This window comes from Pseudomonas sp. MDT1-17, assembly GCF_054898105.1.
The window spans coordinates 1-55825 of sequence record NZ_JBUBVM010000002.1; the positions used below are offsets into that span (position 1 = coordinate 1).

The following is a 55825-nucleotide window of genomic DNA, read 5'->3' on the forward strand; positions in this document are numbered from 1 at the left end:
GTTGAGCAAGGTTGAGTTCATCTTTGAGCAGCGCGCCGCGCCGGTCCAGGAGGGGCCGATTACAGCTCTAGCGTCCCCATGTCCAAAGTGCCAGTGCTCTTTCGAAAACAGGGCAGGGGTCTACGCCTGCACCACAGCCGGCTGCATTCAAATTCGCAAAGAGATCGCCAGCCGAAAGATTGAGGTCGACGAAGCAGAGTCGCTGTTGACCCAGAAAAAAACCGCTTTGCTGAAAGGCTTCCAGAGCGCGAAAACGCCTAAGCGAGCGTTCTCAGCGTACCTGGTACTCGATGTTGCGGCCGGCAAGGTCGAATTTGAATTTGAGCCCCGGAAGTGAACCGGCAACGTCCAAACCAAGCCCTAAACTTATCTCGGAAAATCGACATGGAACAAGACATGGCAAAACATGAGGGAATCGACCTTGAGTTGGTTGCCCCCTCTGTGAATCGCCTCATGAATGAGCAGATGCACGCTGCAATTTTGAAATCAATTATGGAGGCAGCTCTAACGGTCGGTTGGCGATTTGAATACACCAAGGAAGCACATGAGCTTTCGAGCTTTGCCAGGCTGCACATTGCTGAGGCGATCTATCCGGCGTACGTGAAGTTCACTAGGCCCCGTTTGCATTTGACTGACCCGGAGTCAATCAACCGCTGGGCCAGGGAAGCCATAGAGGACGGTTGGGCTGCCAACTGGCTGGATCACACTCTCCAGAGCTTGCGGAAATTGGGAATACGACCAATCCCATACACCGTGTGACGTAGGAAAAGAGGTAGCCCATGTTGAAGCCCAAGACCTGCTTTTGGTTGCGGTTACTCGCGATCTTGATAGCTCTCAGCGTCACTGGCTGTGAGAGAAAGCAGACAGAGCAAACCGATCCGAGCGGCACTACCCGGCGACTCGTGCAGGGTATGCAGGTGACTTTTTATGAACTTGAGCAAGGTGAGGAGCGCTGGTTCGAGGTTGATATTGCTGTCGACGGCAGTCGATCGTTCCGCATGCCAGTCTTCTTCACTGAAAACGGCCAGCTCGTGGCAGTTTCAGCTGAAACTGCAAAGCAGCGAGTCGACGCCTGGCTCAAGCAGCGAGCAATGACTGTGGCGGCGCTCAGCAGTATTGGGCTTCACGAGGGGCAGAAATCGCGTTACATCACCATCAGCGAAAAACCTGGGGGACACTAATAATGGAATTCCCGAAACTGGAGGCTGTTCCGGCCTACCACGCTACGACGCAAGGCGGTCGAACGGTGCCGTTCATCATTGCCATTTTGCTTTATGACAATGAGGGTAACCCTCGACTTACACCTGCCGTGGAGCGTTCCATTGACCGCACCATTGAAGTGACAGGCCGAGAAGGCCTTGCGCGCGCAACGATTCGCGAAACAGACAACTTGTACGACACCGCGTCCAAGTATCTGGAACGAGCCATGGATCTGGATGGAGCGATCGTCCTATTCCGCTGTGAGAGCCCGGAGTTGTGTGAGCGCCTCATGGCGCACTTCAACACCCACTACACGTTGAGCATGGTTCAAGAGAAGGTCGCCGACGCGGGCGAATAAAAAACTCCCTCGACCACTTTACATAGTGCCCTTTTAGGGCAATGATGCACCTAAGGGGCATTTAGAGATCAGCATGAAAAACAATCAGTGCAAAGCAGCCAGGGCACTACTGGGCTGGAGTCAGCCGGATCTTGCCCGCGAGAGCAAAGCCGCTCTGCGGACGATCAAGAATTTCGAGTCTGGGAAGGTGGAACCCCAAAAATTGACACTCCTGGCACTGATTGGTGCTTTTGAGCGTCACGGCCTGGTCATGCTGAAAACCGGCGGGGTGGATTATTCAGCAAGCGCGCACGAAGGAGGCTCTGACCAATGAAGAAGCACCTAGGCATCCTGCTGCTGGCCATCCTTGCATTGTTGCTCAGTGCGTTGTTCTTGTTCGCCGGCTTTAACGTACCAACCCACCCATCCAGCGCGAACTGGCTGCGATTCGGAGTGATCAATCTGGGGATATTCGGGCTTCTGGCTTGGCGCTACCACTTCCTCAGGTCATCTAAACGCGGCACTTGACCTTGTAACAGTAGGGCTCTACTGCGCTCGGGCTGGTTTGTTAGGAAGTATTTTGTATACTGCCTACAATACAAACCATGCAGGAGCGTAGGCAGTGGCACGACGTCGACAACCCAGTGAGAACCTTGACCAGTTCTCGTTCGATTTCACCTTCAACAAAACATTAGAAACCATCCAGGTTCTCGAAGCCGAGATGGACCACGATGACGACCAAGGAGTCACCCATGCTGATCGGACAACAACAACCGCTGGAAATCGCCTCGAAAATCTTGAAAGCGGAAACGCTTCAAGCAGTCCGGAGTTCTCCCTCGTACAGCCTGCAGGGCTGGAAGATCCTCGACCGTTGGGCGTTCAACACTCCGGATCGGCTGGTAGCCCTGGAAGCGGAGGGGGAAGTGATCCTGCTCGGCCGCTTGCTGGAGCAGCAGACGATCGAACAGAACGTGCTCAATCAAGCGTTCGAATTGCTGCAGGCGGGCAGCGCGGCTCACGAGATCCTCGCGCAGAACGAGATCAATACAGAGCTGTAGCACCGCGCAACTACACCATCAGCGCAGACGACAACCTCGGCGACGGTGGTGCAAAAGCCAAATTCAAGGACAACATCGCTGCACTGGAGCTCCTCAAACAGCTCACGTCTGAATCCCGATCGGCGACGCCGCTCGAACAAGCCACGCTCGTGCGCTATGTCGGTTGGGGCGGCCTCCCGCAGGCCTTTGACCACCAGAACAACGACTGGCAAACGGAATATCGCCAGTTGTCTGAACTGCTTACTCAGGACGAGTTCGAGCGAGCCCGACGCTCGACCCAGGATGCCCATTACACCTCCGAGGTGATCATTGGGGGCATTTATCTAGGCCTCCAACAGATGGGCTTCGACGGTGGCAAGATCTTTGAGCCAGCCGCCGGCACCGGCAACTTCATAGGTTTGATCCCCACGGCGTTGCGGGAAAAATCGAAGTTCACCGCCGTCGAGCTCGACCCTCTCACAGCCGACATCGGCAAGCAGCTCTATCCCGAAGCCACCTACATCAACAAGGGCCTTCAGGACGTTGTGATTCCAGCAGGTTACTTTGATGCGGTCATTGGCAACCCGCCGTTTGGCAGTCAGTCACTCTACGACCCGCATCACCGCGATATCAGCGAATTCTCGATTCACAACTACTTCCTCGCCAAGTCACTCGACAAGCTCCGCGAAGGCGGCGTGATGGCCCAGGTTGTAAGTCGCTATTTCCTTGATGCCAACAACTCTGCCGCCCGGTCGTATATCGCCGACAAAGCCCATTTTCTCGGGGCGATCCGCCTGCCAAACAATGCGTTCAAACGCAACGCGCTCACCGAAGTTACCACCGATATCGTGTTCTTCCGCAAGGCGGCCGCCGGCGAAGAAACGGATAAGGGCTGGGTGAATGTCGGTGAAATACGTGACCGTGAGACAGGTTCGCCAATCACCCTCAACCAGTACTTCATCGAGAACCCGCAGCAGATGGCCGGCACGATGGTGCTCGCTCGCAACATGCACCGTGAGACCGCAGAGCTTGTGGCAGAGCCAGGTCAGAACCTGGCCCTGGCGATTGCCGAGCGGCTATCCGTGCTACCGGTGAACGGATATACCCCGGCCCGAAATTCAGGCGAACGCGTTGACTCCTCTGCACCGGAAAAGCCGTCCCTGGTGCTGCCCGATGCGCTAAAGGTCGGTTCGTTTTTCCTTGTCCCAGATGGGCGTATCGCCCGTCGCTTGCCCGACTTGCTGGCAGACCACGACTATGTCGTCATCGAGCCAAAGAATGAACGTGCCGGCGAACGCATCAAGGGCATGATCCAGATACGAGAAGCATTGCGTGATCTGATGCAAGGCGAGCAGTCGGACTCTTCAACTGACTTCGAGTTGGCCAGCAAACGCCAGATGCTGAACCAGGCTTATGACCAGTTCCTGCGCAAGTTCGGACACGTCAGTGCCCAGGCCAACCGTCTGGCGATGAGTGAAGATCCTGAATATCCACTGATCCACGCCCTGGAGAGCGACTACGACAAGGGTGTGTCGGCTGAAACGGCGAAGAAACACGGCGTAGATCCCCGCGCGCCTTCGGCGAAAAAAGCGGCGATCTTCTCCAGGCGAGTGATGAGCCCTCGCGTAGAAGTCACCCAGGTTGAAACGGCCAAGGACGCCCTGGTTGTCTCTATGAATCAGTCTGGGCGGATCGATCTGCCGAGGATGATGAGGCTTTCCGGCAAACCTGAGGACGAGCTCATTGCCGACCTGAAGGGGCTGATCTACCAAAACCCGTTACTGCAGCGCTGGGAAACAGCTGACCAATATCTCTCTGGCAACGTGAAGGACAAACTGAAAGCAGCAGTTGTCGCAGCTGAGCTCAATCCCCGTTTTATCGAAAACGTCGAGGCGCTGCGAGCCGTCCAACCAGCGGACATCGAACCTGTGGACATTCGGGTGCAACTCGGGTCCACCTGGGTACCCGACTTGGACGTGGAAGAGTTTGTCAGGCATTTGCTTGGCCGCGTGGCCTGCAGGGTTTCGTACCAGCCGTCTTTGGGCAAGTACATGGCCAAGATCGGCGCCGCCGATCACACCACGGGTCACGTGACGTGGGGTACCGATCGCTACCCGGCGCACCAGCTCGTTGAAGCCATACTGCTGGGCCATGCGATCCAGGTTCGTGACGAAGTCGGCAAGGATGATCGTGGCAACAAGATCTACCGAATCAACGACGTTCAGACAGCAGCGGCTAATCAGAAAGCGGATGAAATTCGCCAAGCCTTCCTTGATTGGGTTTGGGAGGACAAGGACCGCCGTGAGCGGCTAGCGCGGATCTACAACGATCGTTTCAACACGAACGTCGCGGCGCACTACGACGGTTCTCATCTTGAACTGCCAGGTGCGTCTCTGGACATCTCCCTGCGGCCACACCAGAAGGACGCAATCTGGCGCGGGATTCAGGATGGCACCGCGCTCTTTGACCACGTTGTGGGAGCGGGCAAAACCTTGGTGGCAGTTGGCACCGTGATGGAAAGTAAGCGCATGGGGTTGATGAATAAACCCATGCTGGTCGTTCCCAATCACCTGCTGCTGCAGTGGAAAGACGCTTTCTACTCCCTGTACCCGAACGCGAACATCCTGGTCGCCGAGAAGGCGGACTTTAAGAAGGACAATCGCGAGAAGCTGTTTGCCCGAATCGCTACCGGCGATTGGGACGCTGTCATTGTGGCCCACAGCTCATTCAAACGAATCGGCATGCCCGAGGAAACGCTCTCCAATATTTTGAACGAGCAGATCCGTGACCTGACTCAGGCGATGCGCCAGTTGAAGGAGGAGAACGGTGACCGGATCACAATCAAAGAGATGGAGAAAGCTCGCGAGCGCATGAAAGAGCGGTTGGAGCGTAAAGCAGACACCGGATCGAAAGACCAGGCTGTCAGCTTCGCTGACCTCGGGGTTGATGCGCTGATCGTGGACGAAGCCCATGAATTTAAGAACCTGTACATCACCACCGCTCTAAGCCGCATCTCCGGCCTGGGCAATCTTGCAGGTTCCGAAAAGGCGTTCGACCTCTTTGTGAAGTGCCGCTACCTGCAGCAGCGTAACGACGGCCGTGGAGTATTCTTTGCTACCGGCACGCCTATCAGCAACACAATCGCTGAGCTGTACACCATGCAGCGCTACATGCAGTACGACGAGTTGAAGGCCCGCGGAATTGTCCACTTTGACGCATGGGCCAGTACCTTTGGCCAGGTCGTGTCGGGTTGGGAGCTCGACGCTACTGGCGTCAACTATAAACTGAACAGCCGATTCTCGAAGTTCCAAAACGTCCCGGAATTGATGGCACAGTACCGAGTGTTTGCGGACGTCATCACGAAGGCAGATCTCGATCGCCAGGCACAAGAGCGGGGTAGCCGATTCCCGGTACCGCGTGTGAAAGGCGGTCGACCACAGAACATCGTGGTTGAGCGATCGGAAGATCAAGCCGAGTTCATGGGTGTGCAGACTGTGATGAAAGACCTGCACGGCCAGACGGTGTACCGCGCCGATGGGATCATGATGAAGGAGTGGAACAAGGGCTCGATCATCCATCGCATGGAAAACCTTCCGAAAGATCCTCGAATCGACAACCCGCTGAAGATCACCAATGAAGCACGAAAGGCAGGCCTCGACTTCCGACTGATCGATCCGAATGCTGACGATCACCCAGGTAGCAAAATCAACGTCGCGGTCGAGAACATTCACCGGATCTGGTCCGAGTGGGATGACCGCAAAGGCACTCAGCTTGTGTTCTGCGATCTGTCTACGCCGAAGCTGAAACGAAGCTCAGTCGTCGTAGCTACTGGCGATGAAGATGAACCGGACGACGATATGCCGGCAATCTCCATGGACGAGCTCCTGGCCAATGGTTCTTCATTCAGCGTGTATGACGACATAAAAGCCAAGTTGATCGCCCGGGGCATACCCGAGCACCAGGTGCGGTTCATTCACGAGGTCAGCACCGACCTGCAGAAGTCCAAGCTGTTCGATGAACTCAACCGAGGAGATGTACGAATCTGCTTGGGATCGACGGCGAAAATGGGCGCGGGCACAAACGTCCAAAGGAGATTGGTCGCCGAGCATCACCTTGATGCCCCGTGGCGTCCCAGCGACTTGGAGCAGCGCGAAGGCCGCATCATCCGCCAGGGCAACCTGTTCTACGAGCAGGATCCTGACCTCTTTGAGGTTGAGATCCTTCGCTACGCCACGAAGCAGACATACGACAGCCGGATGTGGCAGACCATCGAGTACAAGGCCTCTGGCATTGAGCAATTCCGTAAGGGCGATACGCTGCAGCGGGAGATCGAGGACGTGGCCAGCGAAGCGGCCAACGCCGCTGAGATGAAAGCTGCAGCAACTGGTAACCCGCTGATCTTCATGCAGGTGAAATTGAGTGCCGACTTGAAAAAAATCGAGGCGGTTTACTCAAATCACAAGCGCAACCTGCACAGTCTCGAAAGCCGACTGGATTGGCTCGCGGGCGCCGACTTGCGTGCGAACCGAACCGTGAAACGCTGCTGCGCAGAGATCGATTTGCGTGACGCTAACACCGGTCCTGAGTTCGCTTTCAAGATCAATGACAAGGTGTATCGCGAGAAAGAGCGTGACCATCTGCTCAGCCAGATCATGTACAGCATGAAAAAAGCGGTCGAATCACGCGCCCAGTCGCTGGCCGAAGCCCCCGGAGTAATCAAGGTAGGCAATTACCGTGGCTACGACATCGAGGTCTATGCGCGCCGAGACACCATTCAGTTCTCACTCGCCGGCGTCGACAGCTATGAGCCTGAAAATCTTCGCTACACCGTCGATGATAAGTTCAGCCTGGCAGGTTTCACCAGTCGAGTTGACAACTTTCTGGGCAAGTTTGAAGGCTGGAGGCAGGAGGCCGAAGAGTACCGAGTCAAAGAGAAGCTTGAGCATAGTCGGGCGATCGTGGAGAAGGACAAGCCGTTCCCTCAACAAGCAAAACTCGAAATGCTTCGGCAGGATGTTCGTGACGTCATGACTGAACTCAAGCTGATACAGGCCGATGACAACCATGTTTCGACTTGGAAGCCACTGTCCTATGCAGAGGAGGCCAAACCAACGCAGGAGAAAATGCGACTCCGCATGTAGTGCTTTGAAGGCCGGCAATTGCTGGCCTTTTTACTTGCCGGTCTTGAGTCTCGTATCGCAACAACCTGGCGCGCACCGAAGCACTTTGATGTTCGGTGCCGCTGGCACCGCATGCAGCGTCTAGCCCTGGACGTCGCCCAAACCGGCCGCGCCGATCGAGCGCGGATCTGCTGGCCAACACCTCACCCTCTCCTGGATGTGCTTCACCGGCAATCGCCGGCCGCCCGTTGCCGATCGGCACCGGCCTCGATCACGATCACCTGCAGCAGTCGCCGGCGGCGCCGGCATCGAGCAGCTGACTAGGTGCTGGCCCGGGCACGTCGACCGACGTGCACCAGGTGCGCGATCAGCCGCGGGAAAGAGCAGGGCAGGGCGCGGCCTCCCGGCGGTGGCCACCGGCGCCGCCGGCACCTGCAGGAGCACCGATCACCCACGAACCCCACCGCCTGCACGGGGATCCCCTGGCCCATCCCCTAACACAGCCCGTGGATTTGTGGATGACGGCCAACACCGGCCGCCGCCGGCCAAACCCATCCCCCCGCCCTTCCCTCCAGGAAGGGAGCGAGTCGGCCTCTGACCCCAACGGCCATGGGGGAGGAGCAAACCCCCATGACCGCCGGGGGAGCCTTGATCACCAGCCATCTGGTAAAGGGACCGCTACGCTTCAGTCCTCACCCGTTCGGTGCTCGCCTGCAAGCAGGCTGCGCGCCGCGTGCGGCTTCCGGGCTGACCCTTGACCAGCCAAAGTGAGTCCCGCATATCTATCGCTAACCTCAATGTTCCCAAAGCTCAATCAGGACCAAGGTGAGCAGCAGGATTTTCCCTTAGGAAGCCTTACCAGGGGTCAATCCCATTACTTCTGGCACGAATTTCATGATCTGGCGAGTGAACAGCTCGGCGTCTGCAAGATCGGATTCGAGAGCATCGACTGCGCCTTGCAACACGTTGCTCGCAGGAGTACGGCTGAAGAACTCCCGCAACTCGGTCGTATGGTCAGCTATCTGACGCAGGATGAGATTTGCATTCTGAACCCTTGGAATGTCCTCCACCGTCAACACCTCTTCCAGGTGAGCGAAGCGCCAAAGAACTGTGCGCTGTTCATGGGCGAGAATCATCCAGCCACGCAGTGCTTCGTGCATTTCTTCTTGGGATTGACCATCCATACGATTCAGGTCGTCCCGGTTTTTCTTAAAACTGGTCAGCATCATCACACCTCACTTTGGCGGACGCGAAAACCGCGCCTCTCCTACGGGCTTAGCCCAACGTTTTGACGGCTGGGCTTGTTGTGTTCCTGGGCGGGATTTTACTTGTCACTTCGAAGGCCAAGCTTTCGGCTTGGTGTAGCCCCGCTTACGCGGTTCGGCCATCACGTCAGTAACAGCCGGAGTCCCCAGACAACTGAAAAGCTTTGGATTAATAAAACTGGCCCCGTGGCCTGGTGGTGCCATGATTACCGGAATGTCCGTGAAGTCACAGGTGGTGACGATCAGATTTTTATTGGTCATCGTGATTCCTCGTTGTTTTCGTGGACGCGAAATTGGTTGGTTTTTACAGCCGCTGGCCCAATCAAGGGCCAATGGTGTGTAGCGGGACTATCCTATCCTTCCGTACCGGCAAGCCAGCCCGGCTCTTCTGCGGCTGCTAACCACTCTCGCAGCGAACCAGCATCCTTACCAGGTTCGTCTTCTGTACCCCAGCGCTCATCAAGCAACAATTGGCCGGTCAACTCGACTTCGTATTCTTCCTCGTCCCCCATCAGCTCACGCATCAACTCAAGAGCATGTTCAGGCGAAGCGGCCGCAAACCAATCGGACTCTCCAACTTGATAGCAACGCAGACCCGCAGGATGAATCTCGTCACCGAGCAAATCCTGCGACGGCGCTGGGTGAACAACACGGACATTCCGTACTGCGCCCAGCAGCTCAAAGGCACCGGGATCTTCCTGTCGCCATCGGTTTTCACCAACTATCGTTGCCCGATCCCAGCGCATCGTACGCACTCCGTCTTGAACGACGCAGACCATGTAGCTTTCCGGTGTTCTCATCTTCTTCGCAACGCTCAGCGCTTCCGCGATATCAGAAGCAAGAACAGTTTTGTCATCACCCTCATTGGTACGAAAGGTCACTTCAACTTTCTCAGTAGCCGGTGTCATGTCAAGTCCCCATACATGTTGCGACTGTTGCACGCTGTAGCATTACCGTGTGCAACACCTGTCTGATGCCTTCTGGTAGTGAGTGCGCGCCTGTGGTTTCGCTGGGAGGGCTAGCACCTCCCGTTGTCCGCCGCTCGCAGGCCCTATCGGAGTCGTCCTGCACCCACTCCAGAAGATACCAACTGTTCCTTTTGCAGAAGGACCCAGGCAAACCCCTTCCTTGATAGTTTCCGTATAACAGCTATTATACAAAACACAAACCGACATCGCCAGCTAATCACCGGTGGTGTTTACACGCTGTTGAAGGAGAGGGCTGTGAGGGAAGAAGATTTGACCGTTAAGCAGGCGTTGATCGATGCCGGTTTCGGGGGTCATCCGGCGACCTGCCGTGGCGATCTGTACTGGACGCTGACAACACTCATGCAGACCGACCCCGTTAAACACGAAGACCTTGTAGACAGACTACGCGTGATTTTGCGTTCCGCTGATGCGCTTGACACAGCGGTTGAGCTGGCCAAATTAAAAGCCTTACACAAGGTCATCAAGGCATGTCCGGACTGCGGCAAGCGCCCGGGTATCCTTTCCGGTTTGATACCTGGTACAGGGGAAGGCGAGGTTGTCTGTTTACACGAAGAGGACGCCACCATTCGAAGCGGGGAAACCCTAGCTGACGCGATTGCTAATTGGAATAGCGATGAATGGACGTTGGGGGTAGTTAGGGCGGTGTACGAGATCACCGGGTAGTAACTCGTAGTCTTATGAAGCAAAGGCCCTGGTAAAGGGCCATTTTTTCAGCACAAAATATGTATTGCACAATACATTTTAATGGGGAATTAACGTGGTGGTGAAAGGTTATCTTCGCCCAACCGAGGAAGCGTACGCTGAGCTTCAGCGTGCTTACGATTATTACAACGATTACCTGTTTGCATCCCAGGAGCGCCTGCCGGCGTGCATGATCACCTACCAGCGTGAAAAGCGGACGATGGGCTATTTTTCGAAAGGACGCTTCATTCGGTTGGATGGTACGAAGACCGACGAAATCGCCATGAATCCCGACTACTTCGCGTCGATTCCTCTCGTGGAGATATTGCAAACCCTGGTCCATGAGATGGTCCACCTATGGCAGGAGCATTTCGGCAAACCCAGCAGATCCTGTTATCACAATTGGGAGTGGGCTAGAAAAATGGAGGCCTTGGGCCTGATGCCGTCCTCAACAGGACAACCTGGTGGTAAGAAAATCGGTCAGTCGATGAACGACTACGTCATCCCGGGCGGCCGTTTCGACAAAGCCACCCGCCGTTTGCTGAGCACAGGCTTTGCCATCTCATGGATGGATCGCTTTCCTATCAGCGTTCGGCCACTCGCTGCTTTAGCCCCCAGTTCACCGCCTTCGGGATCCATGGATGTGGAAATTGTTCGGCATGCTGCCGTAGCAAACGATACGCTTCCACCGGCTGCAGATTTGGACGATGGCCATAACGGTGTCAGTCCTGGTTTTGTGGCTCAGGAGCAACTCCCGCAGCAGACACTGATCGATGCAGGCTACCAAGCGCCGGCGATAGGGGAGCTTGATATTGGCGTTCGGGAAGAAGTCGATCGGAGTAACCGGGACAAATATTCCTGCCCAACGCCTTCCTGCAAAACGAACGTGTGGGGTAAACCCGGTCTGCTGATCATTTGCGAACCATGCGGCCTGAGGTTGGAATCCAAGCTTGCGAGCCTTCAACCCTCGCCGGTTGTTAGCCTTGGGGAGGCAAGCGCGTAGCTCAGTACTTCACTTTGTACGTGGGTGAATCCTCTGGCCGCTGGCCACGTCGGTCATATAGCCGAGTTGTGCTGATATTGGCGTGGCCCAACCACTCCTGCACCTTGGCGATATCGGCGTCATGCTCCAGGGCATTGGTTGCGGCCGTCGCTCTGAGCCCGTGCACGCCCAGCCCGTCGACCTTGATACCCGCTGCCTTGGCCCATTGCGCAACCACCGTGTAAATCCCGTTCGCGGAAATGCCGGCGCCGGTGGTGCGACCGCGGATCGAGCGGAAGAGCGAGTCATTCCCGGGCTCGCGTTTGTTGTCCCTTTCCAGGTACTCATGAATGCGCTCGGCCGCCACCGGGTGCAACGGTAAATAGCGGGTCTTGCCGCCTTTGCCCTTGACCTTCAAATGCTTGATCCCGCGCCGCTCCTGCAGGTCACCGACCATCAGCTGCGCGGCTTCTTCCCGGCGCAGGCCGTGGTACAGCAACACGGCCAAAATGGCCCGGTCACGAATGCCCTTGAGCGTCCAGCCGTCCGGCGCCGTCAGCAATAATTTAGCCTGGTCATCCCCGAGGGCCGGCGTCTTGCCTTCGTTGGATTCAACCCGGGGCCTTTTGACGCCGTGCACCGGGTTGCCGCCAGCAACCGCGTTGTTCTCCAGGAGGTGGTCAAACAGGCTGGCCAGCGCCGCCAGTTTACGGCGGATCGTGGCTCCAGCCAGGCCCCGGTTTTCGAGCTGGGCGCGCCAAGCCAGCACATGCGCGCGGGTGACTGCGCGGAACTCATCAGCGCCGGCGATCCCGACAAAACTGCAGAAGTCGGCCAGGTCTATTTGATAGGCGCGGCGGGTGCGCGGGTTGTCGATATTGGCGAACCATTCCGCTGCAGCCGGCACGGCTGCGAGTTGCTGGAACTCGGCGGCGGACAGTCGCCGCTCACCGGCGCCAGTGGGGATCAGGTTGCTCATCGGATACCCGGCCCGGCCGGGCGCCCGGCAGCTTTTTCAGACTCGACCCAAGCCCAGTATTCGCGGATCGAGCGGTCAACCTCCGATTCTGGTACCAGGTGCTGCCAACGCTGTTTGGCGTCGGCCAACTCGCTGTCGGTACGCAACTCCTCCTCGATCAACGCACCGGCGGCCAAAAAGCGACGCCGGGCTCGGTGCCAGAAACCATTGGATAACGCGTATTGGTAGATCGGTACGATCGGCACCTGGTGTGTCAGCCAGAGGTGCCACAGCACGCCCAAACCAATGCCCTTGCGCTGATACGCCGGGTCAATGTCGAGCATGTTGATGTACACGCGATCGAGCAGCGGATTGATGCCGTAATCGACATGGCCAACGCGTTGGCCATCGACCTCGATGTCGTCAAAGTAGTCGGTACCGGGAAAAACGAAATTGCCCCGGGGTGATTCTTGCCGGCGATTCACCAGGTGAACACGCACCGCCCCGTCACTCATGTTTTTTGCCGCACGTCTATGGAAAAAGTCGCGCATCGGCTCAAAAAGCGACATACGGCTTACCCTTCTGAATTATGGTGATAACCTATTTTATCACCACTTATAAGGCTTGCGAGCTTCAAGGCCGTTTTTGTCGCTTAGTGACTAGGCCTGGTGGTTTGTTCTTAACGTGACCAATGCTTGCAAGAGTGTGCAACTGACCAATTTCGCGCCAATGTCAGTCGTCGCGATCTCTTCATTACTTGGCTCGATTAGGTATTCTTGCGGGTACTGTTTATTTGTACAGGTCTTTTGTATGACTCGCGATCTTCCACCTTTTCGATCAGTCACCCAGTCCGAGCTGCGGGATTTTTGGACTAAGCACCCTGATTCGGATGTCCGTCGCTTGATTCTTGAGGTCGAGAGTTACCGGCGCGCAATGCTCGAAATAGATCGCTTGTATGGGTCGATCCAGCAAGCTTGGAGCACAGAAGTTGGCGGCGAGTTGGTCGCACTCTACATGCTAAAGCGCATTGTGTTCGATGAGCGGATGCGAGGCCTGCAAGCAGTCCGTGAACCGATCCATCCCCAACGCTCTTAAGTAGCCAAATTGCAGACCACGATGCTGGCCCGGGCGCGTCGCCCGACGTGCACCAGGTGCGCGATCAGCCGCGGGAAAGAGCAGGGCAGGGCACGGCCACCTGGCGGTGGCCACCGGCGCCGCCGGCACCTGCAGGAGCACCGATCACCCCAACGGCCATGGGGGAAGAGCAAACCCCCATGACCGCCGGGGGAGCCTTGATCACCAGCCACCTGGTAAAGGGACCGCTGCGCTTCAGTCCTCACCCGTTCGGTGCTCGCCTGCAAGCAGTCTGCGCGCCGCGTGCGGCTTCCGGGCTGACACTTGACCGGGCTTTAAGCAAGATTAGTGATGCTTAAGACTTTGGACGCTTTGGTGGGGGAGTATTGTGTGTAACAGGTCGATCGAGTTCGACTTTTGCTTTAGGCGCAGAAAACTTCAACCCCAGCGGCTCACGGTTATGGCTCTTATATTGGGTTTCTTTCCTCAACCGGGCATCCCCAACTTGTTTCAGAATACTGGGCCAGTTCTTTTCAACAAACTGCTTGGGTAGCAAGTCTGGATCAATCGGAATTGCCTTTAGAAGGTCCAACCCGTAATCGTAAAACGCGTCTTTGCCATTTCGGGAAAGAGCCAGCTCGTGAATCCGTTTAAATAGAGGAACGGCTTCACGATAACCGTCCTCAACGAGTATTTCACGTAGATAGCAGTTCGATGCGCGAATAGCCAACTGCGTTCGAACAGACTCCCGCTCACGGCTACTGCACCAGGGAGCGTATAAGTTGAACAGACGAGATTGTAAGCAAGACACTGGGTCAATAATGGCAATGCGTACATCATCTAATACAACTGATTCCAAATATTTGTAAATGTCAGCGGTGCTGACGCCGGCGATGGCATCAAGAATATCGATAACAATCTTCCGATCACCGTCCCATGCAATTTCTGCCGCTGCTAAGTTCGGAGTATGATCTTCAATAGTGGCGCGACGAAAACTAACGTTCATTCGATCTTCGCAGAAACCAACGGAGCCCTGTCTGCCTATAAAATCGAGATCGTCGCTAGTTGCAAATTGAAGTTCCTCGCCGGTCATCTCGTCTAATAGATATTCCCGCGCCCACAGTGACAACGCCTGTCCACCAACAACTATCAGACCGTATTGGTCTACAGCTTCGCGTTCTGGTGATCTATAAACGTCCTTGATTCTCTCTTTAAAATACAGAAATAGTTCGGAACGCTCAAAGTGGTCAGGGGTTTGTGAAGTGCCGTCAGGAAGATCAGGGCTATCTTCAGAACTCATTCAGACAATGCCAAGAAAGCCGGAGGAGCGATGCGCTGACGACGTTGTTGAGATCCCGCCGGTTTACGCATAACCGCTTTAATGCGTTCGGCAGAAGCCTCCAGATCGGCAGGCTGTGCAGACGCAACTGCGGACATGAGGACATCACGCCGCGAGCGCTTGCCTTCCATGATCGCAAAGAAACTGCCTGATGATTGGTCTGGTTGGCGCATAACGTCGCTCCAGCAAGGTGTGTATGGGTTAATCCTAGCACGAGGGCTGATACCCGTCGATGGCCCGTGTGGCAGAGGCGCCAGCGGATCCATGGGCGCAGCGACCGAGCAAAGCATGACATAAATCTAGAGCTTTTACGCTCTTACGTATTTACGCAATTACGTATTCAATTTAAAGTGGTGGCATTGCGCTCGGGCCCTGGCCCGAACGCCGTGACCATCATTCCAGGACGAACCGAAGAAATGAATTCGCCAAGCCGCTTTGTACCAGCACCAGTCCTCTTCCTCCCCTTGGCCAGTGAGACCGCAGGAGGGCTGTCCGACGCAGCGCTTGCCGATAACTTCTTCAAAACGGCGTCCACGACTGAGCTAGCAGCGGTTCTGCTGATACAAAACCTCAACGCTCTTGTTCAGCAGAAGGTCTCGGTGACTAGGATCGAGGTGATGTATGACGGAGCTCTGCGCGCAGGTCGCGCGCCGTCCCCAGCCGATGCGCCATCTTTCGCTGCGCAGGTTCAAAGTCGCTTCAAAGCCTCTATATTCGCCCACGGGCTCACGTTGCTCCCATCCATCGGAGCGAGTTTGCTTGATGCCGACGAAGTAGCGAAACGTGACTATCTTACTTCTGACGGTAACTGGGACTTTACGTTTGGCCAACGATACAGCCAGAAAAACCAACCATTAAAGCGCGAGGTACGCCTTCCTACTGGTGGCGTCCTGCAGTTGAGCGACCAACAGAGCCGACTATTCGACGAGTTCAACGCTTGCCAGGACGAGTCGTTCCACATTCAGGGTTACGCTGGCACCGGCAAGACTTTTTTGATCGCAAAATTCTTTGAGTATTTAAACCCGAACTCGACGTTGTTGATGGCTTACATGCCAAGTCAAGTTCAGGCTCTGAAAAACCGGATGGTTCAATCCGGAGTAACAGCGGAGCTCAATGCTCATACCTTCGGTCATGTTGCCAATCAGATTCTTAACCGGGACAAAACGTCATTAGGGTGGAGGATCAGTGATTCACAGCGATCGCAGTCAACCTATTTGGTTAGCGATCAGCAGATTGCCAACTGGCTGAACTTCCGGGCTGTAGGTTCTTTAAGACCTCGGGATGTTGCAAACGTCTGTCATCGAGCTGTGTATAGCTACTGTCTTTCTCCGAGTCAAACTATAGAGCCGCGTCACCTACCTGCAATAGGTGGCGCGCTTAATGATGCGGATATTGCTGTATTGATGGAGTATAGCCGGTTGATATGGAGTGAGCTGATCTGGCCTTCCGCCCCAGAAATTAGGCTTCCGGTACGTAACGCGCACCGAATAAAGTTTCTATCGCTGCGTCGGGAGGTTATTCCAGAGGAATATACACACGTCATTATTGATGAAAGTCACGAATTAAGTGCACCTATGCTGCAAATCCTCGACCGCAGTCCGCAGGCCGTACTTACTCTTGGAGACGAGTTTCAACACCTACATGGTATGACACCGCGTCATGGCGCAGTAGTTAGACAGAGATACGTGACGCAGTCCGTGCGCGCGGGTAAAGAAATGGGCGAGATTCTGAACCCGCTAATCCAAAAACACCCAAGTGTGATCAAGGAAAGCTACGAAGGCCGGTCAGAACACCCTATGCAATTGCTTCCATACAACAACATGTCGATTCCTGAGAAGCCAACGACAATTATTGTTGCCAATGAATGGGGACTGATGGGGTGGTTCATCAGGCTTACCGAAGCAGGTGCGAAATTCCAAATGGCTGATCGGGCGAAGAAAGAACTGAATACGTTCCTCACAGACCTGATCTTGCTGTTCACAGAAGGAACCAGGCCCCGGCATCGTATGATATTCGGCTACGCCACTTGGGACGCTTTAGGTTCTGCTATGGGACGCAACTACGAATTCAAAGCAGTTCAAGAGTTACTTGATCGAGGTTTTACTTTCAACGACCTCGCTGAACGGATGAAGAATTTTTGCAGTGAAGATAGTGCCAAGATCAAGCTCGCCAGAGTCGATGACGTCAAGAACCAGGAGTACAACACCGTCCTGTTGTCGCGTGATCTGTTACGGCCGCCTCGGGAAGGTTCGACGCACGCACTTGCCACGGTATGTTCCCTTCTTTACACCGCGAGTTCGCGAGCGAGGCACGAGTTGTTATTGCCTGGCAACATGAAAGACTGGCTAACCGCTCTCTCCCAGCCAACCGACTAATCACCGTGTCGTTTCTGCTCGCCGTACTTGGATGCTCGGCGCTGCAGGCGCCTCACGCAACGCCTGACCCGGGACATCGCCCAACCCCTCCGCGCCGATCGAGCGCGGATCCGCTGGCCAACACCTCACCCATCTCCTGGATATGCTTCACCGGCGATGGCCGGCCGCGCCGTGCCGATCGGCACCGCCTCGATCACGATCACCTGCAGCAGTCGCTGGCGCCGCCGGCATCGAGCAGCTGATCAGGTGCTGGCCCGGGCGCGTCGACCGACGTGCACCAGGTGCGCGATCAGCCGCGGGAAAGAACAGGGCAGGGCACGGCCACCTGGCGGTGGCCACCGGCGCCGCCGGCACCTGCAGGAGCACCGATCACCCACGAACCCCACCGCCTGCACGGGGATCCCCTGGCCCATCCCCTAACACAGCCCGTGGATTTGTGGATGACGGCCAACACCGGCCGCCGCCGGCCAAACCCATCCCCCCGCCCTTCCCTCCAGGAAGGGAGCGAGTCGGCCTCTGACCCCAACGGCCATGGGGGAGGAGCAAACCCCCATGACCGCCGGGGGAGCCTTGATCACCAGCCATCTGGTAAAGGGACCGCTACGCTTCAGTCCTCACCCGTTCGGTGCTCGCCTGCAAGCAGGCTGCGCGCCGCGTGCGGCTTCCGGGCAGACCCTTGACCACAAGAACGCAAAAAGGCCCCTTACGGAGCCTCAGTTGACTGGTAAACCAGGATAATCCTAATCGAGATCCTTAAACCGGTTGCGATACCACCATGGCCTGGCAAAGATTCTCGATCCACGTACAAAGTGCAAAGCCTTGCCCCAAAGCACCTTGAATGTCAGACCGAAGCGTGCAAGCACGGCAAAAAAAACGATCGTGCCCACAGCCAGCGCAAACGTCCAATATGCCCAGTGAAACATCCAAATAAATATGGGCAAGAATGCCATGCAGGGGATACCGAATATTTTCGGGGACCGACCAGCGTGTTGCCAAATTGAAGCACTCATGCAGCAACTCCAGAACGTGTACGGAAAGCTTTGTGTCCGGCTAGTTCGATGAACTCCTCTTTATCGATACGCCCAGCTTCGAATAGAGCCCACGCCTTGTCATCTAAAGTCGCGCCGGCCTTTTCAAGCTTTAACCGCAACTCCAATGCCCACCGCTCGTATGAGTGATTTTGAAGTTCATTTCGTAGATCCCGGTCAAACACCACGAATTCGCGGATAGCTTGTCGCTTTCCATCTGTGGTTTTGAGCAAGCGCTGGACGACGATTACTCTCAAGCACCCCATCAATCGCGAAGCGACAGCCGACTGCTGCGCGGGCGGGTAAACCTGAATAATCCGGTTGATCGTTTCCGGAACCGATTCGGTGTGTACCGTTGCATAACAGAGGTGGCCGCTTAATCCGGCCTCGATCATCGCGTCCATCGTTTCCAGGTCTCGCGCTTCGCCGATACCGATGATGCTTGGCTTCCGGCGCATTGCATTTTTCAAACCTAGTGCGAACGTCGCGATGTCCCGGCCGATTTGTGATTGGGACGGCTGGGGGCCTTTCCAATGAGCGCCTCCCAACACGAACTCGATCGGATCTTCATAGGTGACAACCTTGCGATCGGGCATTTCCTGCCCAGCGTAGCCATAAATGCCCGCCTGCAACGTTGTCTTACCCGATCCGGTAGGACCACAAACGAGGACCAAACCCTGGCTAGGGTACATGGCTTCGAAGAGTTCTTTTTCGATCCCCATTTTTAGAATATCAGGCAGATCTGACGGGATAATTCGCATCGTAATCGAATACGCTTCATCGAGCTTCGCAACACGAGCCTGAATGAAGTTGCAACGAAACCGAAGAAACCCGCCGCGCTCAATGCCAAGCTCTTCACCTTGCAACTCAAGGGCTCTATCAGCGCCCTTGCCGGAGCGGATGTTTGACTCAACTTCAGCTTGCCACACGGTTGCAATAAGGGTCGGCAGTTGACCCTGTTTGATTGTGTGCAACGTCGCCCGGCATTGGCGACCGTGAATTTCTGCCCAAATGTAATCGCCGCCTTGAATAGTCAGGTCTGAAACGCCGTTGTCCGCGCAGTACTTTAAGAACCGCTTGAAATTATGAGGGCTAAAATCACCTTGGAACTCAAATGGCTTGATCAACGTGGCCTGCAGCAAAAAACCATCTGCAGAGTGCGCACCTTCAGTTGAAATCCGACCTGGTTCATTTTGTGACGACATAGGGAGCCTTCTGTCCTGGTGCAACCGTAATTTTACCTAAGCGGCGCTCTATTTCTTTTTTGTAGCGACGCGCAGGTTCGCCTCCAGCAGGGCGGTGGTACATTCCAGCCGCTTGGAGCCAATCCCCGGTTGTTTGGTAATGCGTCCGCAATAATATCGCGGCGACCTCTAGATTTCTTCGTGGAAAGAGAGAGTCACACGGTGTCGCGAAATACTTATGACCGTTATACCCCCAGTTCAACTGACCGATCCCGATATCTACAGACTTTCCGCCGTGCTTCGCAACAGCGCTATTGGCCTCATTGCATGCTTCTTGAAATGTCGCAAAACGCTTCGATGTCCCTGCAACGTTTAATGTCCAGGGCCAAGGATAAAATCCTATCGTCAGCTCCGTATTACTTTCAGTTTGCGCAATCGCATAGAGGTAGTTAACCGGAACACCCTGCTGCCATGCAATCTGACCATATAAAGGTGGCGGTACTTCGCAGTGTCCTACTAATGGCACCAATGCTAAAAGGAACGCTGCAAATAGTCGAATTATGTTCATTGCATGATCACCACTGATGACTCAGGAATCACGGGTGGAAGCACTATGCCGGTATTACCGCTTTGAGGGTTCATCAGCATTCCCCCCCTGTTGATCCCGACAGTCATTGACTCTGTCTTACCAGCGATTACGGAGGCTAGCTCACTGCGACCGACGTAATAGACGTAGACCTTTCCAAAAGCTACGTAATTGGAAATTCCTTGAAATCGCGAGAACCACGTAGGTAAAGCTAAGCTCGAATCGGGGATTGCACCGGACGCCGATGGCGTTAGTTCAACATACCGGACGATTGCGTTTTTATAGACTTGCATGCTCCCGGAAATTGCCTCGTTCTCTGCAGCAATGGAGGCTTGCTCGGAATTGTTCGAGTTTTCGGAAAGCATGTAATCGCCCAAGAGCAGCGCGACCAACAGTACCCAAATTAAAGGCATGACCTTACTTCCAGATGTCGTTCCAGAATGCACTGTCATCGGAAGTAGATGTACTTCCTGATGGTGAAACTGGAATCTGCGTAGGTTGGACAGCCGCCGGGGCGGACGTAGAACTAAGATTGGAAAGCGTTCCTATGCTACTTGGCACAGTACCAGGTGAGCCGGAATTGATAGTCCCCGCGCCTGTCGCTTGTTGGTACTTATCGTAATCCGAGTACAAACTCTGTAGTGCAGAGCCCATTCGGGATTCCGTGGCACCATCAGCCGTGTCATTAATCTTGTCACGGGCTAACCTGCAGACTTGGTTGAAAATCTTTTCAGCCCATTCCCCAAATGTTTCTGACGGACCGTATGTTGGTCCAGCTTTAATTCCAGTTACGCCACCCACGCATTTTTCCAAAACGTCTGAAAACGAAAGCTCGTCCTCGACGGTTTGTTCTGCCGCCTTCTTGTCCTCTTCGTACCCGCTTTTACTACCACGAACAGCGGCCTCACCGCTCCGGCACGTTGCTGCATTCACGTTCGCAGACATGCAAAACAGAAGTAGAAGGGCACTGAACACAATTTTCATAACGGATCCTCGGTGGAGAAGGCGGCAGCTCAATCAAGCTCGAGCGCGACTACGCGGTTTTTTTTGGGCGCTGGGCTCTTGGGCGCTGGCTGCCGCCGGAGGCTGCTGTGCCTCCGGTTGTGCCGCCTGCGCCTTCACCTTTGGGTCAGTCGCTGCCTCGGCCTGCTGTTCGCCAGCCTTTGCTCGCTCCGGACGCGCAACGCGGTCCTGCACGAACCCCAACTTGCGGTGCATGTCGTCGTCGACGTTTTTGGTGATGCGTCCGCTTAAAGTCTTGCCGCCGATGTTGAACAACACATCATCGAAATAAACAGGCTTCTGGTCATTACGCTTGTTCAGTGCATTACCGAAGCCGAATTCTTCCCATTTGGTGTCATCACCCTGGCCGACCGCTTTGGACAACTTGATGAAGTTTGGCTTGATCTCACCAGTGCCTTCATCCGGCTTACGCTCATTGAGATGCGCAATAACCTGATGTTTAACGCCGTCAACTTTCATGAAACCTTGGAGATAGTCGCCCTTGCCTTTGAAGAGCAGTACGGTGGTGTCGTAATCGTCACCTACCTTAATGACTCCTCGAAGAATCAGCTTCTGATCGTCGCCGTTTTCGTGTTTATCACCTGGACTAGCATTTTGCTCTGTCATCTGACTCTCCTGCTGTGCTGTGTGTGAATCTATCGCTGTACGGCTCTGCTCGAAGGCAACCAGCAGTTCCTTGGCGTTGGATGGAGCAATGACCTGGTTACCGCTCTTATCAAACCAGTAGTAGGTATCTGCGGCAGGCCCAGGCCCAAGTTCGTTGAGCAAGACCTCTCGCTCGTTGTTATCGGCGCTCCAGCTTTCAATTACGGCGTGCTGCACTTGCCACCAATCCATAGCGGAAATTGGCGTAAGTTCACTGGGAGAAAGGACTGGTCGTGTGGCGGGTTCGACCAAAGTCAACGTGGGGGGAGTTGATTCCTTCAGATCGGCAAATTGCGTATCGGCCGCGCCCCGATCAGTAACTACGATCCACTCATTACGGTGAGTGTTGATAGTTTCGGTGTCGATAACCTTGCCCTGGTCATCTTTTATGTCTTTTACGACGGTTACTGGCTTTTTACCGTTATTGACCAGTTCAATCATCTCACCGCCTGCAGCAGATGCTGTTGCCATTGCATCGGCCAAACCTACACCCCAGGTTGTCGACAACTGACCGTCGCTATTTTCAAGAACGACGAAGTAACTGTCTTTGTTGCCTTTCTCATGGTCGTACGGCGCAACACCGTGCTCTACCAATCTGCCGGCAAGACGATTGACGGGCTTGGGATCCTCACGTTTGACCACAACCAAATTGGGGCTTGAACTGGAATCCACAGTGGCCTGCGCGTCAGCGCTGACCAACGCCTCATCTTGAACAGTCTCGCCAGTGGCACCTTGGGTATGTTTTGGCATTGCAGCCGGGAGTTTGTAGTTGGGATACGCGACGGCCAATTCCCGCAAAAGCATTTCTTGGGCCGGGCTTTTGAGACGAACCTCGACATTGTTCTTCAGCATCACTTCAAGTGCTTTGCGTTTGAACTCATCTGTTCCGGTCAAGGAGAAAGCGCCGCCGTACTTTTCCTTGGCGAGAAGAATGGCGCCGAGGATCGACTCCTCGTCGTCGAGCGCTTTGTCCTCGACAATAATGTGGCGACCATGATCGATGAACGCTGGCCGCTCGCTCACCAGGTAGAGGACGCTCCCATCCGGCCGTGTCTTGTAGGTGATGCTTTCAAGCACTTTGCTTGCGGTAGGCAACTCTGGTGCATGGTCGGGGTGCTGCTCGCCGCCGGAAAACCCATTGAGCCCGGAAGCATCCTTAGGCAGCTTCGCCTGGGCGTCCGTATCACGCAGGCGGGCGACGAGGTCTTTAGCCGTCACGCGGTCCTGCTCAATCCCGCGGCGTAAACTCTCCTTCTTGAGCTCTTCCACCTTGTCCGCCACATCGCCGGCCAACTGCTGCATTTCAACGCGGTAGGCTTCGTAGTTTTGGAAGTTAGCGGAGATATTGTCAGCGGCAATTTCCTCGTCAATTGATGAAAGAAGCCTGAAGCTCGCGATGTCACCGTCGACCCAATGGCGCAGCAATCGTTCTGGGATCTCAGGGACTGCTTCAGATTCTCCGAGCATCGTGTCGCGCCACTGGGTAAACCTGACCGACCGGGCTTCTATCGCCGCCAGTGGCGATTGGCCCACAAGATCGCTATTCGAGTCGTTTTGACTGTAGACAGCGTCCGTAAATTGTTGCATTTGTGCGTCCGACTCTGCGCTCATGGGGATCTCCCTATGCTTGTGGTAATAGCTACCTCTGTCCTCGCCTTCAGTCGTCCTGAACTACTGCTGAAAACGAGGGTCAGAGGTGGTGCCGTTTGCGTGCTGCCGTTCTTTTGTATTGTGTATACTATGCAAAATAGCAGCATTTTGGAAGATCTGTAAAATCTCCATGCTGGGAAACCAATTTCCCAGCATGTGAGTCAGAAATTTCCTACCGAGTGATGCTTCTTTGCTACCATCAATGAAAAGAGAGTGGACATGACCAAACAGCCCCTTCAGCCGATCTGCGGAACCGACCTCGAAAGGTGGCGCCTTGAAAATGGCCTATCAAAAGTGGCGGCAGCAGATGCTTTCGGTTTGCAGAAGGCGAAATGGGAAGAGCTGACCAGCCAGGAGCGCTCAAGCACTCCTATCAGCGACCCTGCTGTGGCTTTGTGCCTCTATGCGTATAAAAGTTATCCGGAGTCTTCGCCGGTTGAGCATCCGCCCGCTATTAAGGAGTTTTTTGACTACCTTGGGCTTGATGCTGAAGCCCCGCAGGATCTAGAGATGTTTGCTACGTTGACCGGGAGGTCGGCGCCGTCGGCTTACCGCTTGATCAAACATGGCGGTAAGCCAGGAAGACCAGTAATACGATGGATCGAAGCTGTGCGCAGACTGAATATGACTTCAAAGCAGAGTCAAAAATTTATGCGCGACGCGGTGAGCACTGTTGCTGACCACCAAGGCGTTGAGAAAGTTCTGATTCAAGGTTGGACAAAAAATGGTGAAAGTAGCGAACACGAATGAGCAAGAAAAGAACGAACATATTATCGAGTTATCGACACTTTACTTTTACCAAGGTAATGCGCCGCGCTCCATTGCGTTAAAGGATTGCGGACTTAAAACTAAAAGCTCCATAGAAGGAGCTTTTTCTGCGTTGTATGGATATCAAAGTAAGCAGGAAGCTTTTATGGCTGCACGCAGCTATGCGAATGAACATCGCCTAGATTTCACAGTCATTGATTTTTTAGTAAAATTAAATGAAAAGCAAAATCCGTTGATGATGAAACCGGAGGACATGGCTAATCATGACTTCATTACGTTTCAACGCCTTTCAAAAAGTTCTACGGAAGAGGTTCAGTCAACACTCAGGGCAATACTTATTTCTGAAGGGACTGATCCGGATAGCCTCGGCATATTTAAACCGCATATTGTTTTGATGCAACGCCCCGATTTGGTGGCGAAGTTGATGAATCAACCCGAGTGGCAGCACTTTAAGGTAATTGCGCACCCGGCGGATCTTGAGTTTAGTCCTCGGCCATTGAATGTCGGTACGGTACCATTCCGGCATTGGGACGCTATTCAAGAAGCTACTTGCCGACTCAATCCAAATATACGCATCACACTTGATCCTCCACCTCCAACAAATTCCGATAGCTCAGATTCTTTAGCTCATATGCCTCAGCATAAGACTAAAGCAACGCAACGTATGCGCTGATCGGACTAGCTATTTAAGAGCCGGCTTCTTGCCGGCTTTTTCGTTGATCTTGAATTTAACCAGCAGTTTATCCGTCTTTAATCGCACAACGCCGTGGTTGGATGCTCAACGTTTTACTCAGCGTCATGCCAGGACGTCGCCCCAAACCCTCCGCGCCGATCGAGCGCGGATCCGCTGGCCAACACCTCACCCATCTCCTGGATATGCTTCACCGGCGATGGCCGGCCGCGCCGTGCCGATCGGCACCGCCTCGATCACGATCACCTGCAGCAGTCGCCGGCGCCGGCATCGAGCAGCTGACCAGGTGCTGGCCCGGGCACGTCGACCGACGTGCACCAGGTGCGCGATCAGCCGCGGGAAAGACCAGGGCAGGGCACGGCCACTGGCGGTGGCCACCAGCACCGCCGGCACCTGCAGGAGCACCGATCACCCACGAACCCCACCGCCTGCACGGGGATCCCCTGGCCCATCCCCTAACACAGCCCGTGGATTTGTGGATGACGGCCAAACCCATCCCCCCGCCCTTCCCTCCAGGAAGGGAGCGAGTCGGCCTCTGACCCCAACGGCCATGGGGGAGGAGCAACCCCATGACCGCCGGGGGAGCCTTGATCACCAGCCACCTGGTAAAGGGACCGCTGCGCTTCAGTCCTCACCCGTTCGGTGCTCGCCTGCAAGCAGTCTGTGCGCCGCGTGCGGCTTCCGGGCCGACCCTTGACCAAACAATCGAACACGTCAAACCAATCGCTACGAAACCGCTTATTGCTGGAGTTCTTGAGAGGGGGAGTTATGCAGCTTACGCAATAACGTATGTACGTAATTACGTAACGTGATAGAATGGAGGTACACCGGCGGCTACCGGTATCGATCAGTACCAATCAACGTCTAGGAGACAGAAATGTTTATCTGCCAACCAGAAAATAAAACAGCGGCAATCTGTGGGCTGGAGCACGGTGAGAGCCTGATCATCCCGTGCAATAGCAGCACAGTTCAATCGACTCAGAACTCTATCCAGGGCATCTATTCCAAGAAGGGACTGAATACTGCGGAGTTCAGTCAACGCAAGGCGCTGCTCGTTTTTGACGAAAAAACAATGCCACTGGCGGTCATTGTGGTGACGAGAACGGTTGGCCCGTTACCAGGTGATAGCGGTTCAGTCACCGGTTGAAATCGAGTGCGATCAGGCCAGTGAATGCCAGATCCTGGACGCTGACGTCCGGGATTGGCTTTCCTAGAAGCCGCGCAGCTTCCACGATTATAAAACACTCCCGAGGCATCACTTTCATGACCTCCTGAGAGCTGCGCAGACGAACTAAAGCAGCGTCAGCTGTTTTGAGATTGTCCTCATCCTTACCACTCTTAAAGCATCCGATCAGGTCACTGGCTGAACGTGCCTGCATCTGAAGAGCTACCAGCGCAGTTTTCAACCGTTCAGGCGTTGAGGAAACCATGTTGGGAGGCAACTGGTGATTATTCAGCACCGCAAGTCGCGACCGCCTGTCACCAGAGGGGAACGACAAAGACGGAGAGGCTTGCAAATCTGTCATATTTGGCTCCATATTAACACTGTCTATCGAACCAGCCATCGTTATACATAATCTATATTATGCGTAATATCATTGCGTTATGAGATATACCTAACTAGCTACCGAGCAATCCTGATGCTCGGTAGCTAACTGAACGGTTATCGCATTCTCATAGGGCTGGCAGTTCTGTTGTTTTTTTCCGTAACTTGTTCCGCGGGGGCTTGAGTACCTGGTACACCGGCCTGTGGATTGTTCCGATCAGGAGCAATCGCTGACTTGTAGGCATTGCGCAGTTCAGGATCCCGGAAAAGACTCTCACCGGAAGGACCATGAACCTTTGCCAATAATCCCGCGACTTCACGCGCCTTGGCCTTTTCCATATCCGCACCTCGCGAGCAGCTCTCGATCGAGTTCACGATTTGCTTGAACTCCGAACCGCTCAATGGGCGACGGTTTTTATTCGCCGCTTCGGTCAACTCATTCGCCCAATGGGCCAGCGAACCCTTTTCTGGCGGCACGGGTTTAACAGCTCCAAAGCCATTGACCAGGTCATGTTCAGCACGTACCTGCTGAAAACGCTCAGGACCGATCTGGCTGGCCTCGTACTCTGCACGGCGCTGATCGACTGTCAGGATGGCCATACGGGGTTTCTCGGAGTCGAGTGACCCCATCACCCCCTGCCAGGCTTCGAATTTCTGTTGATCGGTGTTCGAGAGCCGATCGTGGCCTGGCAGGTTGGATTGGGGCTCATCCGCCTTCGGCGTCGGAAGTTGACGTTCGGCAATGGCCCCCTCAATTTCGCCCTTAATCGTGTGCAGCTCCTGCGGCGTGTTAGCCGCAAATTCCAGCCGCTTTTCATCGTCGGTCATGAGCGACCGTCGTTCCTGGGCCGCCGCCGTCGATTCGCGGATTTCTCGCCACGCCTGGTCGCTCTGAGCCCTGGCTTCGGCCAGCTGATCAACGCCCTGCAGGCTTGCGGCGTATTCCGCGCGTGCCTGTGGGTCATCCAGTCGTAAAGTGCGTTCCGGATCTTCCGCGCGTTGGCCGGCCATCCAGCTGTTGAATCGCATCTCATCAGCGTCAGACAGGAGTATTTCTGCGAGGTTGTCGGGTAACACCGTCGTGGTGTCGACGCGTAACTCAGGAGTATCAGCACGAAGCAATTCTTCGAGGTTCTCGGGCAGCACTGTTGTGGTGTCGACTCGTGACTCAGGCACATCAGCGCGAAGCAACTCTTCGAGGTTGTCAGGCAGCACTGTTGTGGTGTCGACCTGCAATGTCAGAGGGCTCAAGGCATCGTGCGCCGAGCGAACTTCCGCAAGGACAAAGGCGCCCAGTTCACTTGCTTTGAACTCGGCGAACCGCTGTTCCTCGGTCAGTCCGGCCATACGCTCGCGCTCGGATGCTACGGAGGACATTACGGTGGAGAATGCTTCGTAGCGCTCAGCAACAGTGTTCCCCGATAAACCTACTTCGTTCCGTGCAGCAACACGTCGCTCAATTGTTTGATCGTTGTGAAAGCAAACCTCTTCGCTTCTATCTTCGAACTGACTGCCGAAGTATTCATCATGGATTTCATTCTCGTTGAGAAGCTCCGTGCGTATCGGATCGTTTCTAAATTCAAGAGTTACGTAATCCTTGAAATGCTGCTGATTGAACTCGCCGAACATGGCAACCCAGCTTTCATCAACTTCCGGTACGGGTATACGTGAAGCGCTGTTTTCGGCCCGTACATCCAACAAGCGTTCATAGCTTTGCTCGCTTGCTTCGAACTCGGCAAATCGCTGTTCTTCGGTCAAGCCGGCCATACGCTCGCGTTGAGACTCGACAGAATCCATTACGGAGATGAAAGCCTCGTAACGCTCGTTCACACTGTTTTTGAGTGTTGGGTCTGGGAGAGTTGAACCAGGAGTAGAGAACGGATCTTCAAACGATTTGGAAAAATTGCTGATGCGATCGCGAACAGCGACCAACAACTCACGAACTGCACTGAAAGCATCATCGGATACAGATGCGCCTTCCTTAACACTGATATGAAGATCGGTTTCACGATCGGTCAACCCTTCCTCGTAGTACCGTAACAACTTGATGTTGTCTTGTGCTTCCTCAGGGATCGGATCACCTCGTTCGCCAGCACTTTTGATCGCGTAGAACTGAAGCTCTTCGCGATTGAACTCATCATGTTGCTGCCGCACGATGGCGAGTTGCTCTGGACCCAGCTCACTCGCTTTGAACTCAGCGTAGATTTGCTCTTTGCTAAGTCCCGTCAGTCGGTCTTTGATCGACTCCACTGAGTTCATGGTGGTGAACCATGCTTCGAGCTTCTGCTCCTCAGTGTTACTGAGCCGTTCGTTATCTTCTTGCATAGTAAACCTCCAGCCTGTTAATCAAACTTCCGGTTAAACAACATTTTTTGGCAAAGCGAACCCGCCGCGAATAATCACGGGGGATACGCAAGTTAGAAGTTAGTTAGAGGTTTACTGTGCGCAAAACTTCATTGGTAAACGAGTCTACAAGTTCAATGCTTGCGTGCACGGGAACTGTTAAAACAGTTCCTCTTGCAGTGCCCTGGACGAACAGGTAGACGGTCCCGCGCAAACTCAACCCGCCTTTAGCGCGCGCGGCCTCAATTTGACGTGCAGCACTCTCATCACTGACAGGTAGGACGCAAGGTAATGAACCTGGGAGAGTCTTCAGATACACCCCTTGTTGATTCCGCAAGGAACCAGCCCAGCAAGACGCGCCGTAACTAGACAGTGGAAAGCCTTTTGCCGAGAAATCGTAAGCCCCCAACGTGACGTTATTCATGGCCAACGGATCTTGAGCTAGGCCACCAAATGGCAAGCTGTAGTACTCGGACGCTCTGTAGGTACGCAACTTGGCCTTCACCTTGGGCATCTCTACATCAGCGATGTCTTTGCGCCTGAAGCTGTCCAGTTCTTGGAAATATGTCGGTGATAGACGACTCAGCAACTCTGAGTCAGGAAGTGTTTCACCCGATCGACTGGTCAGCACATACGTCAAAACCAATCCCCCGGCCTCAGTGTTCAAGCTCACGTAGCTGTCGAGGCTCACGCTAGTGTCCGCCTCGGGCAGAGCATCCTTTGGCTTCGCCGCACTGTTAGTCGATTGCGAAACGTCAGGCCGCACGCCTTTCGGTGTATTTTCAACCTGGCCGCAAGCACCCAGTAGCGAACATCCCAACACAGCCATCGCAAGCTTGATCTTCATACTTCTCCCCTACCCTTTATGATCCAGGATCTTTTCAGCCGAACGAGGCTGTAAGCCTGGCCATCAAATCGTCCGACTGACGACGATCAAAACGCACGCCGATCAGCGGCAGAGCCGCGACTGACGTCATCAGCTTCAGCAACGCAGGTTTACCTTTGTTGGTTTCGACCTCCCAGGCACTTACGTCGGGAAAATCGAGCACGGCACTGGTTCCATCGGAGATATCGACGTAAACCAGTTTTTTCGCATCACGGTTGAACCCGACATAGCGGTTGAATACCGAGGACACAGCCTCGTAATCCACCTTGAAATCCGGCGCACATTTGTGAACCTGGTCAAGAAGGCGGCTTTTCAACCACTTCGGGATCACCGAGAACACCAGGTAACCCAGTGCAAAGTAGCCGGCACTGGCCAAAAGTACCGGCACGGTCACCTCGGGCTCTTTGCTGGAACTGAACAAGACAATCCCGAGCAGCAACGCTACCGGGAACAGGCCTACTGCGTAAAATGGTCGAAGCAGATACCAAACGGTGTTCATGGTGTGTCCCCTTAGTGGCGCTGTCTTTTGTATCGTAGTCATAATACGGACTCGTGAGTTGATATTAGCACGCGATATTGACAGCGCAAAGGGGGATTGATAAAGGGCTGGAAGATCTTTTCCAGCCCCTCACCCATCAAGCCTTCATCCCATTACCTTCTTTTTCAGAGCCTGCGTTCTTCCCGCCGCCGCCACCGCCCTTGATATTTTGCTCAAGCTTGGCGCCGAAGACGTTGAGCGCGTTCTTCATCTTGTCGTTGTCATCGCGGCCGAGAGTGCCTGACGCATGGCCACCAACCCAGTTGATGACCTGGTCCGGCACGATGTAAATCAGGTTGAAGCAGCTGTGAACCAGGTTTAGGCACATTGAGCAGTAGATCGTCAGGTAGAAGACGATACTCACCAGACCAGTAATAGAGTCGAATTGTGCGTTGGCCAGCGCGATGCCGAACATCTGGTTGAGCAGCGTTCCACCGGCAACAACCCCGGCGCCGCCGAGGAAAAAGCCGATCACCATGAGAATTGGTCGCACCGTCACGTTCAGCAGAAAGATGTAGCCATGGCCCGACTTCTGGCCCATGCCATCCCCATCCCCGCCAAGGTGGGCAAGCGCCCAGAGTGGTGCACCGATAATGGCCTCACCCACCACCACCAGCCAGTTGACAGCCGCGCCAAACCAGATCACGAACGGAACCATTGGCAGATAAGTCGATAGCGTTCCGCCCAGAATGAACAGCGCAATGATCGCCATGACCACAAAGGGAGAGACTGCGTCCAGCACGCCTCCCAGGACGTCTCCGATCGACGTGAGCGCGTTAGCTGCACGAGCGGCCAAGCCCGCGGCGGACAGGCCGTCCTTCACAGCGATTAAGGTTTTGGCAGCTACGTAAGCACCGAGAGCGGTTTCGCCGGCAACCATCGTGTAGTCGCCAAGATTTTTCATCTTGATCAACGGATTCAGCTGACCCCTGCCCTCCCCGCCGGCATTCACATCTATCAGGTAATTAACAAGCCTTTGTCCTGGAGCCGAGAACACGGAGCCGATGACCTTACTCGCGTCGGAACCGGTTGCGCCCTTTGAGTAATCGCCTGAACTACTGGTGCCCAAGGTTGGGCTGTAGGAAGAACTCGACTGCTGTGCACGAAATGCCGCACTCGTAGTTCCCAGGACAGAGAGCATTGCCGGGTCGCCATCTGCCGACATACCGTACACCGATGCTTTCGCGGCTACCGCGTCAGAAAGTTTGGTATTTGCCTGGGCAAAAGTCTGGTACCAGGCACCAAGCGTCAACCACCCCCCTTCCTTGATGGAGTTACTCAGCTTCGAAGCGAGCTCAGCGATGTTGCCCTGCTTAGTGGCCGCTATCGAGCTGATGGTGTTTTCGTACTGTTGCGAAGCGGACTGAATCGCCATCTCTGCGTCAGGTACCGATCCGCTCCCGGCCTGTTTCTTCAGAACACCAGTGACGAAGCCCTGCGCCGCGCTATTGAGGGTCGCTTGCATCTGCTGCAGCGCAGTCAGATGAGCACGGCGGATATCCGATGCGTCGATCGTGCCGCTGAACCAGCTTGTGGATTGTGGCTGCGGCTCCAGCGATGCGTTGATGTCGGCCCCGCCACAGACAAAGCTGGTGTTTTTCAGGGCGAACCCGCTAGCGGTCGGGTTCTGCTGAATGTACCCGTCCTGCGTTATAAGTGCCCCGCTAGCCTCTGCCTGGGCCAGTCCCGCATTGATGGAGTGCATGCACAGGTTCATCTCGAAAACGCTGCGAGCGAGGCTGACAGTGCTCGGCATCACCGGCTGAGCAACCATAGACTTGCCTTCGTTGAACGCCTGCACCGAGGCATCCACGCCCAGGTTTGCGATCCCCACGCCCATCAACGATGCTGCCCACAGCATCAATAGCTGGGATAGCGCCCAACCGTTTGCCGTGGGTACCAACGCAGAAAGGCCCCAGACAAGCCGGATCGGATCCCACACCATGTGGCGCTGTTTATCAAATACGGCGCCGTCGTGTGCCGATTGGGTCAGCTTTCGGAAGAGCATGTAGCCCGCGAAGAAGCCTCCGATCACGAGCAAGGCAGCATTGGTCACCTGGAACACGCTGGCCAACACCGTGTCCCCTCCCCCTGAGCCACCGGTGGCTAGCGGGTTGTTGACCACGTTGCCGTAGATGGATACCAGGGCTTCCCTGGATTTGTCACCAGTGCGCTTGGCTGCTTCAGCAATACCGCTCAACGACGTTGAATCGGCCATTGCCGGCAATGCACTCACAGCGCCGATGATGGCAAGCCAAGCACGCATTAGCCTTTTCATGACTGGTTCCTTCCATCGGATCGGTTCGGTTTTTGAGTCTGTCGGCTCCAATTGATTTCCGGATTCATCAGTTGTCGGAACCAATCCCGGTAGTCGGACATGAAGTCGCGCACGCTCCCTCTCTCCTGCACTGAAAGTCGCTTAGTTTTAAGCTGCCAGAGCCTGAGTTGCGCCCCTAGCGCGGCCATAAAGAACACTGGCTGGCTTACAAGAAGCGATAGAGCCCCAAGCAATATGTCCTTGGGATGCCCGAAGACAATCCCTCCAACGACGGCACACCCCCCTGTGAGAGCGAAAAACACTCCCGCCGCAAGTGCCCAACGCTTTTTCATCAGGAATGACCGGTATAGTTCTGGTATCGACGGCGCATCAGCTGAGCGGGAAGCCATTGCTTCCTCGAACGACAAGCCAGGTCGATCTTCATCGCTTGCCTCATCGTCGGAGAGAACTCGTTTAGCCTCAGCGCTGAGCTCCTTCAGGTACTGCAAGTTCTCCTTGTTCCGCTCGATTTCACGCTTTGTAAGCGACAACGTCCGCTTCATCGCAGAGAGGGGCATGATGACGTGCCAAATAGTCCAGAGAGAACCTTTGGCACCGGCTTTTACAGCGTTCTTTAAGTCCATTACTGCCCCCCCATGCGACCTGACACGGACTTGTACAAAGTCCCGAGAATTGGCGTGTATTCATCCCTTGCCGCACTGGCCAGGAGCTGACCGTTGATGATGTTCGACTTCTGCAGTTCGTCCTTGATGCCTAACATCAGCCAGTTGTTCAGAGAGGCTATACGGATTTGCTCACGCTGCAGGTTCTCGCCACTCAACGCCTGCAGATCGGCCTGGTACTCGGTGTTGGCATAACGTCGGCCAACCTCGAATGCTTCAAATTCCCGAGCCGACATCATCCCGGTGCTCTTGGCAGTATCAGACGCAAATTCCTTGTAGTACGCAGCTGCTGCAGGAGAGATCAACGCCTCCTTCAACAAGTCCTTCGTCGCTGGGCTCGGCTGACTGTTCGCGATCCGCTGCTCCTGCGGATCCGCCGCGGCTGAGATGATCGCGTTGTATTGGTTCATCAAGCCGACGTATTGGCTGCCGGCAACAGTGTCCGCTTCACCCTTTTTCAGCTGAGGTGCGATCGAACGACGAGTGGAGTTCTGCACGTACATGCGTGCAGCGTCGATCTGATCCTGGTTGAACGTCAGATCAGGGGCTTTCCCATTCTCCCCAGCGCCTGACAGCACCGAATCAACTCGCTTGTCTGCACCAGGCATATTGGTTGACACGCTTGGACAGGCCTGTGAGCCACCGTACGCCGCGTAGTCGTCAGCATCACAGAATTGAGCGTGAACCTTGGCCGCCCGGGACGAATCAATTTCAGGGGCGATCGGTGGGGTGTTCAGTGCTTGAGCGATCGCCTTATTGCTCACCTTCGCTCCACCACCAGGGCGCATACCGCCCTTGGCGGCTTGAGCAGATCCAGCAACCTCGTGTGCACCGCCAGAGGCAGACTCACTGCAAATGTTCGAACCGACGAAGTAGCGCTGACGCGCCTCTTCGAGTTTGCGGTTCTTTTCCTGGCTCACGGCGAACTCGCGCTGAGTCTTGCCATCTGCCTCGATCGTTTTGGCGATTTTCTGGCCATTTTCGTTGACTGATGTACCAATTTTCTGCAGCAACTGTGTAACGCTGCTGTTCATAGAGTTGACGGCGGCAGTGGTGCCATTGACGGCCCCTGTAACAGCGGTGTTCATCATTCCCACCGCTTGAATCAGCACGGCGTCGACCACAGGAACAATCGAAGCATTGGCGTTGCTACTCATCGCTACGCCAGCGGCGAGCACCGCCACAGAAAGCAACTTCCGATTGTGCAGACTCATGCTCCCACCTCCATTTCCTTGGCCAGCTTATTGAGATATCCGTCAGCCAGCCTCTTGGCCAACGTGCTCACCACGGACGCACCGTCGTTGTCAGAGGCATCGATTTTCATTTGTTCGATCAACGGTTGAGCTGTGCCTGTTGGGAATTTCTCTGCGAGAAGTTTCCGTGCTGCGTAATCGCCGAGTCGCTTGTACAAACGATCGCGCAGCGCCACGTCCTCGAGCGTTGTCGAGAAGGCCCACAGCTCGATCGGACCAACAGTGTTGGTAAGCAGCTGGACGATGTAGCCGACCTTCGTTTTGAACAGCGCGAGAAAATTACCCCCAAGGCGCGGATCAGGACCGGTAGCTTCGCGTTGCAGGCGGCGAATGGCCTCTTCGGAGATGTTGAACACCTCACGCAAAACTTTTTCGTCGGCAGCGTTACCGCCACGCATGACGTACACCGCTGTCGCGGCATCCAGTAGTGCCGCCGGGAAGTCGTAGAGGTACTGCGAAACGAGCACGACGCGGATGCCCCATTTACGCCCTTCCCTCGCATCTTTGATGCAGGTTTGGACGAAAGCCTCTTGACCCTGGGTGTTGTGGAACTCGTCGTAAGCGATGACCTTCTTTTCGTCTTTGACGTCGGCAATCCGCTTCATGTGGTATTCGTGATACATCGGCGCGACAACCGGGAGCACCACCTCTTCGCGGAGGAAGTAGTTTTTGGCTGCCATTTGCCGAGCGAACATGTACATGATCGCCGTTCTCACGCTGCCCTCAGGCGTCTTTGAGCCAATCACATCGTTCAAATCGATCGAAATTATGCGAGTTTCGCCGCTTACCTCAAAGCGAGTTCGACCGCTGAATAGCGCGTACTTGGAGATCGCCACACTGAAGCAACGGTTCATGTATTCAAGTACCGGCTCCTGATCAGCGGTTTTCGCGCTTCCATACAACTGACGGACCGATTCGTCAGATAGGTAGGCCCCAAAATCAGTGAATACAGGAACGGCCTGCCGCTGCGCGATAGCTGCTTCGCGAATGTAGCCGGCAGCAAAGAGCATATCCGTGACTTCCCACCAGGTCGCAGCGCTCCACCACGCGTCATCGTGTTTGGCGCGTAGACCGGACTCATCCAGAACCTTATCTACGATAAGTTCCACATGATCCTCGTACGTAAGCGCTGACTCTACTGCGCGCTTGCTGTATGCAATCTCAATCAGCTTATCGACGACACCAGAACAAGCCGCCGGCGCCGATTTCGTTTTCGGATCCGTGCAGAAGAGTGTCAGAAAGTCCGATAGGAATTCTTTCTCACGAGAAGTGGGCTGACGAGCACCCAACTGGGTATCAGCCGGATTCACCGCAAACTCGGCCGAGTTCTGCAGGCGCATGTAAATAGCTTCGTTTTTGCGATGCTCAGGCAACGAGTCACGGATCAGGTTAATCAGCCCTGCAGACGATGGCCCAACATCGATAATCGTCATCAACGGAAGCCGAGTATTGCCCGCCCGGTGGATCGTTGCGCTGTTCATCGTGTTGAGCAGCACGGATTTGCCGGAACCTGGAGGAGCGGACAATGCTTCGATCCAGGTGTCCTGGAGAGAGCTACCAAGCTGCACTACGTAGATTTTACCGTCCGGCGTCCTGAGTACCAAAGACCCGCCCTCGCTCCAAGGCGTAGCCGGCCGCTGGAACGGCATCATCTTCAGTGCATCCGGTAGAGGCGGAACCATCCGATTCGCGGGGTTTTTCAAAGTGAACCCCGGCATGGTCGAAGCCCAAGCCGCCACCGGATCCCCATGAACCGAGGTCACATTGCAAATGCCCCAGGCTTGAATGGCCTTTTCCAACGCTGCCATACGACGCTTGGTTTCACGCTCGGTGCTCGACCACGTTGAAGCCGTTATTTTCATCGAGCAGATCGCGTCGATCTTGCTCCGCTCCTCCAGGTCCAGAAAGGATTGGCGAATCTGTTTGTTTGAACCAATCATGCCAACGAAACCGGCCATCATCTGCCGCCCTCGGGTTTCGGATAAACCTCCTGGCGAAAGGTCGATGCGGATCCGCCACGGAATTTCCCGTGCGACAGTGTTGAACAGGTAGGAGAACAGCTGCGGATTCTGGGGACCAAGCTCCATGGCAATATTGCCGTGCCACAGATCGTCGGTCTCAATCAGCGAGCGCCTGGTATCAACGTCATTTGTCACGACCTGGAAATTCACAAGTGGCGCAGTGAGATCAGAGAAGTCTTTTTCATCCTCACGGCCATGAGGAATAAAGCGGTCACCTGGCAACACCGGCCGGAACTTTTGAGACGTCCTTTCGCGGTTTACCATGATGCGTATGCGCTTGGTCGCTTCATGAGCGCTCAGCTGCTTCAACAGTATGCCCGGACGCCCTTCTGCGCCGCAGCCGTCAAAATCCTTCTGTACGCGCTCAATCATTGTGTCGTGCCGATACTTCAACGTCATCAGCACCTGGGCTGGACTTTGCCCGAACTCAACGCGCGGCATCTCGTATTTGAGGATGTCTTGCTCAAGCTCCTTCCGCTCGCGCTTTAGATCAACGCCGATGCAGCTCGCGTGGGTGTAGACCACCAACAAATTCTGCTCCCAAGCAACCAACGGTGCGTTTCGCTTCACGCGATCGATGATGATGTCTTCGGTATTGATGCCCATTCGACGAGCGGCGTTGATTTGTGGCTCAGCAAGGCGCATCAGCTCATCCAGCGCGCGATCGGGATCGCGCTCGAACCCGAACGTTAAGGAGTGTCCGGGTTCACGCATATAGCCACTCATTTTCAATCGAAGGTTTTCGATCAGCTTGTCGAAGTCGTCCTCGGACAGGATCTGGTAAGTGCCCTGCACGTCAAAAACCGTCAGGAGAGAACCGTCGTGCGTAACGAGCGTATAGGGGTCTTTCAACGCCGGATTACGACTGATGTCCTCATCGGTCAGCCCAATGGCTGTAGCGAGCTCACAGTAGCTCGCAAGGTCTTTACCGACCATGTACCGAGACATGTAGGCAAGGAAGCCTTCAGTGGCATCGACAAGACCATCAAGAAACTTAGCAACGCCCATCGTGCTTCCCTCAAAAATTTATGCTGGTGGGTTCATGACGCTGAAATAGACGTCAGCCCATTTCGCAACTGGATAAGTCACCTGGTAATCATGAGCCCACAGATTTGCGGCCTGGCTGTATGGACCAGGGTTGAAAACGACCGCCAGCCCCTCGAAGACAAGTTCTCGACGGCCCTTGTCGGTGTCGCTTTGACGCAGAAGCGCCTTGGCGAACACTGCTGGTGAAAAGGTGCCCCAGGCGTCCTCGGTGTACTTGAAATGAGAACCGAGCCAATTCAGCAACTTTTTCGCGTCGGCCTTGATCGACTCGTCCCCGGCCTGCAACGCAACCATCAGCGTTCTCTGCAGATGGTTTACGTCTTGAGCAGTCAGGCCCGGTAGATAAGCAATAACAGCGTTCCCTTCACCCAACTCGCCCAGGTGTTGCCACCCATGACAGAGATGATCAACGGCTCGCAGGTTGTGCTCACGGATGTCCTGGTGGTTATCCGTCAAGTTGTGGATTTGGTTATGGCTTGAGTGAAAGCCGCAAAACATGCAGCGGTGGCCATCTTTCAGGAGCGTCTTTTTTTTCAAGTCCCCTGACTTGAACTCCCGCTCCACCGGCTCCCATTCAGCGCCTGACTTATCACCCCAAATCTGGCTCTTCGTTGAGAAAAAAAGCGCTGGGTAGGTCGCCTTGTCAAAGCCTGTGCCCAAACCTTCTTTGGGCACGACTTTGTCCTGGTCGACTGCAGCTGGGTCTTGTGTTGAGAGATCGTTCATGGCTTCCAACCCGGCGACCTTGCGGCCGCCGATCCTCAGGGGGATTACTGAGGCACTTGACCGTAAGTGCTAGTCGCCATCCCCACGGTTTCACCAGCTTTACCCATGAGGAACCCGATACCGCCAATTCCTGCACCGGCAAGGATCGGGATGAAGATCTGGGTCGCCTTGATGTCACTGCGCGCGCCGTCCTGGCCTTTTTTCCACCAGTTGAAACCGCCATAGGCGGCACCGCCGAAGCCCAGAAATTTAAAGATTTTTGCCAGGCTATTCGTTCCCGAGTCAGCCTGGGTCGCGCCGGTGCTGAGCATCCCAGCCATACCTTCCCCATCAGCAGCTGCTCCCGTGGAGAATGCCAACGCACCGAAAGTTATCGCAGCCGTGGTTAGCATGATCCGCCGTTGAGCCGGATCCGCAGTGTGTTTATCGCACCAGGTTTGCAGACCAATTTGAGCCTTACGGCCCAGGTCAATGGTGTATTCCATTGGGTTAATTTTCATCGATACATCCCCTTTTTTAAGTTTCACCAAACAAGGCCCAGAGAAGCCCGGGCAGCGTCAATCACATCCGGAATTTGCACCAGGAAGGAACCGAAAATCATGTGCGTGAGGGCACGCCATACCACATCGTCAGCCCCCTGGTTCGACTGCCCGTCGACGGTAGCTTTTTTCAACAGCAACACGCCTTTGAAGAACATCACACCACCGAAAACGCTCGCGAGAGTCAGCACAGAGTTGATCGCTTCGGCGAAGCGCCCGAACTCCGCAGCACCGCTGTAGGCAATTGGCCCGTAACTGACGGTGCCGGACCCGAATGACGTCCAAGCAGCGTTGATAAAACGAGACAAATTCGCCATCAGCGCAGCAATGATCAGCAGTGGGACAATGTCCCCCACCGTTACTGGACTTGAACCTGGCAGACGGGATGCTCTCTGCAGCCGCATCAACGCTGATCCCGCGTAGACCGTGCCGACGAGAATCCCCAATACCCAGAGGAATCGCCAAAGGGCGACCGCGAAAGTGTTCGCGAACTGGGTAATCATTTGTGCGAGATCCATGACAGCTCCTTAGCGAATTACGCCCTTGGTTGTCATAACCCGGCGGCCCTTCGGATCAATCGACTGGATCTGCATATCACCAACAAGGTCGCCCACCTGCACCACGTAAACCTGTTCGGAATCCTGAATCCAGGCTTGACCGGCGTAGATGGTGTTCAACGTGAAACCCTTGTTTACGAGCGTTGTGCTGGCTGGCTTGCTCGGCGCTTTCGCCGAACGTGAGGCCCCAGGAGCATTGGTTTTTGGAATTTTGTGAGCATCGTTTTTCGCCGCTGCAGACTTGGCCGCTTTTGCGTTGGTGCCACCGGCGGTGACATCCGCACCAGGTCGACCTTCAAGTAGAGCGATTTTCGCTTGCAGCTCAACCATCGACTGCTCGAGTGTCACCACACGCATCTGCAGTTCTTTGTCGACAACCGACAGGCCTTGAGGTGGCACAGCAGCAACTGGTTCTATGCGCTCGGGTTCAGCTCTAAGAGCGGCAGGCGTTGCTGGAACCTCGGCTGCTGCAGTCGGCACCTGATCTGCACCACTTACAGGTTGAGAAACAGCTCGTTGCGCCTCTTTGAAGGTGGCTTGCCCTGCATCTCGCATGGCGTCTGCAGGCGTGAAAGACGGCTGGGCCGCAATGCTTCTGGGTGCGGGACTTGCACTACCACCAAACGAAAAGATTCCCGGCACGAAGGACCACACCCCCCCGACCACAACCGCCAATACCAACCCCGCTGGCACGGCGTACTTCTTCACTTTTTCAAATGAAATAGCAGTCGGCAGGCTCATGGCCTTCTTGGCTTGCTTCGGTTTCGGCTCGCTTTTCTCGCGCACTTCAACTTCAGGCGCAGCTCCGGGCGCTGGGACTGTCCGGGACATGTCGAACACGTCCGCTTGCGGTTCTGTCTGATTAGTCATGATCATTCCTTTTCGTATCGTGGCAATGATACAGAATTAATAGGCAGAATAGCCAGACTGAGTGTTTGGGTAAAGCCCAGTCGCCGGCAGATTGGTGATTGGGTAACCCGCTGGTCGAATTGCTGGCTGCTGCTGTTGCTGTTGTTGCTGCTGAACGGGTGGCTGCGATGCGGGTTGGCTGAGCGTATTCAGATCCACCGCGGGAGCAGACGCACCTGCGGAAATGTCGTCGGTGGACAACACCGGCGCCATGAACTGAATGCCGATCGTGTCGTTCTTCGGGATCAGCACTTGCTTAGTGGGCATCTGAGCGGCGTCTTGAGCCAACACTTTGCCTGCGGTTTCCCCCATGCCACCGATCATCGTTCCAAGCACGGCCGTGCCGTCCGGCGTGGATGGATAGGTCTGAATGACGCCACCTTGCGGGGTGATGATGTTCTGGGCGCTGGACTGTTCGTACAGCTGCCCGGTTCTGCCTATGCCGGCAGCAATTGCTGGAAGGATGATCCGGGTGAAGTAACGGTTGTTGACCTCTCCGGAAAGGGCGCTGCGTAACGTGTTTTGGTCGATCGCCTTTGCGGTAATTTTGTAAGAGCGCCCGCGCCATTTCATGATGGTGAAGGTCATATCGATCGATTCATTTATGCGCTTGTAGCCCTGCGCGTACACAGTCAGCCCCTGGTAAGGACCTGAGGGGACCGAAGCAACCACTACAGAATTTTCATCGGTGTCGAGATCAGTGCCCAGCAAAGCAGGGATTCGAACAAAGTCATCAAGGATCTTCACGACGGGTACGGCACTGGTTAGCTGACCCGCGCTCGGGTGGCCACCCGGCACACCTACGCCACTCGATACGCTGTTGTTCACAGTGCCCGCATAGCCGCTTTCATCAGTAACTGTCGCAACCGTATGCTTCGATCCCCCCCAGTTTTTGATAAGCCCCGCCGCCTGAGTTCGAATGCGATCTCTGCGCTCTTTTTCCTGGTCGGACAAGACCTCTTGCTGATGCTGACCGGCGCTTTGCTGAGGCGCAGGCTGATACACGTAAACAATTTGAGGTTGTTTCGGTTGCTCTTGTGCAGCGACCTTGGATTCAGGAGCTTCCTGAACTGGTTGATCCCTGGTGGAAATTACGGAGACGTAGGTTTTTCCTTCCTGCTCCGCATTAGTTGCATTGGACTGGTTGTACTTGTTCAGCACCTTCCCGTAATGCTCGCTTTCGGGCGAGGCCGTGCCTTTGCCGGCAGTATTGATCGCCACCGTGCTCGGCGCGGCCGTGGATCCAGTAGCGAAGTAGCCGTAAGCCACGTAGCACCCACCAACGACCACAAGGGCCACTGTGGCGATGATCCAGATAGTGTTCCGTCCAACATCTGCTTGCATTTCACTCATGATTCAACCTCAAAGAATGTCGAGCTGGACGGTCACGGAACGACCCATGTCTGAAAACGTGACGTACGGGGTAATAGGCATGCGGTAAACCCGCGTGCCATTGGCAGCAGAGCTGGTCTGATCAAACGGAGATTTGATGTCGTACGTTGTTCTGACGAAGAGTTCGTTTTCCAACTGCCAAACCTTCGTACCAGCTGGAATTTCGCCATTGGCTTTAATCGCCTTGGCACCAGTCGGTGGCAGTCCATCGAGAAAGGCTTGAAGCGTGTCGTCGTACAACGAGATTTTTCCTGGACCGGTCACGGCGTTTTTGGCGTTTGGCCCTCGGCCAGGCACGCGGACATCGAGCCGGACATCTACAATCCGACTGATCTCCTTGCTGTTCTCCTCGCCGGTTGCGAGCTGAATGACTACAGGAGTGGCTAGCCCTTGAAGGAATACCGTCACCGTCCCAGTTTCGTATTGGCTCAACGCCGAAATCACCACGGCATGGGATGGTTTCAACCATTCCACGTAGAACAACGAATCGTCGGAAATACGCGGTGCGGCCGCTAGCGGCCACGGTGCTCCCGTCGAGTCGATAAAAACCAGCGAGCCAGGTGTGCCCTGCATTAGCCGCGCGATCGGCATCGACGACCCAGGTGATAGGTCGACGGAAATGCTGCTGATCCTCGGCACTGCACGAATCGTCTTAAACGCCTTAGCGTCACGGCTGGCATCAAATTGCTTTCGCAATTCACGGATTTCGCCGGGGGTGAAGGGTGAAACAACCTCCCCCGCTATCGCGCCGGCAGATGGTTGGTTAGGCGGAAATAAGCCCCGTGTACCGTCGTCCTGAGGTCGCTGCGGTTGACCTGGTTGCGCCAGATACTGCGCCTGCGCGCCAGGCTGCACCGGGTAACCTTGAGCGTTCACTGGCACGGGAAAGGCTTGCCCGGGCTGCTGCACCGGATAATTGTTCGGGCCGTAGCTAGTAGGAGGGAATGCGGCTTGGATTTGCTGCTGAGACGACATTGCCTGTTGTTGCGGAACCTGTGTCGAACTAACCCATTCAAGCGATTCCTTCGAACCGGCTTGTTGGGCACCTACCGCTTGAGTTGGCATTGGTGCTTGAGTTGGCACTGGCTGTTGGGCGGGGAAACCCTCAACGGCAAGAACAGAAGGCGAGCCGAAAACTGCCAACAACGCGGAGACAATAACTAAACGATCGAACATGAGCTCACCTATAGCGGCTTGGTGACCAGTTGGGCCGCGCCGATACCTTCAATGGAGTCGAGAGTGTCGATACGCTCAACACGCACCGTCGCAAGGAAGCGTTGGGTCGGCAGTTCGGAGGTCTGCCCCGTCAGCCTGATTTGAATAGGAATTTCGATGGTCCAGAAGTACACGCCGTTTTCGATCCCATCTTTCACCAGCACACCGGTGCCCGCTGTGATCGACATATTCATGCGCTTCTGCCGCACGAGCTCGAGGATTCCAGCGTTCTGCAACGCGTCGATGTATGACTTAAACCCCAGGCGGGTGTATCGAGGTCGGTTATCTTCCAGATCCTGGCGATAGTTTTCGAAGTCCATGGTGAAGGAACGCGTGAGCGTGTCCTTAGCGAACTGAATCACGTCACCGGGTTTACGGTAGGGTTGCGACATGGGGATCATTGGGAAAATCCGGCCATTGTCACTTGCAAAATACTCACGCAGGGGATGCACGGCGAACCAGGTGGTTACGCAGAGGAGGCCTAACACAACCAGGAGCGCTGTGCCGAGGATGTAATTCATCTTCACTGCTGACACGGCGATGAAGGAGATCTTCTTCCGCTCCTTTTGAACACGTTCAGCAGGCTCAATTGCATCGCTGGTCTGTTTAACCTGCGAAACCACCTCGGATATGATCTGATTCATCAGTTCACGGTTTTCCAAGGCGAAAGAGCTGGATAATTGGGATCCAGCCCCTAGTGGTGTGTCGTTGCTCATGGCGGATTCGCCTCCTCGCTTTTCCGTATTATATACACGATGCGAAAAGGAACAAGGGACGAGTACTAGTGCTTTCAGCGCTATACGCCACTATCCGGCAAGTGGTGTCAGCTTTTGTTAGTTTCCATGGTGGATAGATTACAGAAAGCGGTGTGCGATTTACGCTGCCCGGCATGGCACGTATAACGCCGACAAAACGGGGCTCATTTCGTATATCGCCGACATTTTTTGATGATTGAACAGTGTCGAAAGCCCGTAATTACGCCGCAAAGCTGGCGTTTTCATCCAGAACGGCCAGTTACGCCCCTTTCGAGCTCGACACGTATAACGCCGACGCCCTAGGGATATCACCGACAACTGTGGATAACTCGATGTCTCACACGTATAACGCCGACAGAGGCGACCGTCTATCACCGACATTTACACGTATAACACCGACAGGCATTTCGTCTTTTACCGACATTCATGTTTCCAGAACCCTTTAGATTCAATGGCTTCAGAGCAATTGTTAAAGGGTTAACACGCGCGCGCGGTTTTTACCTGTCTTAACCAATCTTTAAGCTTCTAACCCGTTATCAACAACCTCGGATGAATTTCCTGAAGATCACGATGCATCCGGAATCCCGCTCAGACTTCTCGCTATGGAGCATTCCAGGAAACGAATGCGGCCAGGGCCAGGATCAACGGCCCGCGGCGTCAGTTAGATTTGAAAAGCGTAATCAGGAAGAGCAGTACGCAGTGGCCGGCAGGCTGTCGGTGTTCTACGTCTACAGAGAAACGCGTAGAAAGATGCTTCCGTTTTGTGCACCAGAGCCAAGCCACCATTCCAACTGATCACCGTCTATCCGTACCTGGCAATCACCTCACGCCTTCCGTGATGAGCCTTTCGCTTTAAGGATGAGATGAGGGCCAACACCGGCCGCCGGCGGCGGCCACACCCATCCCCCCGCCCTTCCCTCCAGGAAGGGAGCGAGTCGGCCTCTGACCCCAACGGCCATGGGGGAGAAGCAACCCCATGACCGCCGGGGGAGCCTTGATCACCAGCCACCTGGTAAAGGGACCGCTGCGCTTCAGTCCTCACCCGTTCGGTGCTCGCCTGCAAGCAGGCTGCGCGCCGCGTGCGGCTTCCGGGCTGCCCTTGACCAGGCAGAGCGGCTAGATGAGGACTGATTATGCGAAGTGAGGGAGTATCTACGTAATTACGTGTTTACGTATCTACGTAATCTGAGTAACATGCGCGTCAGAAACGACGAAGCCCGAGTGGCGGCTACCGACTCGGGCTTCTACCCGACAGAGTCCGTCTAGGAGCACTTTTGGGTTTCAGCATGTTACGTTTCGATTTGATGGTCAGCAAGTGAAGTGGTGACCGGAATTTATCTGATGGTGGTGTTTTTGCTACCAGCAGCCTTGCGGGGGGAATGAGCGTGAGCTCGAACGACGACCTTAAACCATTTGAACAAGCCGATCTTTTTCACGCCAATCTCATGGAATGGCCGGTAAAGGACGATTTGGCCAGTATGGAATTCCCTATTTTTTCCCTGTCGAAGAAACACGACACGGAGATCCGGGAGTACGAAAACCCCACCACCAAGAAGCGAATCCGGATAACACCCTCTGTTGTCGGAGCTGCAACGGTTTTCGATAAGGATCTTCTGCTTTTCATCGGTTCTCAATTGATCGAAGGGCGGAAATTGGGTCAACCTCTTGCTCGAAAAGTAAAGGTGGACATCTATCGTTTCTTGACCGGTACATGCCGATCACCAGGTGGAAACTCCTATTACCTGGTCGTCGATATGCTCCGTCGTCTCAAAGGTACGAACCTCGAAACGAACATCGTCACGGGTGGTGTCGAACAGGTCAAAGGCTTCGGTTTTATCGATGACTATGAAATTGAGCGGACTACTGCGAACGGCAAGGGGGCACTGGAAGTCAGCGTCACGATTTCCGAATGGCTTTTCAACGCTCTGATCCACTTTGAAGTTCTCACCATCGATCGGCGGTACTTCGGACTGGGCCAAGCGCTTGAACGGCGTCTCTACGAGTTGGCCAGAAAGCACGCTGGTAAAAAGGTTTTTTGGAAGTGTGACATCGAAATTCTCCGGCAAAAGTCAGGCTCCAGCCAGGATCTTCGGCGTTTCCGCTCCGAAATCAGGAGCATCATCAAGCGTGACTCATTGCCGGATTATCGAATTGCTTTGGATAAGAGCAACAAGGTGCAAAGGGTCGTTTTCTATACCCGTAATAACAAGGCGCTCTCGGAAGAGCTGAGCAACATGGTTGACGGTTACGCGTGGTACGAAAAACTGGAAAAAACTATCCCTGTTTAGCTTCCAGGTGTATATCGCCGACATTTCCCATGCGCCCCCCCTCCTCTCCCAGGATCGCCTACCCGGCTAATCGCCGGCTTGGTGTAGGCCTTTTGCCGCTTCAGCGCAGGTCTGTGAAATACGCAAAAAAACGATTCGCTGGGGGCTCAGGGAGGAGCTCTCACGCTGTGTTTCGCGGCACGTATATCGCCGACAAACTCAAACTACTTATTACGTATGTAAGTATTTACGTAAGTACATAATATGACTATACTCCGCATGCCACGTCCAAAACACAGCAAGCTACTGGCGGCTACCAGTGCTCGCAGTGCCGAGAAACCGTCTAGGAGCATCGCGATGATTTTTGCGCCAAAACCCCCGGATCCTGATGTGATAAACCAGGTTGAATCCGAAATCCGTCGCTTGAAAGACGCCCAGCAGATGATGTTGGACGCTAACGAAGCCGTAGTCAGAGATGACGAGAAGACACTTCTATGTATGGGTTTTGAGGAAGATCACATCGCTGATCTACTCAAGCGCAAGGAGTCTGGTAGGTCCGCATTTCCTGACTATGCCATTCGTAACAATCGAGAAGCTATCGACCATCTCCAAGGGCTTCTTGAAAAAGCGAAGCGCGGGATTGCTATATAAAAACTCATTGTGTGCATGTGGTGCTACTTATGCTTAGAGAATATGACGTCCTCTATGTGGACATGACCGCTATGACGCCCTCTCCAGAGGAAGCTCGAATTCAGGTCCAAGTCGAGAACCTTACCGAAAATCAAATCGAGGAACGACTTCTTGATCAGACACGCAGGGAGCTGTCACAGAAACTCAAGACCGACCCTAGGCATGTCGCAATTCACGGTTTCACCTTGATTTCCACGCGTTCAGCTATTACATTTACGTAAATACGTACATAATTATTTATGTACAGGTTTGATCAACTCGCTAGCATGTCTGCGCAAGAAATCAACGAAGGCCTTCCGGGAAATTGCGGATACTAATGCGTTTTAAGACAAGGTAATGATATGAAAGACAGCACATCCGCGGGCCGAGCGTTAGCTAATTCTGTTCTTAGCGAGCACTTATCTGGATCTAGTGAGACTCCGGGAGTATCGGTCCATGAAAAGCAGAACAAAACGATCAGAATCAGAAAGACCTACAATTCGCGCCTGGCCGATGAGGCTTTCGCAAGGTCAAAAAAGGAAGGGAAGAAAGTAAATGAGTCGGACATCATTGATGAAGCGTTAGAAGCCTATTTCTTAAAGGCAGACCGTACATCAAAGAACAGTTCAGGTCGTTAAATTACAACCTTCATTCAGAACCGCCTTCGGGCGGTTTTTTACGTCTGCGGCTTGTAGAATCTAGGGTTAATCATTCTGTCCCCCCTCCCCTCTTTCAGTCGCGCGTTACGATGTTTAGCAACAGCACCCTAAAGGTGGTTACTTGCTTCGCTGCCCTTCTCTTCAGCTCGACTGCACTTTGATACTGGCGCCGTCGGTGTATCGAGCTGCGACTGAGCCTTGACGTTGCTCAACCCTACCACTCCGGTCGGACGCGGATTTGCTTGCCAACTCCTCATCCTCTCTTGGATGCGTTTCACCGGCCATCGCCGGCCACGTCGTGCCGATCGGCACCGGCCTCGATCACCTGCAGTAGGGGTTGCGCGCCGCCGGCATCGAGCGGCTGACCAGGTGCTGGCCCGGGCGCGTCGACCGACGTGCACCAGGTGCGCGATCAGCCGCGGGAAAGAACAGGGCAGGGCACGGCCACCCGGCGGTGGCCACCGGCGCCGCCGGCACCTGCAGGAGCACCGGATCACCCACGAACCCCACCGCCTGCACGGGGATCCCCTGGCCCATCCCCTAACACAGCCCGTGGATTTGTGGATGACGGCCAACACCGGCCGCCGCCGGCGGCCACACCCATCCCCCCGCCCTTCCCTACAGGAAGGGAGCGAGTCGGCCTCTGACCCCAACGGCCATGGGGGAGAAGCAACCCCATGACCGCCGGGGGAGCCTTGATCACCAGCCACCTGGTAAAGGGACCGCTGCGCTTCAGTCCTCACCCGTTCGGTGCTCGCCTGCAAGCAGGCTGCGCGCCGCCTGCGGCTTCCGGGCCGACCCTTGACCAGATTTGGTATACAGCAGCAGGTGATTATGGTCTGTGAGAGTGCTCGTAAGTGAGGAGCTAAGAGGGATGGGGGATATAGCGAAGGAATGCGGGAGGCGGAAAAGAAAGACCCTGCACGAATGGCAGGGTCTATTAAAGGGTTAAATCGACTAGCAGTGATTAAGTCAGATGATTAATCAGTCTTTAATTCTTCCCGGTTAAGCGTTTTTAGAAATACCTCGAATTGCTCACCGAGCCGTTGAGCATTCAAATCTTTTTCGCAACGAAATTCCATTTTTTTTCCGTCAACCCTCAGCGTTCCGAAACCAGCAACCTTTTTATCAATTAGCCTGGTGGAAGATGAAGGGTTTCTTGAGGCGATTTCTTTGGCAATCCAGCGTAGAGCTTGCTCTTGGCTGATCTGTTCGTTTCGAATGAGCAATATTGCATTTTTAGTAAGCTCTGGTTCTTCTTTCGAATAGTCTACAAACCCCTTTGCTGCGGTTCCTCCTACCAGTCCAGGGTTCACATCCAAAATATCAAGAATCTCTTCTGGAAACTCTGTCAGCAGCAGGCATCTGCTGACGATTGAAACATTCACACCTAAGCGGCGGGACAGGGCGCGCATACTTGGCTCTTCCTTCGAGCTCAATATTTTTTTGTAGCCTCGGCCACGCTCGTATTCTGTAAGTGGTTCCTGACCTTCGTTATCGGTCAATGCAAGAACCATCGCCATTGCGTCTGTAAGGTGGCGCGATTGCGCCATTATTTTTTGCTTTCCGAGAAGTTTATGTGCCCTCCAGCGGCGTTCTCCTCCAACGAGCTCAAACCACCCATCCGCAAGAGGACGGACAAGGATTGGTTTTACCAAGCCAACTGTCTGTATTGAGTTTGCCAGTTCTTCAATTTCTGACTCTGAGAAGACGATCCGAGGTTGGAAGGGGGATTTTTTTAGCTTGGCCACATCGACCGATATGAATTCTCCGAACTCGGACTCTTCATTTTTTTCGAATTCGCCTACAGCAGCGGGGGAGGGTTTGGTAGGGCTCTCATCCTTGGTGCCGCCCTCGGCCAACGCGTTGGCAGTGCGCTGGTTTTCAAGCATCTGGCTAACTGAAATGCCAACGTTGGGCTCTGGTGCCGGGTCGTTTCTACGCAGACCTCTAATCTGACTTGTTGGTGCATCCGGTTTTGGTGCCCCGGGAAAATCTTGTGACTTAGCCAATTTTTTTCTCCTTCCAGTCCGCCGTCCTTGACGGCAAGGATTGGCAGCTGCGTGTTCGGCGTTTGGATAAAGTGAACTGTTGCGTCACGCAACACTAGTTATTCGTATTGCGTCACCTGTTGCGTCACGCAACACCCCTAAGCCCTGTCTTTGACGCCGTGTTGCGTCACGCAACACTGGGCGAGGCCGCAAGGTTAAGAAACCAATTCCTTGATTCTGTTGAGTGTTTCACCAAAAACGCTACGCATTGCGTCTATCGTTTTGTTTGTGGCGTTTTTCCAAACAATCAACGGAATGCCCAGATCCAGAGCTTTACCGTAGTCCTCAGAGTAATAGAGTTTCTCTTCAGTAACGCGTCCAGGGAAAAGATCATTCAGCACCATCAGATTGCCCATAATGCGTTTTCGATTTCGAATGAACATGGTCGGAACGGCCAAAACCCCAGGGGAGCGCCGGTATGCTTTCGCAAAACGAACCATCCAGTCGTTGAGTCGATTTAGTGCTCGAAACGAAAATTTGTCCATCCGCACCGGGCAAATAACAAAGTCACTTGCAACAATAGAATTTTTGGTCAGCCGTGATGCTGTCGGTGCGTTATCAAAAATAATGACGTCGTAACAGGAAAGGTCCAGTCCAGGTATTTCGCCATTTGTCGCTCGCTCAAGCCAGCTGGCATACCAAAAATCACTGTTATTTTCCGCATCGAGTGCAACTGCCAAATCATCCAGATACGCATCAGCAGGGATGAGGTGCGGGCCATTTTCCCCGAATGGTTTTTTGACAATTTGATCGAATGATTTCACGTCAAAGCAGCGAACCCGTAGATCTGGGCTAAGGAGATTACCCAAGTGCCCACTGACATACCGATCGGCAGGTATTTTCATCGCTTCAAGATCGTCTAATTCGAGGTCTGGGTCGTACCCGAACACACTTGATGTGTCACCTTGTGGGTCGTTGTCAATGACCAGTGTTCTGAGCCCGCCGAACTGAGCGTACATCGCAAAGTTCACTGTGTATGTCGTTTTACCCGTTCCGCCTTTTTGTACAAAAGTGGCGAGCCTAACCTGGCGAGGAAGCCCCTTTGTGTAGCCCTTCGCTCGCCGCACAGCAGCGATATCAAAGATGTCACTCAGGATGTAGGCACGAGAAGTGCCTGTCCCGCGTGGTATCCGGCGAATTTCGATGCCGTTTTCTTCCTCAATATCCTTTAGGCGGCGCGTTGTGAGCCCCAAGCAGTCTGCTGCAAATTGCGGTGAGTAGAGGAGGGTGGTGAAGTCAGTGAAATTTATGACGTCTTCTTCGAATGAGTCCAAAGGTGATTGCATGTGAAAAACCTTTCTAATGTGTGGTTCACGAATATTAATAGGTTGTTCGCCACAATCAAGCTAAAAACCTGTTTCTAGCTGTTTTTTTTGCTTTTACCTGAATTATTTGAATCACATACCTTCGTTGCTTCGCTATTTACTGCGTTTTATGCCGAATATACTGAACTGGATAGATCGTTGCTATCAGCTCACTTCGCATTGTTTAAGGGGTTGTCGGTGAAAGACGTTCCAGGGTGCTGTGCCGGTTTTTCCCGCAATTGAGAGGCTCTTGAAGCGCTGTCGGTGATGTACGAGTTGTTTTATATGGAAGGCTTGGCCGGTAAAGACTTCGTCTTGTATGTCGGTGGGTTGAGCTTCGGGATGGACCAAGACGAAGCCTTGTAGACATTTTTTTGCGTGCACATGTACGTATGTACGTAATGCGTGCAAGGTGTCGATATCGGCTGATATCGCCGGCTTAAGAGCCCATTGAGGAGAAAAAATGCCGCAAGCACGCGTAGAACTCGCCCATATGCCACTTCTGAAATTCGTCACCTTCCGCTCTGGAGGCTGCCTGAGCTCCCCGTATGGCGGCTTGCTGCGGCAGTAACCAGTTGCCCAAATGGACTTCAAGACGGGTCTTTACAAAATGTTGAAGAGTCGCAAGCTGCCAACGTAAACCCGTGCAAGTCTGTGCCTAGACTGTTTAATGTCGGTGATATACGTGCTACAGCTTTCAGGCATTGCTGTTGAAGAGCCGTAGATAACTCAACTGCTCCGTAGGCCTCGCTTTATGTGGTCCATTGGGCCGAGCGGGCTGTCTACCAGCGACTGGCGGGAGGCGAGCAATGAACCCGTTCGACCCATTGAATCTACCCGCAGCGGTTCAGACCCAGGCGACCAAGCTGCTCGCCATCCAGGGGGCACGCAGCGTAATCGATCTACAGCGTGCTGCCGATCGCGCCGAAGGCTTCGGCTTGGGCATTGAGACGCTACGCGCTTTAAACCAGGCCAGCATCGAGGCGCTGTATTTAGCGTTTGACCACGCGGCAACAGCGCGCCAGATGGAATTGGAGTTGTAATAGCTGCCCCGGAAAAGCTGTCTCCGCCGTCGCTCCGAACAGGGGCCTGCCCCTGCGGCCTGCGGCCTACCCCGCTCGCTGCACCCTTGTACCTGCCGGGACCATTCCTCTTGCAGTGCTGCCCGTGGTGGGACCGCGCACGCTCCCGCGAAAGACCGCGCACTAAAAGCGGGGTTGAACAGGGCGCGGGGTGAGATTTTCGGCGACTGGTCGACCGCGCACGCGGGCGACACCGTGGCGAATTTTCCGTGACTTCCGGGCGTGTGCTTTTTCCGGGCTTCTGGAGGCGTACTAAGCTTGAATATTCCCCCTATCAAGGTCGAGGACACCGGCATGACCATGATTGATGCAGACAAGCTCAAACCCGCGCTGGAAGCCTGGCGAAAGGCCGGAGCGGCAGTGGCCCAAGCGGTGGATGACGCTGCCGAAGCCACCAGGCGCGGCGACTTGGCGCTGGCCGACAAGCTGGGCAAGCAGACACAGTATCTGGCCGGGGACCGTGACGAGGCCGCCGAGGAAGTAGTGCTGCAGCTCGAAGCGCTGATCGCCCAGGCGCTGCCGCGTACTGGCCCATAGTAGCCAACCTGCGTCCTGCGATTTTCCGTGATCTTTGGACTTGATAATCACAGATGGCTGAAATAGCCTTGGGGTAAGGCCACTTGTTGCCTGCCCCCTCCGCCAAAATGGCATGGTGAAAACAAGGCGTTCCACTACGTGAATGGTCTTGGCCAGCACGTCGCAACGGAGGGACCGACACCGCCGTGAGCTGGCTTACCGAGATCTTTCCATGCAAACCATCGAAACAATGAAGGCTGACGCCAAACGTCTGCGTAGCTTCTTCAATTCTATAGACATCCCCATCACTGCCTCCCAATCCCTTGAAGCGGTCGCTGTTCAGCGACAGTTCAAGAACTGGAACACTGCTGTCGCGATGAGTGGCAAGGACAATAATTTTCCGGAGTGGCCGCCTGCTGCCGTCGAAAACCTGACCCGGCTAGGCCTCAATACGATCAATTCGTTATGGGCCGCTACTACCGTGTGCGTGACAGCAGACATGACGCCAGACACTGTTCGGGCGGAAGTAGAGGACTGCTTGCGCAATGAGCCTAAATCCATCCGGCTGCGTCTGGATGCTGCTGCGAGTGGCACACAGCTACGAGAGGCGCGGATGATCGCTGCCGAAGTGGAATCTAGGGGTGTGCATGTTGAGGTGGATTGCCCACTGTAAAACCCCAACCAATTTTCCGTGAACCCTACAGCGGGCTTGCCTGTAAGCTATTCAGGAGGCCCGCTGGCCACTCTCTCCAGATTCAGCGCGATTCCCGCGCAATCCTGACAGAGAGCCCGTATGACTCCCCGCCGTGCTACTTCGCTACGCCCTGGACAATTCAAACACCTGATTCGCGTTGCATCCGTCACTGGCCGTCTACCAGAGCGCGATGTGATGTTGTTGTGGCTGACTCACACGACCGGTATCCGCGTCACCGAGCTGGCTTTGCTGGAGGTGGCCGACGTGCTGTATCCCAGCGGAGCCATCAAGCCCGAGGTGTATTTGCGTGCAGATATCACCAAGGGCTGTCGACCGCGCAACGTGTACCTGACGCATGCACGGTGCCTTGCTGCGCTCGATGCGTGGTTGGGGGTGCGATCCCGGCCCCGCTGGGGGCTTTCCGGTGCAGATGAGTACCGAGGGTTGCGCCCAGGTTCAAAGCTGGTCATGACGCACAAGGGCAAGCCTTTGAACTGGCGTTCAAACACCGCCAGTTGGACAGTGGGCCAGAGGTGTACCGAGCCTGTGACTCGCTGCAACAGACGATCAGCAGGCTCTACCGGCAGGCCGGTATCAAGCAGGGTTCGTCATACAGTGGCAGGTGCTCACTGGCGGCCAAGGTGTTGGCCGCTACTGGCGACGTAGAGACAGTACAGACCATCCTCGGGCACGCCTGCCTCGATCACAGCAAGCCATATATGTCGGTCAAACAAGAAACCATTCGACTGGCTTTCGAGGTGGCTTTATAGTTCCGTTAATTGGTACGTTTGGAGTGTGTATTTCAGTGTTTGAGGTGAATGAAAACGGAGTACCCCAGTACCCCAAGGGGCATGCTGGTCGCCTTTTGGTGACACTGGCAGCTATTGATCGCCTGGAGCGTGCGACCGCATCCAGCGTTGCGGCGTTGACCGGGCTCAGCAAGGGCAAAATTGACGACTACGTGCAGGCGCTGAATGCCGAATTTGGCACCTTAATCGTCAAGGACGGCCCGGAATATAGAGTCGAATCATGGGGTGAAATATTAAAGCGGAATGGCGTTAAAAAGGCTTTGACAGTTCCGTTTAACGGAACTAAAATTGATTCTATCGAAGGGTAAAGCACCTATAGGGTAGTCTGCAATGCGCACTTTTACCGGCACCATCAAAACAGACGTACAAGGCTCCGAAGTCGAGTTTGAATTCGAAGTTGAAGACGATGCCACTCAGGAGCAAATCGACGAGGAAGCGAAACAAGCAGCCTTCGATTGCGTCCAGTGGTCTTTCGACGAAGTGAAGTAGGAATTGACAGATGAGTACCGCACCTAAACCGACCATTTACAGCCAAAAGCTGACCGCTCACCAGAATGCGGTTTTGGCAAAATTTGAAAACATGACCGGTCAGCCGCCTATTGGGCTTGAAGAATTTGAAACGGGTGAATTGACCGCCCGTGAATTGTGGCAACAGCAGGTCGCTTGGGTCGAAGGCATCTATTCCGACGTTATCAATTTTACGTTCCTGTCCGACGACGACTGACCATAGGAAAAGGCCAATGATCGCCCATGCACGCAAGACCTCTACAGACACTGCTCAGCCTGTAAAGCCGGCAACAACGCTGAACACCGCCCAGCGCAACCAACTGATTACCCGAGCAGTCCTTGAGGCTATCTCCGCTGGCAATGGGGAGTGGAGAAGCGGAATCGTCGAAGCAGTGCGAGCCCTGAACGTCACCAAGTCAACTGACGGTCTGAAAGTCCGCAACTGCCTTCAATCTTTAATCGACAAGGGTGTTGTGTACCGCGTTTGGTTCACCAGCGACGGTGAGCTCTACGATTTGACTGCAAACAAGGTGGACCCTGTTGCTCCAGCGGGCGGCTTCACCATTTTGGATGGCTTGTATCGTGGTCAGTTGGTGAATCTCATCTGTGCCGCCCAGTGTGCCGTCCTCGATGATGACGAGAAATTGCCTGAGTCAGTTACCTGCAAGATCACCGGCATTCAAGTTTTCTTGAAAGTCGAGAATCGTCAGTTTGTTGTGGCACTAAAAGACGGAACGAATGTTACCGAGCTGTTCAACACGGCACTGGATAAGGCTGTCGGGATGGCGTGAAGAGGTGACAAGGCAATTTCTCGCATACGAGAAAACAAACCAGCCCTGCCGTCAAACGCGGGGCTAAGGACGTAGAAGGAGGGCACTTTTCCTTCGACCAAAAAAAGAGCGCCAAGGTCTTCGACCACCTTGGCGCTCATAACACACCGAAACCCCGCAAAAGGTATCCGCTATGTCAGGCACAGAGTATACCCGCATCCTTGAGACGCCGCTGTCCGATATTCGCAAGATGGGCATCTGGGCGTTTGCCCGCTACTTCGAAGCCAGCAGCCCGCTGCAGCGTCAGATGATTCTGCAAGCGTTGGTCCGCTAGTCATTATCACATGCCAGGAAAGCCGATAAGCCCCGCCGTCAAACGCGGGGCCGAGGCCGTAGAAGGACGCGGATTTCGCGTCCGCGAAACTGAGGTGGTAATAACGATGGATCGCGAAAAGCCAGATTATCAAGAGGTGTTCTCCCGCGTACTCCTGCCGTCTGTGTGGGAGGAGCGCGCCACGACAATGTTCGCCGGGTTCCAAGATCGACTGCCTGTATTTGGTCAGTACGTGCGGACTGGGCCGGGCCCTGCACCACTGGTCAACCAGATTGGTTACGTCGTGCAGATCCGTCGCCGTCAGGGCATTTTCGGGTCTGACATCTACCTTCTGCGCCACTGCAACGGCGAGCTGGTACAGCACTCCAACAACATGTACTTGCCATTGACCCCCGAAGAAATCGAAGCGGTGCTGCCGTGTTTTGGCGATGTGAAACCGACCGCGGAGGGTGTAAACCCGGTCTACGGCATAGGTGACCCGAGCACTCGCAGTGCAGGCTTTATCATCGAACCACCAGAAGGTTTTGAGACTCGCGGCGGCGAAGGCGCCCGCATGCGAATGAC

The 55825-nt window shown here is 54.6% G+C and carries 58 protein-coding genes and 1 pseudogene (1 of these 59 cut by a window edge); 28 read left to right on the top strand and 31 right to left on the bottom strand.

What is annotated here, in order from left to right; all coding sequences use genetic code 11:
- The 9 genes from ACYZTX_RS29525 to ACYZTX_RS29565 form a co-directional block, all read left to right on the top strand.
- Positions 1-337, top strand: a 337-nt coding sequence (locus ACYZTX_RS29525) for a topoisomerase C-terminal repeat-containing protein (protein WP_462037141.1), incomplete at its 5' end; no start/stop codon positions are given.
- 47 nt (positions 338-384) lie between these two features.
- The gene (locus ACYZTX_RS29530; protein ID WP_462037142.1) at positions 385-759 is read left to right on the top strand and encodes a hypothetical protein; all 375 of its coding nucleotides are present in this window, start codon (positions 385-387) and stop codon (positions 757-759) included.
- A gap of 20 nt (positions 760-779) precedes the next feature.
- Entirely contained in the window at positions 780-1181 is a 402-nt protein-coding gene (locus ACYZTX_RS29535; RefSeq protein WP_462037143.1) for a hypothetical protein, read from the top strand.
- Between the two features lie 2 nt (positions 1182-1183).
- A complete protein-coding gene (locus tag ACYZTX_RS29540; RefSeq protein ID WP_462037144.1) occupies positions 1184-1558 on the top strand; it encodes a hypothetical protein in 375 nt (124 codons plus the stop codon).
- Between the two features lie 73 nt (positions 1559-1631).
- On the top strand, positions 1632-1871 hold the full coding sequence (locus ACYZTX_RS29545; RefSeq protein WP_461771479.1) for a helix-turn-helix transcriptional regulator: 240 nt from the start codon (positions 1632-1634) through the stop codon (positions 1869-1871).
- Positions 1868-2065, top strand: a complete 198-nt coding sequence (locus tag ACYZTX_RS29550; RefSeq protein WP_462037145.1) for a hypothetical protein — start codon at positions 1868-1870, stop codon at positions 2063-2065. The genes ACYZTX_RS29545 and ACYZTX_RS29550 overlap by 4 nt, the downstream gene beginning before the upstream one ends.
- Before the next feature lie 224 nt (positions 2066-2289).
- Complete coding sequence (locus ACYZTX_RS29555; RefSeq protein WP_256660582.1) at positions 2290-2595, top strand: hypothetical protein; 306 nt, start codon at positions 2290-2292, stop codon at positions 2593-2595.
- A gap of 149 nt (positions 2596-2744) precedes the next feature.
- Positions 2745-7715 carry a DEAD/DEAH box helicase family protein gene (locus ACYZTX_RS29560; protein ID WP_462037146.1) on the top strand — a complete coding sequence of 1657 codons (4971 nt, stop codon included), beginning with the start codon at positions 2745-2747 and terminating at the stop codon, positions 7713-7715.
- A gap of 609 nt (positions 7716-8324) precedes the next feature.
- Positions 8325-8465, top strand: a complete 141-nt coding sequence (locus tag ACYZTX_RS29565; protein ID WP_462037147.1) for a hypothetical protein — start codon at positions 8325-8327, stop codon at positions 8463-8465.
- Positions 8466-8539: 74 nt separating this feature from the next.
- Here ACYZTX_RS29565 and ACYZTX_RS29570 read toward each other — a convergent pair whose 3' ends face one another.
- From ACYZTX_RS29570 to ACYZTX_RS29580, 3 genes are all read right to left on the bottom strand, one after another.
- Positions 8540-8923: a hypothetical protein gene (locus tag ACYZTX_RS29570; protein ID WP_462037148.1), complete on the bottom strand. Its 384-nt coding sequence runs from the start codon at positions 8921-8923 to the stop codon at positions 8540-8542.
- A gap of 102 nt (positions 8924-9025) precedes the next feature.
- Complete coding sequence (locus ACYZTX_RS29575; protein ID WP_462037149.1) at positions 9026-9220, bottom strand: hypothetical protein; 195 nt, start codon at positions 9218-9220, stop codon at positions 9026-9028.
- 92 nt (positions 9221-9312) lie between these two features.
- A complete protein-coding gene (locus tag ACYZTX_RS29580; protein WP_462037150.1) occupies positions 9313-9867 on the bottom strand; it encodes a type IV pilus biogenesis protein PilI in 555 nt (184 codons plus the stop codon).
- A gap of 315 nt (positions 9868-10182) precedes the next feature.
- On the opposite strand from ACYZTX_RS29580, the gene ACYZTX_RS29585 reads away from it, so the two are divergent.
- Positions 10183-10611 (top strand): hypothetical protein, encoded by a 429-nt coding sequence (locus tag ACYZTX_RS29585; protein ID WP_462037151.1) that lies wholly within the window; start codon positions 10183-10185, stop codon positions 10609-10611.
- 100 nt (positions 10612-10711) lie between these two features.
- A complete protein-coding gene (locus tag ACYZTX_RS29590; RefSeq protein ID WP_462037152.1) occupies positions 10712-11632 on the top strand; it encodes a SprT-like domain-containing protein in 921 nt (306 codons plus the stop codon).
- 1 nt (position 11633) lies between these two features.
- Here the strand turns inward: ACYZTX_RS29590 and ACYZTX_RS29595 are convergent, their stop codons facing one another.
- From ACYZTX_RS29595 to ACYZTX_RS29610, 4 genes are all read right to left on the bottom strand, one after another.
- Positions 11634-12590 (bottom strand): tyrosine-type recombinase/integrase, encoded by a 957-nt coding sequence (locus tag ACYZTX_RS29595; RefSeq protein WP_462037153.1) that lies wholly within the window; start codon positions 12588-12590, stop codon positions 11634-11636.
- Positions 12587-13084, bottom strand: a complete 498-nt coding sequence (locus tag ACYZTX_RS29600) for a GNAT family N-acetyltransferase (protein WP_462037154.1) — start codon at positions 13082-13084, stop codon at positions 12587-12589. Before ACYZTX_RS29600 ends, ACYZTX_RS29595 begins: the two co-directional genes overlap by 4 nt.
- Positions 13085-13998: 914 nt before the next feature.
- Complete coding sequence (locus ACYZTX_RS29605; protein WP_462037155.1) at positions 13999-14943, bottom strand: hypothetical protein; 945 nt, start codon at positions 14941-14943, stop codon at positions 13999-14001.
- Entirely contained in the window at positions 14940-15155 is a 216-nt protein-coding gene (locus tag ACYZTX_RS29610) for a hypothetical protein (RefSeq protein WP_169878315.1), read from the bottom strand. The genes ACYZTX_RS29605 and ACYZTX_RS29610 overlap by 4 nt, the downstream gene beginning before the upstream one ends.
- A gap of 213 nt (positions 15156-15368) precedes the next feature.
- On the opposite strand from ACYZTX_RS29610, the gene ACYZTX_RS29615 reads away from it, so the two are divergent.
- Complete coding sequence (locus ACYZTX_RS29615) at positions 15369-17357, top strand: AAA family ATPase (protein WP_462037156.1); 1989 nt, start codon at positions 15369-15371, stop codon at positions 17355-17357.
- A 740-nt stretch (positions 17358-18097) separates the two neighbouring features.
- On the opposite strand, the gene icmT is transcribed toward ACYZTX_RS29615, so the two are convergent.
- From icmT to ACYZTX_RS29645, 6 genes are read right to left on the bottom strand one after another with little or no spacing between them, the layout of a single operon-like run.
- Complete coding sequence (gene icmT / locus ACYZTX_RS29620) at positions 18098-18367, bottom strand: IcmT/TraK family protein (RefSeq protein WP_137808423.1); 270 nt, start codon at positions 18365-18367, stop codon at positions 18098-18100.
- Positions 18364-19590: a plasmid transfer ATPase TraJ gene (gene traJ / locus ACYZTX_RS29625; RefSeq protein ID WP_462037157.1), complete on the bottom strand. Its 1227-nt coding sequence runs from the start codon at positions 19588-19590 to the stop codon at positions 18364-18366. The genes icmT and traJ overlap by 4 nt, the downstream gene beginning before the upstream one ends.
- Entirely contained in the window at positions 19574-20137 is a 564-nt protein-coding gene (locus ACYZTX_RS29630; protein WP_462037158.1) for a lysozyme family protein, read from the bottom strand. Before ACYZTX_RS29630 ends, traJ begins: the two co-directional genes overlap by 17 nt.
- On the bottom strand, positions 20134-20568 hold the full coding sequence (pilM, locus tag ACYZTX_RS29635) for a type IV pilus biogenesis protein PilM (protein WP_462037159.1): 435 nt from the start codon (positions 20566-20568) through the stop codon (positions 20134-20136). The genes ACYZTX_RS29630 and pilM overlap by 4 nt, the downstream gene beginning before the upstream one ends.
- A 4-nt stretch (positions 20569-20572) precedes the next feature.
- Entirely contained in the window at positions 20573-21139 is a 567-nt protein-coding gene (locus ACYZTX_RS29640) for a hypothetical protein (protein WP_462037160.1), read from the bottom strand.
- A gap of 33 nt (positions 21140-21172) precedes the next feature.
- Complete coding sequence (locus ACYZTX_RS29645) at positions 21173-23434, bottom strand: LPD7 domain-containing protein (protein WP_462037161.1); 2262 nt, start codon at positions 23432-23434, stop codon at positions 21173-21175.
- Positions 23435-23692: 258 nt separating this feature from the next.
- On the opposite strand from ACYZTX_RS29645, the gene ACYZTX_RS29650 reads away from it, so the two are divergent.
- On the top strand, positions 23693-24223 hold the full coding sequence (locus ACYZTX_RS29650) for a hypothetical protein (RefSeq protein WP_462030058.1): 531 nt from the start codon (positions 23693-23695) through the stop codon (positions 24221-24223).
- Positions 24198-24914: a hypothetical protein gene (locus ACYZTX_RS29655; RefSeq protein ID WP_462037162.1), complete on the top strand. Its 717-nt coding sequence runs from the start codon at positions 24198-24200 to the stop codon at positions 24912-24914. Before ACYZTX_RS29650 ends, ACYZTX_RS29655 begins: the two co-directional genes overlap by 26 nt.
- A gap of 186 nt (positions 24915-25100) precedes the next feature.
- On the opposite strand, the gene ACYZTX_RS29660 is transcribed toward ACYZTX_RS29655, so the two are convergent.
- Complete coding sequence (locus ACYZTX_RS29660; protein ID WP_462037163.1) at positions 25101-25316, bottom strand: hypothetical protein; 216 nt, start codon at positions 25314-25316, stop codon at positions 25101-25103.
- A 493-nt stretch (positions 25317-25809) separates the two neighbouring features.
- Between ACYZTX_RS29660 and ACYZTX_RS29665 the strand changes: the two genes are divergently transcribed.
- Positions 25810-26079, top strand: a complete 270-nt coding sequence (locus ACYZTX_RS29665; RefSeq protein WP_462037164.1) for a hypothetical protein — start codon at positions 25810-25812, stop codon at positions 26077-26079.
- Here the strand turns inward: ACYZTX_RS29665 and ACYZTX_RS29670 are convergent.
- From ACYZTX_RS29670 to ACYZTX_RS29740, 15 genes are all read right to left on the bottom strand, one after another.
- On the bottom strand, positions 26069-26458 hold the full coding sequence (locus tag ACYZTX_RS29670; RefSeq protein ID WP_462037165.1) for a hypothetical protein: 390 nt from the start codon (positions 26456-26458) through the stop codon (positions 26069-26071). The genes ACYZTX_RS29665 and ACYZTX_RS29670 overlap by 11 nt on opposite strands.
- A gap of 137 nt (positions 26459-26595) precedes the next feature.
- On the bottom strand, positions 26596-28803 hold the full coding sequence (locus ACYZTX_RS29675; RefSeq protein WP_462037166.1) for a hypothetical protein: 2208 nt from the start codon (positions 28801-28803) through the stop codon (positions 26596-26598).
- A gap of 103 nt (positions 28804-28906) precedes the next feature.
- Entirely contained in the window at positions 28907-29668 is a 762-nt protein-coding gene (locus ACYZTX_RS29680; protein ID WP_462037167.1) for a hypothetical protein, read from the bottom strand.
- Between the two features lie 34 nt (positions 29669-29702).
- Positions 29703-30206, bottom strand: a complete 504-nt coding sequence (locus ACYZTX_RS29685; protein WP_462037168.1) for a hypothetical protein — start codon at positions 30204-30206, stop codon at positions 29703-29705.
- 136 nt (positions 30207-30342) lie between these two features.
- On the bottom strand, positions 30343-32523 hold the full coding sequence (locus tag ACYZTX_RS29690) for a DotA/TraY family protein (protein ID WP_462037169.1): 2181 nt from the start codon (positions 32521-32523) through the stop codon (positions 30343-30345).
- Positions 32520-33146 (bottom strand): hypothetical protein, encoded by a 627-nt coding sequence (locus ACYZTX_RS29695; protein WP_462037170.1) that lies wholly within the window; start codon positions 33144-33146, stop codon positions 32520-32522. The genes ACYZTX_RS29690 and ACYZTX_RS29695 overlap by 4 nt, the downstream gene beginning before the upstream one ends.
- Positions 33146-34399 (bottom strand): conjugal transfer protein TraW, encoded by a 1254-nt coding sequence (traW, locus tag ACYZTX_RS29700; protein WP_462037171.1) that lies wholly within the window; start codon positions 34397-34399, stop codon positions 33146-33148. The genes ACYZTX_RS29695 and traW overlap by 1 nt, the downstream gene beginning before the upstream one ends.
- Positions 34396-37467 (bottom strand): hypothetical protein, encoded by a 3072-nt coding sequence (locus ACYZTX_RS29705; RefSeq protein ID WP_462037172.1) that lies wholly within the window; start codon positions 37465-37467, stop codon positions 34396-34398. Before ACYZTX_RS29705 ends, traW begins: the two co-directional genes overlap by 4 nt.
- Before the next feature lie 18 nt (positions 37468-37485).
- Positions 37486-38232: an HNH endonuclease gene (locus ACYZTX_RS29710; RefSeq protein ID WP_462037173.1), complete on the bottom strand. Its 747-nt coding sequence runs from the start codon at positions 38230-38232 to the stop codon at positions 37486-37488.
- A 44-nt stretch (positions 38233-38276) separates the two neighbouring features.
- On the bottom strand, positions 38277-38732 hold the full coding sequence (locus ACYZTX_RS29715) for a DUF6750 family protein (RefSeq protein ID WP_462037174.1): 456 nt from the start codon (positions 38730-38732) through the stop codon (positions 38277-38279).
- Between the two features lie 23 nt (positions 38733-38755).
- A complete protein-coding gene (traQ, locus tag ACYZTX_RS29720) occupies positions 38756-39289 on the bottom strand; it encodes a conjugal transfer protein TraQ (protein ID WP_462037175.1) in 534 nt (177 codons plus the stop codon).
- Positions 39290-39298: 9 nt separating this feature from the next.
- Entirely contained in the window at positions 39299-40198 is a 900-nt protein-coding gene (locus ACYZTX_RS29725) for a hypothetical protein (protein ID WP_462037176.1), read from the bottom strand.
- A gap of 36 nt (positions 40199-40234) precedes the next feature.
- Positions 40235-41590, bottom strand: a complete 1356-nt coding sequence (traO, locus tag ACYZTX_RS29730) for a conjugal transfer protein TraO (RefSeq protein WP_462037177.1) — start codon at positions 41588-41590, stop codon at positions 40235-40237.
- Positions 41591-41599: 9 nt separating this feature from the next.
- Positions 41600-42805, bottom strand: a complete 1206-nt coding sequence (locus ACYZTX_RS29735) for a DotH/IcmK family type IV secretion protein (RefSeq protein ID WP_462037178.1) — start codon at positions 42803-42805, stop codon at positions 41600-41602.
- An 8-nt stretch (positions 42806-42813) separates the two neighbouring features.
- Entirely contained in the window at positions 42814-43560 is a 747-nt protein-coding gene (locus tag ACYZTX_RS29740; RefSeq protein ID WP_462037179.1) for a DotI/IcmL family type IV secretion protein, read from the bottom strand.
- A 1424-nt stretch (positions 43561-44984) separates the two neighbouring features.
- On the opposite strand from ACYZTX_RS29740, the gene ACYZTX_RS29745 reads away from it, so the two are divergent.
- From ACYZTX_RS29745 to ACYZTX_RS29755, 3 genes are all read left to right on the top strand, one after another.
- Complete coding sequence (locus ACYZTX_RS29745; RefSeq protein ID WP_462037180.1) at positions 44985-45887, top strand: replication initiator protein A; 903 nt, start codon at positions 44985-44987, stop codon at positions 45885-45887.
- A gap of 336 nt (positions 45888-46223) precedes the next feature.
- A complete protein-coding gene (locus ACYZTX_RS29750) occupies positions 46224-46517 on the top strand; it encodes a hypothetical protein (RefSeq protein ID WP_462037181.1) in 294 nt (97 codons plus the stop codon).
- A gap of 380 nt (positions 46518-46897) precedes the next feature.
- Positions 46898-47173: a hypothetical protein gene (locus ACYZTX_RS29755; RefSeq protein WP_462037182.1), complete on the top strand. Its 276-nt coding sequence runs from the start codon at positions 46898-46900 to the stop codon at positions 47171-47173.
- Positions 47174-48174: 1001 nt separating this feature from the next.
- On the opposite strand, the gene ACYZTX_RS29760 is transcribed toward ACYZTX_RS29755, so the two are convergent.
- Together ACYZTX_RS29760 and ACYZTX_RS29765 are read right to left on the bottom strand one after the other, a co-directional pair.
- Entirely contained in the window at positions 48175-49206 is a 1032-nt protein-coding gene (locus ACYZTX_RS29760; protein ID WP_462037183.1) for a ParB/RepB/Spo0J family partition protein, read from the bottom strand.
- 194 nt (positions 49207-49400) lie between these two features.
- Entirely contained in the window at positions 49401-50531 is a 1131-nt protein-coding gene (locus ACYZTX_RS29765) for a ParA family protein (protein WP_462037184.1), read from the bottom strand.
- Positions 50532-51358: 827 nt separating this feature from the next.
- On the opposite strand from ACYZTX_RS29765, the gene ACYZTX_RS29770 reads away from it, so the two are divergent.
- The 10 genes and pseudogenes from ACYZTX_RS29770 to ACYZTX_RS29815 all read left to right on the top strand — a co-directional run.
- Positions 51359-51592 carry a hypothetical protein gene (locus tag ACYZTX_RS29770; RefSeq protein WP_462037185.1) on the top strand — a complete coding sequence of 78 codons (234 nt, stop codon included), beginning with the start codon at positions 51359-51361 and terminating at the stop codon, positions 51590-51592.
- Between the two features lie 297 nt (positions 51593-51889).
- Entirely contained in the window at positions 51890-52168 is a 279-nt protein-coding gene (locus ACYZTX_RS29775; protein WP_462037186.1) for a hypothetical protein, read from the top strand.
- Positions 52169-52379: 211 nt separating this feature from the next.
- Positions 52380-52820, top strand: coding sequence for a glyoxalase superfamily protein (locus tag ACYZTX_RS29780; protein ID WP_462037187.1), 441 nt, complete (start codon positions 52380-52382; stop codon positions 52818-52820).
- Positions 52821-52940: 120 nt separating this feature from the next.
- Positions 52941-53611: pseudogene (locus ACYZTX_RS29785) on the top strand (tyrosine-type recombinase/integrase).
- A 35-nt stretch (positions 53612-53646) separates the two neighbouring features.
- Positions 53647-53958: a hypothetical protein gene (locus ACYZTX_RS29790; protein ID WP_462037188.1), complete on the top strand. Its 312-nt coding sequence runs from the start codon at positions 53647-53649 to the stop codon at positions 53956-53958.
- Between the two features lie 22 nt (positions 53959-53980).
- On the top strand, positions 53981-54139 hold the full coding sequence (locus tag ACYZTX_RS29795; RefSeq protein ID WP_462037189.1) for a hypothetical protein: 159 nt from the start codon (positions 53981-53983) through the stop codon (positions 54137-54139).
- A gap of 10 nt (positions 54140-54149) precedes the next feature.
- The gene (locus ACYZTX_RS29800) at positions 54150-54374 is read left to right on the top strand and encodes a hypothetical protein (RefSeq protein ID WP_462037190.1); all 225 of its coding nucleotides are present in this window, start codon (positions 54150-54152) and stop codon (positions 54372-54374) included.
- 16 nt (positions 54375-54390) lie between these two features.
- Positions 54391-54948, top strand: coding sequence for a hypothetical protein (locus ACYZTX_RS29805; protein WP_462037191.1), 558 nt, complete (start codon positions 54391-54393; stop codon positions 54946-54948).
- A gap of 172 nt (positions 54949-55120) precedes the next feature.
- Entirely contained in the window at positions 55121-55261 is a 141-nt protein-coding gene (locus ACYZTX_RS29810; RefSeq protein ID WP_462037192.1) for a hypothetical protein, read from the top strand.
- Positions 55262-55367: 106 nt separating this feature from the next.
- Positions 55368-55825, top strand: the 5' portion of a protein-coding gene (locus ACYZTX_RS29815; protein WP_462037193.1) for a hypothetical protein. 52 nt of this gene lie beyond the right edge of the window; only the first 458 of its 510 coding nucleotides appear in the window; it begins with the start codon at positions 55368-55370; its stop codon lies beyond the right edge, outside the window.

Bases quoted from the DNA above. Each gene is read 5' to 3' on its own strand.
- ACYZTX_RS29530 (WP_462037142.1), top strand. From the start codon at position 385: ATGGAACAAGACATGGCAAAACATGAGGGAATCGACCTTGAGTTGGTT.
- ACYZTX_RS29535 (WP_462037143.1), top strand. From the start codon at position 780: ATGTTGAAGCCCAAGACCTGCTTTTGGTTGCGGTTACTCGCGATCTTG.
- ACYZTX_RS29540 (WP_462037144.1), top strand. From the start codon at position 1,184: ATGGAATTCCCGAAACTGGAGGCTGTTCCGGCCTACCACGCTACGACG.
- ACYZTX_RS29545 (WP_461771479.1), top strand. From the start codon at position 1,632: ATGAAAAACAATCAGTGCAAAGCAGCCAGGGCACTACTGGGCTGGAGT.
- ACYZTX_RS29550 (WP_462037145.1), top strand. From the start codon at position 1,868: ATGAAGAAGCACCTAGGCATCCTGCTGCTGGCCATCCTTGCATTGTTG.
- ACYZTX_RS29555 (WP_256660582.1), top strand. From the start codon at position 2,290: ATGCTGATCGGACAACAACAACCGCTGGAAATCGCCTCGAAAATCTTG.
- ACYZTX_RS29565 (WP_462037147.1), top strand. From the start codon at position 8,325: ATGACCGCCGGGGGAGCCTTGATCACCAGCCATCTGGTAAAGGGACCG.
- ACYZTX_RS29570 (WP_462037148.1), bottom strand. From the start codon at position 8,923: ATGATGCTGACCAGTTTTAAGAAAAACCGGGACGACCTGAATCGTATG.
- ACYZTX_RS29575 (WP_462037149.1), bottom strand. From the start codon at position 9,220: ATGACCAATAAAAATCTGATCGTCACCACCTGTGACTTCACGGACATT.
- ACYZTX_RS29580 (WP_462037150.1), bottom strand. From the start codon at position 9,867: ATGACACCGGCTACTGAGAAAGTTGAAGTGACCTTTCGTACCAATGAG.
- ACYZTX_RS29595 (WP_462037153.1), bottom strand. From the start codon at position 12,590: ATGAGCAACCTGATCCCCACTGGCGCCGGTGAGCGGCGACTGTCCGCC.
- ACYZTX_RS29600 (WP_462037154.1), bottom strand. From the start codon at position 13,084: ATGAGTGACGGGGCGGTGCGTGTTCACCTGGTGAATCGCCGGCAAGAA.
- ACYZTX_RS29605 (WP_462037155.1), bottom strand. From the start codon at position 14,943: ATGAGTTCTGAAGATAGCCCTGATCTTCCTGACGGCACTTCACAAACC.
- ACYZTX_RS29610 (WP_169878315.1), bottom strand. From the start codon at position 15,155: ATGCGCCAACCAGACCAATCATCAGGCAGTTTCTTTGCGATCATGGAA.
- icmT (WP_137808423.1), bottom strand. From the start codon at position 18,367: ATGAGTGCTTCAATTTGGCAACACGCTGGTCGGTCCCCGAAAATATTC.
- traJ (WP_462037157.1), bottom strand. From the start codon at position 19,590: ATGTCGTCACAAAATGAACCAGGTCGGATTTCAACTGAAGGTGCGCAC.
- ACYZTX_RS29630 (WP_462037158.1), bottom strand. From the start codon at position 20,137: ATGAACATAATTCGACTATTTGCAGCGTTCCTTTTAGCATTGGTGCCA.
- pilM (WP_462037159.1), bottom strand. From the start codon at position 20,568: ATGCCTTTAATTTGGGTACTGTTGGTCGCGCTGCTCTTGGGCGATTAC.
- ACYZTX_RS29640 (WP_462037160.1), bottom strand. From the start codon at position 21,139: ATGAAAATTGTGTTCAGTGCCCTTCTACTTCTGTTTTGCATGTCTGCG.
- ACYZTX_RS29645 (WP_462037161.1), bottom strand. From the start codon at position 23,434: ATGAGCGCAGAGTCGGACGCACAAATGCAACAATTTACGGACGCTGTC.
- ACYZTX_RS29650 (WP_462030058.1), top strand. From the start codon at position 23,693: ATGACCAAACAGCCCCTTCAGCCGATCTGCGGAACCGACCTCGAAAGG.
- ACYZTX_RS29655 (WP_462037162.1), top strand. From the start codon at position 24,198: ATGGTGAAAGTAGCGAACACGAATGAGCAAGAAAAGAACGAACATATT.
- ACYZTX_RS29665 (WP_462037164.1), top strand. From the start codon at position 25,810: ATGTTTATCTGCCAACCAGAAAATAAAACAGCGGCAATCTGTGGGCTG.
- ACYZTX_RS29670 (WP_462037165.1), bottom strand. From the start codon at position 26,458: ATGACAGATTTGCAAGCCTCTCCGTCTTTGTCGTTCCCCTCTGGTGAC.
- ACYZTX_RS29675 (WP_462037166.1), bottom strand. From the start codon at position 28,803: ATGCAAGAAGATAACGAACGGCTCAGTAACACTGAGGAGCAGAAGCTC.
- ACYZTX_RS29680 (WP_462037167.1), bottom strand. From the start codon at position 29,668: ATGAAGATCAAGCTTGCGATGGCTGTGTTGGGATGTTCGCTACTGGGT.
- ACYZTX_RS29685 (WP_462037168.1), bottom strand. From the start codon at position 30,206: ATGAACACCGTTTGGTATCTGCTTCGACCATTTTACGCAGTAGGCCTG.
- ACYZTX_RS29690 (WP_462037169.1), bottom strand. From the start codon at position 32,523: ATGAAAAGGCTAATGCGTGCTTGGCTTGCCATCATCGGCGCTGTGAGT.
- ACYZTX_RS29695 (WP_462037170.1), bottom strand. From the start codon at position 33,146: ATGGACTTAAAGAACGCTGTAAAAGCCGGTGCCAAAGGTTCTCTCTGG.
- traW (WP_462037171.1), bottom strand. From the start codon at position 34,399: ATGAGTCTGCACAATCGGAAGTTGCTTTCTGTGGCGGTGCTCGCCGCT.
- ACYZTX_RS29705 (WP_462037172.1), bottom strand. From the start codon at position 37,467: ATGGGCGTTGCTAAGTTTCTTGATGGTCTTGTCGATGCCACTGAAGGC.
- ACYZTX_RS29710 (WP_462037173.1), bottom strand. From the start codon at position 38,232: ATGAACGATCTCTCAACACAAGACCCAGCTGCAGTCGACCAGGACAAA.
- ACYZTX_RS29715 (WP_462037174.1), bottom strand. From the start codon at position 38,732: ATGAAAATTAACCCAATGGAATACACCATTGACCTGGGCCGTAAGGCT.
- traQ (WP_462037175.1), bottom strand. From the start codon at position 39,289: ATGGATCTCGCACAAATGATTACCCAGTTCGCGAACACTTTCGCGGTC.
- ACYZTX_RS29725 (WP_462037176.1), bottom strand. From the start codon at position 40,198: ATGACTAATCAGACAGAACCGCAAGCGGACGTGTTCGACATGTCCCGG.
- traO (WP_462037177.1), bottom strand. From the start codon at position 41,590: ATGAGTGAAATGCAAGCAGATGTTGGACGGAACACTATCTGGATCATC.
- ACYZTX_RS29735 (WP_462037178.1), bottom strand. From the start codon at position 42,805: ATGTTCGATCGTTTAGTTATTGTCTCCGCGTTGTTGGCAGTTTTCGGC.
- ACYZTX_RS29740 (WP_462037179.1), bottom strand. From the start codon at position 43,560: ATGAGCAACGACACACCACTAGGGGCTGGATCCCAATTATCCAGCTCT.
- ACYZTX_RS29750 (WP_462037181.1), top strand. From the start codon at position 46,224: ATGATTTTTGCGCCAAAACCCCCGGATCCTGATGTGATAAACCAGGTT.
- ACYZTX_RS29755 (WP_462037182.1), top strand. From the start codon at position 46,898: ATGAAAGACAGCACATCCGCGGGCCGAGCGTTAGCTAATTCTGTTCTT.
- ACYZTX_RS29765 (WP_462037184.1), bottom strand. From the start codon at position 50,531: ATGCAATCACCTTTGGACTCATTCGAAGAAGACGTCATAAATTTCACT.
- ACYZTX_RS29770 (WP_462037185.1), top strand. From the start codon at position 51,359: ATGAACCCGTTCGACCCATTGAATCTACCCGCAGCGGTTCAGACCCAG.
- ACYZTX_RS29780 (WP_462037187.1), top strand. From the start codon at position 52,380: ATGCAAACCATCGAAACAATGAAGGCTGACGCCAAACGTCTGCGTAGC.
- ACYZTX_RS29795 (WP_462037189.1), top strand. From the start codon at position 53,981: ATGCGCACTTTTACCGGCACCATCAAAACAGACGTACAAGGCTCCGAA.
- ACYZTX_RS29800 (WP_462037190.1), top strand. From the start codon at position 54,150: ATGAGTACCGCACCTAAACCGACCATTTACAGCCAAAAGCTGACCGCT.
- ACYZTX_RS29805 (WP_462037191.1), top strand. From the start codon at position 54,391: ATGATCGCCCATGCACGCAAGACCTCTACAGACACTGCTCAGCCTGTA.
- ACYZTX_RS29810 (WP_462037192.1), top strand. From the start codon at position 55,121: ATGTCAGGCACAGAGTATACCCGCATCCTTGAGACGCCGCTGTCCGAT.